General features: G+C 40.3%; 47 protein-coding genes, 4 tRNA genes and 3 pseudogenes (1 of these 54 running past the window's edge). 36 read left to right on the top strand and 18 right to left on the bottom strand.

The window, feature by feature from the left end; genetic code table 11:
- A protein-coding gene (locus C3007_RS01430; protein ID WP_103852738.1) for an FAD-dependent monooxygenase crosses the window boundary here: on the bottom strand, positions 1 to 290 show its 5' end (the start). Its footprint begins 883 nt before the window's first position; the window shows 290 of its 1,173 coding nt (coding positions 1-290); it begins with the start codon at positions 288 to 290; the stop codon falls past the left edge of the window.
- Between the two features lie 196 nt (positions 291 to 486).
- Between C3007_RS01430 and miaB the strand changes: the two genes are divergently transcribed.
- Positions 487 to 1,911, top strand: coding sequence for a tRNA (N6-isopentenyl adenosine(37)-C2)-methylthiotransferase MiaB (miaB, locus tag C3007_RS01425; protein WP_103852737.1), 1,425 nt, complete (start codon positions 487 to 489; stop codon positions 1,909 to 1,911).
- 106 nt (positions 1,912 to 2,017) lie between these two features.
- On the opposite strand, the gene C3007_RS01420 is transcribed toward miaB, so the two are convergent.
- The 4 genes and pseudogenes from C3007_RS01420 to C3007_RS11860 form a co-directional block, all read right to left on the bottom strand.
- Positions 2,018 to 2,965, bottom strand: coding sequence for a ribose-phosphate pyrophosphokinase (locus C3007_RS01420; RefSeq protein WP_103852736.1), 948 nt, complete (start codon positions 2,963 to 2,965; stop codon positions 2,018 to 2,020).
- Between the two features lie 51 nt (positions 2,966 to 3,016).
- The gene (ispE, locus tag C3007_RS01415; RefSeq protein ID WP_103852735.1) at positions 3,017 to 3,910 is read right to left on the bottom strand and encodes a 4-(cytidine 5'-diphospho)-2-C-methyl-D-erythritol kinase; all 894 of its coding nucleotides are present in this window, start codon (positions 3,908 to 3,910) and stop codon (positions 3,017 to 3,019) included.
- Positions 3,910 to 4,539, bottom strand: a complete 630-nt coding sequence (gene lolB / locus C3007_RS01410; protein ID WP_103852734.1) for a lipoprotein insertase outer membrane protein LolB — start codon at positions 4,537 to 4,539, stop codon at positions 3,910 to 3,912. The genes ispE and lolB overlap by 1 nt, the downstream gene beginning before the upstream one ends.
- A 763-nt stretch (positions 4,540 to 5,302) precedes the next feature.
- A pseudogene (locus C3007_RS11860) lies at positions 5,303 to 6,554 on the bottom strand (TraI domain-containing protein); the annotation flags it as partial.
- 161 nt (positions 6,555 to 6,715) lie between these two features.
- Between C3007_RS11860 and C3007_RS01395 the strand changes: the two are divergent.
- The 12 genes and pseudogenes from C3007_RS01395 (at position 6,716) to C3007_RS01340 (ending at position 23,915) form a co-directional block, all read left to right on the top strand.
- On the top strand, positions 6,716 to 8,443 hold the full coding sequence (locus tag C3007_RS01395; RefSeq protein WP_243397643.1) for a ShlB/FhaC/HecB family hemolysin secretion/activation protein: 1,728 nt from the start codon (positions 6,716 to 6,718) through the stop codon (positions 8,441 to 8,443).
- A 33-nt stretch (positions 8,444 to 8,476) separates the two neighbouring features.
- Positions 8,477 to 9,772: pseudogene (locus C3007_RS01390) on the top strand (two-partner secretion domain-containing protein); the annotation flags it as partial.
- Positions 9,773 to 10,206: 434 nt separating this feature from the next.
- The gene (locus C3007_RS01385; protein ID WP_115261345.1) at positions 10,207 to 16,932 is read left to right on the top strand and encodes a hemagglutinin repeat-containing protein; all 6,726 of its coding nucleotides are present in this window, start codon (positions 10,207 to 10,209) and stop codon (positions 16,930 to 16,932) included.
- A complete protein-coding gene (locus C3007_RS01380; protein ID WP_103852731.1) occupies positions 16,929 to 17,279 on the top strand; it encodes a hypothetical protein in 351 nt (116 codons plus the stop codon). Before C3007_RS01385 ends, C3007_RS01380 begins: the two co-directional genes overlap by 4 nt.
- Before the next feature lie 134 nt (positions 17,280 to 17,413).
- A complete protein-coding gene (locus C3007_RS01375) occupies positions 17,414 to 17,632 on the top strand; it encodes a heme transporter CcmA (protein WP_103852730.1) in 219 nt (72 codons plus the stop codon).
- Positions 17,610 to 17,996: a hypothetical protein gene (locus tag C3007_RS01370; RefSeq protein ID WP_103852729.1), complete on the top strand. Its 387-nt coding sequence runs from the start codon at positions 17,610 to 17,612 to the stop codon at positions 17,994 to 17,996. Before C3007_RS01375 ends, C3007_RS01370 begins: the two co-directional genes overlap by 23 nt.
- A gap of 273 nt (positions 17,997 to 18,269) precedes the next feature.
- Positions 18,270 to 18,770 carry a hypothetical protein gene (locus C3007_RS01365; protein WP_123772508.1) on the top strand — a complete coding sequence of 167 codons (501 nt, stop codon included), beginning with the start codon at positions 18,270 to 18,272 and terminating at the stop codon, positions 18,768 to 18,770.
- 377 nt (positions 18,771 to 19,147) lie between these two features.
- A complete protein-coding gene (locus tag C3007_RS01360) occupies positions 19,148 to 20,182 on the top strand; it encodes an immunity 49 family protein (RefSeq protein ID WP_103852727.1) in 1,035 nt (344 codons plus the stop codon).
- 27 nt (positions 20,183 to 20,209) lie between these two features.
- Entirely contained in the window at positions 20,210 to 21,925 is a 1,716-nt protein-coding gene (locus tag C3007_RS01355) for a hemagglutinin repeat-containing protein (RefSeq protein ID WP_103852726.1), read from the top strand.
- Between the two features lie 34 nt (positions 21,926 to 21,959).
- The gene (locus C3007_RS01350) at positions 21,960 to 22,229 is read left to right on the top strand and encodes a hypothetical protein (protein WP_165779937.1); all 270 of its coding nucleotides are present in this window, start codon (positions 21,960 to 21,962) and stop codon (positions 22,227 to 22,229) included.
- A 33-nt stretch (positions 22,230 to 22,262) separates the two neighbouring features.
- Positions 22,263 to 23,381 carry a GH-E family nuclease gene (locus tag C3007_RS01345; RefSeq protein WP_103852724.1) on the top strand — a complete coding sequence of 373 codons (1,119 nt, stop codon included), beginning with the start codon at positions 22,263 to 22,265 and terminating at the stop codon, positions 23,379 to 23,381.
- A 3-nt stretch (positions 23,382 to 23,384) separates the two neighbouring features.
- The gene (locus C3007_RS01340; RefSeq protein WP_103852723.1) at positions 23,385 to 23,915 is read left to right on the top strand and encodes an ankyrin repeat domain-containing protein; all 531 of its coding nucleotides are present in this window, start codon (positions 23,385 to 23,387) and stop codon (positions 23,913 to 23,915) included.
- A gap of 293 nt (positions 23,916 to 24,208) precedes the next feature.
- On the opposite strand, the gene C3007_RS01335 is transcribed toward C3007_RS01340, so the two are convergent.
- Both C3007_RS01335 and C3007_RS01330 read right to left on the bottom strand, forming a co-directional pair.
- Entirely contained in the window at positions 24,209 to 24,763 is a 555-nt protein-coding gene (locus C3007_RS01335; RefSeq protein WP_243397642.1) for an Abi family protein, read from the bottom strand.
- 153 nt (positions 24,764 to 24,916) lie between these two features.
- Positions 24,917 to 25,150 carry a hypothetical protein gene (locus tag C3007_RS01330; protein WP_103852722.1) on the bottom strand — a complete coding sequence of 78 codons (234 nt, stop codon included), beginning with the start codon at positions 25,148 to 25,150 and terminating at the stop codon, positions 24,917 to 24,919.
- 168 nt (positions 25,151 to 25,318) lie between these two features.
- Here C3007_RS01330 and C3007_RS01325 point away from each other — a divergent pair, with 168 nt between their 5' ends.
- Positions 25,319 to 25,921: a hypothetical protein gene (locus tag C3007_RS01325; protein ID WP_174896878.1), complete on the top strand. Its 603-nt coding sequence runs from the start codon at positions 25,319 to 25,321 to the stop codon at positions 25,919 to 25,921.
- Between the two features lie 490 nt (positions 25,922 to 26,411).
- On the opposite strand, the gene C3007_RS01320 is transcribed toward C3007_RS01325, so the two are convergent.
- From C3007_RS01320 to C3007_RS01310, 3 genes are all read right to left on the bottom strand, one after another.
- Positions 26,412 to 26,498, bottom strand: a tRNA-Leu gene (locus C3007_RS01320).
- 30 nt (positions 26,499 to 26,528) lie between these two features.
- Positions 26,529 to 26,602, bottom strand: a tRNA-Cys gene (locus tag C3007_RS01315).
- An 11-nt stretch (positions 26,603 to 26,613) separates the two neighbouring features.
- Positions 26,614 to 26,689: transfer RNA gene (locus C3007_RS01310), tRNA-Gly, on the bottom strand.
- 323 nt (positions 26,690 to 27,012) lie between these two features.
- Here C3007_RS01310 and C3007_RS01305 point away from each other — a divergent pair.
- The 3 genes from C3007_RS01305 to trxA all read left to right on the top strand — a co-directional run bounded on the left by C3007_RS01305 (position 27,013) and on the right by trxA (position 29,583).
- Positions 27,013 to 28,122, top strand: a complete 1,110-nt coding sequence (locus tag C3007_RS01305) for a methionine biosynthesis PLP-dependent protein (protein ID WP_103852721.1) — start codon at positions 27,013 to 27,015, stop codon at positions 28,120 to 28,122.
- An 18-nt stretch (positions 28,123 to 28,140) separates the two neighbouring features.
- On the top strand, positions 28,141 to 29,136 hold the full coding sequence (locus tag C3007_RS01300) for a 2-hydroxyacid dehydrogenase (protein ID WP_103852720.1): 996 nt from the start codon (positions 28,141 to 28,143) through the stop codon (positions 29,134 to 29,136).
- A 123-nt stretch (positions 29,137 to 29,259) separates the two neighbouring features.
- Positions 29,260 to 29,583 carry a thioredoxin gene (gene trxA, locus C3007_RS01295; protein ID WP_103852719.1) on the top strand — a complete coding sequence of 108 codons (324 nt, stop codon included), beginning with the start codon at positions 29,260 to 29,262 and terminating at the stop codon, positions 29,581 to 29,583.
- A gap of 113 nt (positions 29,584 to 29,696) precedes the next feature.
- On the opposite strand, the gene C3007_RS01290 is transcribed toward trxA, so the two are convergent.
- Positions 29,697 to 31,412 (bottom strand): protein-disulfide reductase DsbD, encoded by a 1,716-nt coding sequence (locus C3007_RS01290; protein WP_103852718.1) that lies wholly within the window; start codon positions 31,410 to 31,412, stop codon positions 29,697 to 29,699.
- Between the two features lie 250 nt (positions 31,413 to 31,662).
- On the opposite strand from C3007_RS01290, the gene C3007_RS01285 reads away from it, so the two are divergent.
- The 3 genes from C3007_RS01285 to arcA all read left to right on the top strand — a co-directional run bounded on the left by C3007_RS01285 (position 31,663) and on the right by arcA (position 33,021).
- Positions 31,663 to 31,929, top strand: coding sequence for a type B 50S ribosomal protein L31 (locus tag C3007_RS01285; protein WP_103852717.1), 267 nt, complete (start codon positions 31,663 to 31,665; stop codon positions 31,927 to 31,929).
- Positions 31,930 to 31,938: 9 nt separating this feature from the next.
- A complete protein-coding gene (gene ykgO, locus C3007_RS01280) occupies positions 31,939 to 32,082 on the top strand; it encodes a type B 50S ribosomal protein L36 (protein ID WP_103852716.1) in 144 nt (47 codons plus the stop codon).
- Between the two features lie 225 nt (positions 32,083 to 32,307).
- Entirely contained in the window at positions 32,308 to 33,021 is a 714-nt protein-coding gene (gene arcA, locus C3007_RS01275; protein ID WP_103852715.1) for a two-component system response regulator ArcA, read from the top strand.
- 640 nt (positions 33,022 to 33,661) lie between these two features.
- On the opposite strand, the gene C3007_RS01265 is transcribed toward arcA, so the two are convergent.
- The gene (locus tag C3007_RS01265; RefSeq protein WP_103852714.1) at positions 33,662 to 33,919 is read right to left on the bottom strand and encodes a DinI-like family protein; all 258 of its coding nucleotides are present in this window, start codon (positions 33,917 to 33,919) and stop codon (positions 33,662 to 33,664) included.
- Between the two features lie 82 nt (positions 33,920 to 34,001).
- A complete protein-coding gene (locus C3007_RS01260) occupies positions 34,002 to 34,436 on the bottom strand; it encodes a LexA family protein (RefSeq protein WP_370445386.1) in 435 nt (144 codons plus the stop codon).
- Positions 34,437 to 34,781: 345 nt separating this feature from the next.
- On the opposite strand from C3007_RS01260, the gene sstT reads away from it, so the two are divergent.
- The 6 genes from sstT (at position 34,782) to C3007_RS01230 (ending at position 40,220) form a co-directional block, all read left to right on the top strand.
- Positions 34,782 to 36,026, top strand: coding sequence for a serine/threonine transporter SstT (gene sstT / locus C3007_RS01255; protein WP_103852712.1), 1,245 nt, complete (start codon positions 34,782 to 34,784; stop codon positions 36,024 to 36,026).
- Between the two features lie 67 nt (positions 36,027 to 36,093).
- A complete protein-coding gene (modF, locus tag C3007_RS01250; RefSeq protein WP_103852711.1) occupies positions 36,094 to 37,539 on the top strand; it encodes a molybdate ABC transporter ATP-binding protein ModF in 1,446 nt (481 codons plus the stop codon).
- A gap of 45 nt (positions 37,540 to 37,584) precedes the next feature.
- Positions 37,585 to 38,505, top strand: coding sequence for an SPFH domain-containing protein (locus C3007_RS01245; protein ID WP_103852710.1), 921 nt, complete (start codon positions 37,585 to 37,587; stop codon positions 38,503 to 38,505).
- Between the two features lie 56 nt (positions 38,506 to 38,561).
- Positions 38,562 to 39,011, top strand: a complete 450-nt coding sequence (locus C3007_RS01240) for an NfeD family protein (protein WP_103852709.1) — start codon at positions 38,562 to 38,564, stop codon at positions 39,009 to 39,011.
- A gap of 4 nt (positions 39,012 to 39,015) precedes the next feature.
- Positions 39,016 to 39,654, top strand: a complete 639-nt coding sequence (locus tag C3007_RS01235) for an NAD(P)H-dependent oxidoreductase (RefSeq protein WP_103852708.1) — start codon at positions 39,016 to 39,018, stop codon at positions 39,652 to 39,654.
- Positions 39,654 to 40,220, top strand: coding sequence for a TorD/DmsD family molecular chaperone (locus C3007_RS01230; protein WP_103852707.1), 567 nt, complete (start codon positions 39,654 to 39,656; stop codon positions 40,218 to 40,220). Before C3007_RS01235 ends, C3007_RS01230 begins: the two co-directional genes overlap by 1 nt.
- An 85-nt stretch (positions 40,221 to 40,305) precedes the next feature.
- On the opposite strand, the gene C3007_RS01225 is transcribed toward C3007_RS01230, so the two are convergent.
- Positions 40,306 to 41,241 carry a Kdo(2)-lipid IV(A) acyltransferase gene (locus tag C3007_RS01225; RefSeq protein ID WP_103852706.1) on the bottom strand — a complete coding sequence of 312 codons (936 nt, stop codon included), beginning with the start codon at positions 41,239 to 41,241 and terminating at the stop codon, positions 40,306 to 40,308.
- Between the two features lie 132 nt (positions 41,242 to 41,373).
- On the opposite strand from C3007_RS01225, the gene hldE reads away from it, so the two are divergent.
- The 3 genes from hldE (at position 41,374) to C3007_RS01210 (ending at position 44,346) form a co-directional block, all read left to right on the top strand.
- On the top strand, positions 41,374 to 42,801 hold the full coding sequence (gene hldE / locus C3007_RS01220; RefSeq protein ID WP_103852705.1) for a bifunctional D-glycero-beta-D-manno-heptose-7-phosphate kinase/D-glycero-beta-D-manno-heptose 1-phosphate adenylyltransferase HldE: 1,428 nt from the start codon (positions 41,374 to 41,376) through the stop codon (positions 42,799 to 42,801).
- Between the two features lie 237 nt (positions 42,802 to 43,038).
- Positions 43,039 to 43,377: a YegP family protein gene (locus C3007_RS01215; RefSeq protein WP_103852704.1), complete on the top strand. Its 339-nt coding sequence runs from the start codon at positions 43,039 to 43,041 to the stop codon at positions 43,375 to 43,377.
- A gap of 138 nt (positions 43,378 to 43,515) precedes the next feature.
- The gene (locus C3007_RS01210) at positions 43,516 to 44,346 is read left to right on the top strand and encodes a DUF5718 family protein (protein WP_103852703.1); all 831 of its coding nucleotides are present in this window, start codon (positions 43,516 to 43,518) and stop codon (positions 44,344 to 44,346) included.
- 85 nt (positions 44,347 to 44,431) lie between these two features.
- Here C3007_RS01210 and birA read toward each other — a convergent pair whose 3' ends face one another.
- A complete protein-coding gene (gene birA / locus C3007_RS01205; protein ID WP_103852702.1) occupies positions 44,432 to 45,364 on the bottom strand; it encodes a bifunctional biotin--[acetyl-CoA-carboxylase] ligase/biotin operon repressor BirA in 933 nt (310 codons plus the stop codon).
- Between the two features lie 182 nt (positions 45,365 to 45,546).
- Here birA and guaB point away from each other — a divergent pair, with 182 nt between their 5' ends.
- From guaB to guaA, 3 genes are read left to right on the top strand one after another with little or no spacing between them, the layout of a single operon-like run.
- Positions 45,547 to 47,010 (top strand): IMP dehydrogenase, encoded by a 1,464-nt coding sequence (gene guaB / locus C3007_RS01200; protein WP_103852701.1) that lies wholly within the window; start codon positions 45,547 to 45,549, stop codon positions 47,008 to 47,010.
- Between the two features lie 31 nt (positions 47,011 to 47,041).
- Positions 47,042 to 47,386: a hypothetical protein gene (locus tag C3007_RS01195; protein WP_103852700.1), complete on the top strand. Its 345-nt coding sequence runs from the start codon at positions 47,042 to 47,044 to the stop codon at positions 47,384 to 47,386.
- A gap of 31 nt (positions 47,387 to 47,417) precedes the next feature.
- Entirely contained in the window at positions 47,418 to 48,977 is a 1,560-nt protein-coding gene (gene guaA, locus C3007_RS01190) for a glutamine-hydrolyzing GMP synthase (protein ID WP_103852699.1), read from the top strand.
- Positions 48,978 to 49,158: 181 nt separating this feature from the next.
- Here the strand turns inward: guaA and ettA are convergent, their stop codons facing one another.
- On the bottom strand, positions 49,159 to 50,829 hold the full coding sequence (ettA, locus tag C3007_RS01185; RefSeq protein ID WP_103852698.1) for an energy-dependent translational throttle protein EttA: 1,671 nt from the start codon (positions 50,827 to 50,829) through the stop codon (positions 49,159 to 49,161).
- A 349-nt stretch (positions 50,830 to 51,178) separates the two neighbouring features.
- Between ettA and C3007_RS01180 the strand changes: the two genes are divergently transcribed.
- Positions 51,179 to 51,823, top strand: a complete 645-nt coding sequence (locus tag C3007_RS01180; RefSeq protein ID WP_103852697.1) for a DUF1007 family protein — start codon at positions 51,179 to 51,181, stop codon at positions 51,821 to 51,823.
- Positions 51,814 to 52,851, top strand: a complete 1,038-nt coding sequence (gene zevB / locus C3007_RS01175; RefSeq protein ID WP_103852696.1) for a zinc transporter permease subunit ZevB — start codon at positions 51,814 to 51,816, stop codon at positions 52,849 to 52,851. The genes C3007_RS01180 and zevB overlap by 10 nt, the downstream gene beginning before the upstream one ends.
- 66 nt (positions 52,852 to 52,917) lie before the next feature.
- On the opposite strand, the gene C3007_RS01170 is transcribed toward zevB, so the two are convergent.
- Positions 52,918 to 53,889, bottom strand: coding sequence for a calcium/sodium antiporter (locus tag C3007_RS01170; protein ID WP_103852695.1), 972 nt, complete (start codon positions 53,887 to 53,889; stop codon positions 52,918 to 52,920).
- A gap of 163 nt (positions 53,890 to 54,052) precedes the next feature.
- Positions 54,053 to 54,128 (bottom strand) — tRNA-Asn (locus C3007_RS01165).
- Between the two features lie 390 nt (positions 54,129 to 54,518).
- Here C3007_RS01165 and uvrB point away from each other — a divergent pair.
- Complete coding sequence (uvrB, locus tag C3007_RS01160) at positions 54,519 to 56,555, top strand: excinuclease ABC subunit UvrB (RefSeq protein ID WP_103852694.1); 2,037 nt, start codon at positions 54,519 to 54,521, stop codon at positions 56,553 to 56,555.
- A 60-nt stretch (positions 56,556 to 56,615) separates the two neighbouring features.
- Positions 56,616 to 57,650, top strand: a pseudogene (locus C3007_RS01155) (glycosyltransferase family 9 protein).
- Positions 57,651 to 57,671 lie beyond the last annotated feature (21 nt).

Genomic DNA, 57,671 nt, shown 5'->3' with positions numbered 1-57,671 from the left:
TTGCAATGAAAATAAGTGGAAAAGCCGTCAATTTCCCAAGTTTCTAAGGCGCGATAGGGGCAAATACGCATTTGTTCAATATATTGCCAACTTTGTAATTGTTGCAGTAATTGCACGGAAGCAAGGCTAATGGCGGAAATGCGTAAATCATAAGGGGAATTTTCCTGAAAAGTGGGTAATGGCGCGCTTTCAATCACTTGCACGTTTAGCCCTAATTGCCCTAAGCCTACGGCACAAGCTGCGCCAACCATTCCGCCGCCAACAATAATTACATCGCGTTGCGTATTCATTTTTGCCTCTTTTTTATCCGAAAAGTGCGGTGATTTTTTTGCTAATTTTTATACCGCACTTGCATTTTTCACTGCCCGTTAGTTTACCTTTTATGAGTAAAATTCAAAAGAAAAGATTATTTTAACTAGCCACCACCAGCACAAGTCGGTAAAATAGCCAGTCGATTTTTACAGGTTAAACGATTTAAAGCAAATTATGACGCAAAAATTACATATTAAAACGTGGGGCTGCCAAATGAACGAGTATGACAGCTCAAAAATGGCAGATTTATTAAACAGCACGCACGGCTTGGAATTAACGGATATTCCAGAAGAAGCGGACGTGTTGTTGTTGAACACTTGCTCTATTCGTGAAAAAGCGCAGGAAAAAGTGTTCCATCAATTAGGACGTTGGAAAGAATTAAAGAAAACCAACCCCGGTTTAGTGATCGGCGTGGGCGGTTGTGTGGCATCACAAGAGGGTGAGCATATTCGTAGCCGTGCGCCTTATGTGGATATTGTTTTCGGGCCACAAACTTTACACCGCTTGCCTGAAATGATCAACCAGATCCGTGGCGGTAAAAGTTCCGTAGTGGACGTCAGTTTCCCTGAAATTGAGAAATTTGACCGCTTGCCAGAACCGCGCGCTGAAGGCCCAACAGCGTTCGTATCAATTATGGAAGGCTGTAATAAATATTGTACTTTCTGCGTAGTGCCTTACACTCGTGGCGAAGAAGTGAGCCGCCCGCTTGATGACGTGCTATTTGAAATCGCACAGCTGGCAGAACAAGGCGTGCGTGAAGTGAATTTATTAGGGCAAAACGTGAATGCTTATCGCGGCCCAACCCACGATGGTGGTATTTGTTCTTTCGCTGAATTATTGCGTTTAGTAGCCGCGATTGATGGCATTGATCGCGTGCGTTTCACCACGAGCCACCCAATTGAATTTACTGACGATATTATTGATGTGTATGCGGACACGCCAGAATTAGTGAGTTTCTTACACTTGCCAGTGCAAAGCGGTTCTGATCGTATTTTGAATTTAATGAAGCGTGGGCATACGGCGTTGGAATATAAATCCATTATTCGCAAATTACGCAAAGTGCGCCCTGATATTCAAATCAGCTCTGATTTTATCGTTGGCTTCCCAGGGGAAACGGAGCAAGATTTTGAAGATACGATGAACTTGATCGCACAAGTAAATTTCGATATGAGCTTTAGCTTCATCTATTCTGCTCGTCCGGGAACGCCTGCGGCAGATATTCCTGATGATGTGAGCGAAGACGAGAAAAAACAGCGTTTATATGTGCTACAACAACGCATTAACAACCAAGCGGCACAATTTAGCCGTGCAATGCTTGGCACAGAACAGCGCGTGTTAGTGGAAGGGCCATCGAAGAAAGATTTGATGGAACTCACCGGCCGCACGGAAACCAACCGTATCGTGAACTTTGTGGGAACACCAGATATGATCGGCAAATTTGTGGATATTAAAATCACCGATGTGTTCACCAATTCACTGCGCGGTGATGTGGTGCGTACTGAAGATCAAATGGGCTTACGCGTGGTGCAATCACCACAAGCAGTGATTAACCGCACGCGCAAAGAAGATGAACTCGGCGTGGGGCATTATCAAGGTTAGCTCAACCAAACAGTGATCATAATGTCAATTTTTGAGTGTTGAGATACTTATTGAAAAAAAGCTGATTACATTGTAATCAGCTTTTTGTTTTATCATTCTATAGCAATTAACTAAACATTGCAGAGATTGATTCTTCGTTACTGATACGACGAATCGCTTCGGCAAGCATACTTGAAAGTGTAAGCACACGCACTTTACCCAAGGCTTTGATTTCTGGGCTAAGTGGAATAGTGTCGGTTACCACGATTTCATCAAGGGCATCGCTGGCAAGATTTTTTGCCGCTGAGCCTGAGAATACGGCGTGAGTTGCATAAGCAAAAACGCGTCTTGCGCCACGTTCTTTTAACGCTTCTGCCGCTTTGCATAGCGTTCCACCCGTGTCGATCATATCATCAACGAGAATACAATCGCGTCCAGCTACATCACCAATAATGTGCATAACTTGCGATACATTGGCTTTTGGACGGCGTTTGTCAATGATTGCCATATCGGTATCGTTGAGTAATTTTGCCACTGCACGAGCGCGAACCACACCACCAATATCAGGTGAAACGACGATTGGATTTTCAAGATCAGTTTTCTTTAAAATATCGTGAATTAATACTGGCGAACCAAATACGTTATCCACAGGAACATCAAAGAATCCTTGAATTTGCTCAGCGTGAAGATCACAGGTTAAAACACGATCTACCCCTACGCTTGATAAGAAATCCGCCACCACTTTTGCAGTGATAGGGACACGTGCAGAGCGCACACGGCGATCTTGGCGAGCATAGCCGAAATAAGGGATTACCGCAGTGATACGACCTGCTGATGCACGGCGTAAAGCATCAACCATCACAAGTAATTCCATTAGGTTATCATTTGTTGGTGCACAAGTGGATTGAATAATGAAAACATCGCTACCACGCACATTTTCATTGATCTGCACTTGAATTTCCCCATCACTAAAACGTCCCACAGTGGCATCACCAAGCGAGAGGTATAAGCGTTCAGAAATTCGTTTTGCTAGTTCTGGCGTTGCATTACCAGCGAAAAGTTTTATGTCAGGCATTGTAAAATTAACCTCAGAATTTTAGATGGAAGAATGTGTAAAATATTGATCTCATTGAAATAAATGCTCCATCATTTGATGTAATGGCGAAACATTTAGCCCCTTTGCAACAAAACCAAAACAGTCTTTTGGCTTATTTAGAAATACCGCTTGAGCAGATTGAACATCGTCAAATTCTGCGAAAACACAAGCCCCTGTTCCCGTTAATCTTGCGGGTGCATATTGTAACAACCAGCCCAGCAGTTCTTCAACCTCTGGATAATGATCTCGCACAATTTTTTCGCAATCGTTTGTATAATTTTCAGCTAAAAGTTGTGAAAGAGGTTTTTTCGGGGTATTGCGCGGCAAATTGGGATCTTGAAAAATGACGCCTGTTGAAATGGAAACTTCAGGTTTTAGCACTACATACCATTTTTCAGTAGGATTACAATAGTGAATTTTTTCCCCCACACCTTCTGCAAAGGCCGCTTTGCCGTGAACGAAAATAGGCACATCAGCGCCCAGCTGTAACCCTAACTGAGCCAACTCTTCAAGGGAGCATTGCGTTTTCCACAAAGTATTAAGGGCAACAAGTGTGGTAGCCGCATTTGATGAGCCACCACCAACGCCTCCGCCCATAGGCAAGATTTTATCTAAATGAATATTCGCCCCAAGCTGGCAGCCCGTGTGCTGTTGGAGTAAACGCGCTGCGCGATAAATTAGATTATCTTCTTGTTTTAAATGGGGAATTTGTGGGGAAAGAATGATTTGTGAATCGCCCCGCACGTCAATTTCCAGCCAATCGCCAAAATCCAAAAATTGGAATAAGGTCTGCAATTCGTGGTAACCATTTTCCAAGCGTCCATTAATATAAAGAAACAAATTTAATTTTGCTGGGCTAGGAAAACGGTAGCGCCCATTTCTCGCTGGAATAAAAAGAGCGGTGGAAAAATGATAATTTTTCATTAGTATTTCCAATGATTAACACGAATTTTCAGGGTTTGCGCGTCATTTTTTAGCAAAATATCCCGTGGTAGCGCAGGCGAGCGGTCTTGATGATAATTCAAATAATCCACCGTCCATTGCTCATCATTGACGGTATAAGTAAAGTTGGCGAGCAAATGGTTCTCACCCACATTGTAATCCTGTTGATTGTTTGGTTCACCTTTCAACCAAGTGGCCAGCTGGGTGAGCGGAATATCCATTCCGATAATTTCGCGCAATAACGCTTGGGCATCTTTAGCGGAGCGCTGGCGTCCTTTTTCATCTGAAATGGTTAAACCTTGCGCGTGCATTTTAAAGGTGAGTTTGGAACTACTTAAGGCTGAAGAAAGCACCAGTGTATAGTCTTTCGGGTTTTGATATTGCCAATCAAAGGCGGTAGAAAAACGCTGTTTGGCGCTGATATAGCCAATTTGTCCTTCTGCGTGATAAGCGCTAATTTGTTGAATTTGTTGTAAATGTTGCTGCCAAGTGCGGTCGTTTTTTTCAATATATTGCACATTGGCAGGACGGTTATCATCAATATCAAGGGCACAGCCTGCTAATAACAAGCTGATAAATAAAGGAATAAAAAGGGTTTTTAAGAATTTCATTGCGTTATACCGAGAAAATTTTGAAGCATTGTAAGGGGTTAGGAGGGATTAGTAAAGGAAAGCAGTTTAAGGATAAAGCATAAAAATAAGTGCGGTGGAAAAATTTTGGGGATAGTATTAGCTTAGTCTTACATTTTACACTAAAGTTGCAGTGTTTTTAGCTGTTCTTTTGGCTCTCTAAAGTGAAATTCACATTCTTTTCATAATAAAGGACAAGGTTTCTTATCAATAAATGATGAGGGGAAAATTGAACTCCCAGTTTACTTGAAATCACTCGAAAGAGATGGCTAATTTGATACTCTGTTGTAACTTGTCCTTTATATCGAGTTTTACAAAATATATTAATATTAAATAACTGAGAATGAGAAGTCTGGCTATATTTCCTCAACTCAATAATTAATCTTTCAATATCGGGTAATAATCTTTCAGAAATAGGAATACAATAATATTCATGGTTTTTATTGATCTCTGGAGAAATATGAATAACTTTCTGATATAAATCAATACCTCTAGCAAACTTTCTTCACTACTAAGAAAAAAGTTCTAATTTTTGTAATTGGTAGTCCGTAAGCGTTTTTCTTTTTGCTTTACCTGCCCATAAAAATAATTTATTACATGGATTTTCTTTATAATCCAATAATTTTTGTTCAATCCCAAATTTATAAAGACATTTTAAATGCCGTAAATAACTATTCCAAGTGATTGGTTTAATCCCTTCCCCTACAAAGGCATTACGCCAATTAAGTAAATGAGTACGCGTGATTTCATTTGGGTAAATCACATCACAACGCCAAAAGTTTACGGTATCATCTTTGATGACTCGCTTTCTATGCAAGCCGAGCGCTTGAAATTCATATTTGTAAATTATTTATACTTTCTTCATAAAAATACTCCCCCTTTTCTTGTAAGTAGAGCTCAAAGGAACTTGGGCTAACAATAAATAAACAATCATTAACAATATGAACTTTTGCCGTGCGATCATTAAAGGTGAGTTTATTATTTAACAGTTTATTTTTTTATCCATCCCACAAATTTCTGCCCTTCGGATTTGAAATTCGAGTCGTTGTTTGTTGGAGATATTGGAGGCTCTGGAATAGAATTTGCTTCAATGTCGATGTGCGTATTCAGATTCTCTGGCTCAGATTTTTATATCGTTGTTGTTCCAGCTTCAGCAGAGGAGATATTCACCACTTGTTGTTCAGAACATATTTAGTAAAAATCAACACTGTTATTATCATGATTTTCTACAACTACCTCAGGATTTTGAGATGGATTCAGCGACTGAAGTGCGGTATTTTCCTCTTGTAAATTTGAAGTAAGTTCTCTGTTTTCTTTTTTATTTATTGGCGCAGTATCCTGTACTTCCTTTACTGTATTTGATATTTTTTCCTCTGACTCATTTTCTTTTTCTACAACAGAAATTGTCCCAGCAAATAATTCTGGGCGATCATTAATGTTATCCCAAATTACCTCAGGTTTAATACGTAACAAGCTAAACTTATCTTTTGGTTTCCAACCTGCATCTGCATTTAACTGACAATACCAAATCGCCGAACTCCTTGACGTACTTTCAATAACTTGATGAGCTTGCATTTCATCAAACAGTTTACGATTATCATTCGGCGCACTAATTCCTTGCTCTATCAAATAAGCTCGAATCTGATCTGCAGCAGTTTTACTCATTAGCCATAACCCTTCTTCAGTAAGCCAGCCATCTCCTGGACCTTTAGCGCTGATTTTAAATTTTTGTGAAACTAAATAACGTAAGGCTAAAACAAGTTGTTTTGCAAAAGAAATTACTGGTTTTGGACAAGTTTAGTAATATCATCGCCAAGAGCGAGAGCAACACTGTTTTGATCTGCTTTTTGCACAATTTCAGCTAATACACTCGCTTTATCATAATGTCCTGCCATAGCATACATTAATGCAGAAAATACGTCGGGATAGTTTGCTAGCCAATCAAAGGCTTCTTTGGAAATCAGTTGATTCGCGATAAATCCCCCTAATACCGGATTAGGCATTCTTGAATAAACTAACTATATAGTTTCTGATTTTATCAACTCACTTCACTTTTTATTCACTTTCGAATAAACTATTTAAAATTAAAATATAATTTATCCTTGACTTTTACGGTTTCTTCATTTTTTGTAGGGCTATATATGAAAAAATAGCGTTATTGATTTGGCTTTGCAGTTTTTCATCATTATTATCTGCGGTAGAGCAAGTTTCTCCGGAATTAAATCGTATTGATGCAATCCAACAACAACGCCAAGCGGAACAAATCCAACAGCAAAAGGAACAGCTTCGTTCTGATGCAGATGTGAGAATGGAGATTTCTTCTGAAAAAACCACTGCACTCCCTCTTAATGAATCCCCTTGTTATAACATTCATCATCTTTCTCTCCTTGATTACGCTGCTGATAACACAATTAAACCTAGCCAATTTCAATGGGCGCTGAATCAAGCAGTGAGCCAATTAAACCTCACATTACCACATTGTTTCGGAGCTCAAGGATTAGGCATTTTGATGAAACAGGTACAAAATAATATGATTGAGCGAGGCTATATTACAACAAGAGTCGTGGCGAGTGAGCAAGATTTAACGCAAGGTGTATTTTCTTTAACGGTTATCCCTGGGCAAATTCGTCATACCATCATTGCCGATGCAAGCCGTATCCCTTGGTTTAGTAAACTCACCGCGAAAACAGCAATGACTTTTAAACAAGGGGATTTACTCAATGTGCGAGATATTGAACAATCATTGGAAAATCTCAAACGTGTGCCAACGGCTGATGCCAACATTGAAATTCTCCCTGCCAATAACAGTGCAGAACTCGGTGAAAGTGACATTAAAATTACCTATCAACAGCGTTTCCCACTCCGATTGAGCCTCAATTTAGATGATTCTGGCTCAAAGTCCACGGGAAAATGGCAAGGCTCTACAACCCTTTCGTGGGATAATCTTTTTTCAGCTAATGATTTATTTTATACTACCTTTACACATAGCCTAAAACGTCACAGCGATGACCCTGGTCGTCGAGCAAGCCGTAACTATGGCTTTTATTACTCTCTTCCCTTTGGTTATTGGACGCTCTCTGCTTCACTGTATAAAACGACTTATCATCAAGAAGTTTTCGCTGCGTTCAATAATAACTATCTCTATTCAGGGCGAAGTGAAACAACCAATTTGACTCTCTCCTATTTGCTTTATCGAGATGCGGTACGTAAAACCACCCTCTCAGGGGGATTTTGGTCTCGCCATTCACAAAACTACATTGATGACGCTGAAATTGATGTGCAACGCCGACGAATGGCAGGTTGGCAAGTCAATCTTAGCCATATTGAATATATTAAGGCAGCAACGCTGAAGCTTTCTACAGGATTTAAATGGGGAACGGGCGTCCGTCGTTCAATGGTTGCGCCTGAGGAATATTGGGGAGAAGGCACATCTCGCCCTAAAGTTATCACTGCTTCCGTGGAACTCAATTATCCTTTTTACATAGGTAATCAGCCCCTTACATTTAATACAAATTGGTCTGCACAATGGAATAAAACACCACTCATTCAGCAAGATAGATTTAGTATTGGTGGTCGCTATACCGTACGCGGGTTTGATGGTGAGCTCACCTTATCAGGGGAACGCGGTTGGTTATGGCGTAATGAGCTCAGTTGGAATATTGCCAATAAAGGGCATTGGATTTATCTCGCACTTGATGGAGGCCGCGTGATGGGGCGTGATGAAGAAATGCGTCTTGGTCATCACTTGATGGGCGCGGCACTCGGCCTGCGCGGTGGTTGGACACATTTTTATTATGATGTCTTTATTGGCCGACCACTACATAAACCAACTGGTTTTAAAACCGCGAATACCATCACAGGCTTTAATCTTGGTTTCAATTTTTAACCCCTTGCACTAGGCTTAAATGAGGATTTTCTTATGAATAAACATTACTTTCGTGTTATTTTTAGCAAAACGCTACAACGCCTTATCGTGGTGTCTGAACTCGCAAAAACTGAAGGTAAAGCAAAATACGATATGCCTCAAAAACAAAGTGCGATCGGTTTTTTACCTATTTTTGCCACCTTAAAATCGCTCACCTTTCGTTTATTCTGTGCTTTGGGGTTTGTCTTTTCCCCTTCGGCGTTTGCAGAAACTTTAATTATCAAAGCCGATCCTAATGCGCCTAAAAATCAGCAACCCATTGTGTTGCAAACTGCTAATGGATTGCCACAAGTCAATATTCAAACCCCAAATAATAAAGGGCTTTCTCATAATAAATATCAAGATTTTAATGTCGATAGCAAAGGGGCGATTCTTAATAACAGCCATAAAGCCACACAAACACAACAAGCAGGTTGGGTACAAGGCAATCCTTATCTTGCACGTGGCGAAGCCAAAGTGATTCTCAACGAGGTAACTTCCTCTCGCTCAAGCCAACTTAAAGGCTATCTAGAAGTGGCAGGCAAAAAAGCCGAGGTCATCATCGCCAATCCAAATGGACTTCATTGTGATGGGTGTGGCACGATTAATGCAACCCGCTCCACAATGACTACGGGCAAACCGCTGATTGAAGACGGACGTGTAGCAGGCTTTCAGGTTGAAAAAGGCAAAATAACGGTGAGTGGCAAAGGGCTCGATAATAGTCGTGTCGATTATACCGATATTCTCGCGCGCGAAGCTGAAATCAATGCGGGCATTTGGGCAGGCAAAAAGCTCAACGTGGTAACAGGAAAAAACACCATCAAACAAGCGGAGCCTGTCCATGCGGATAGTGAATTACAGATTACCCGTATTGACAGCAAAAAACTCAATGAAAACACACCAGATTTTGCCTTAGATGTAAGTGAGCTTGGCGGTATGTATGCAGGGAAAATTCATCTTGTTGGCACTGAGCAAGGATTGGGCGTGCGTAATGCAGGGCATATTGGGGCAAGTGCGGATAATTTAGTGATTGATTCCCAAGGAAAAATCGTCAATCAGGGCATACTCAGTGCGACAGAGCAAGTCAAGGCGAAAAGTCAACTTGGCATTGAAAATACGGGGCGTATTGAAACAAGAAACAAAAATATTGAATTACGCTCAAATGCACATATCAAACAAGATGGGCAGCTTGTTGCTCGCCAAGGCAATATCAATGCCGAAGCAAAAAATGCCTTAAGTCAAACAGGTGTAACCTTAGCACGAGGAGATATTCATTACCAAGCCGCTAACATTAATGCAACGCCCGAGTCACTTATTGCTGCCGGCGTGATAACCATAAATGAAGAGAATAAGGAAACCCACCAATTAGCTCCAAAATCGGCACAAGGCGCAAGCATTGATATTCAATCGGAAAATATCGCTCAACTGGCAGGGCAACAGGTTGCCTCAGGTAAACTTAATGTATCGGCTCAAGCAATTAATTTAGATCACAGCAAAAATAATGCTTATGGAATTTCTCTCCACGCAAATAATGGCGATGTTACTGCAAACCATAGTCAGTTAAGTGCGGTGGAAAATTTAAAAATTTTTACCCCGAAAACCCTTTCCACTCTGCATAGTCAGCTGACCGCACAGCGTATTCAAACAACGCAAAAAGATTTAAATATGCACAATGGCAGCAGCTTGGCTCGGAAGATTTTCGCTTAAATGCTAATACTATTTCCCATCAAGGTGGCACCTTAAGTGTGGGAGGAAATTTAAACATTGATGCAAATAATGTGGATAATACGGCTGGACGTTTTATTTCGAGCAACCAATTTACACTTCGCGTTAAAAATCAATTTAATTCTACACAAGGCTTAGTTTTTTCTGGCGACAATTTGAGCATAGAAAGCGGAAACTTAATCAATGATAATGGCTTAATTCAAAGCATTGGTAATGCCGCTATCAATACAAAAAATGGCGAAATCTCCAATAAAAATACCCTTACCGATGATAATAGCAAAGGAATTATTGCGTTAGGTGAGTTATCCATTAATAGCGATCAAATTGATAATACTAATGGCTTTATTGGTACGAATAAAAGACTGAACGTAAACACAAATCCGCTAAATAATGCTAAAGGAACAATAATCGGGTCAGAAGCGAACTTCAATACGGGCAATCTTAATAATGAGAATGGCACAATTTTGGCGAATAAAACGCTAATGGTTGTTTCAAACACGGTCAACAATGTTTTGGGCGTATTAGGTAGCCAAGGTACATTATCGCTTGATACTCAGCAGGCTTCTCTCAACAACCAGCAAGGACAAATTTTTGCTAAGCGAGCGGTGTTAAAGACAGGTGAAATAAATAATCAACAAGGTTTATTACGCGGTGATGAAGCACTTACCTTGAATACCCATTCTTCACAATTAGATAACCGTTTTACTCAGCAAGCTAATCAAGGCATTATTGGATTAGGAGAAGTGTCACTAAATCAAGTCTCTCAATTAAATAATATTCAGGGGCGTATCGCAACAGGGCAAAATTTAACGGTCAATGCTCAATCACTTCTCAATACCAAAGGGAATATTAATGGGCAACAAAATACCGTTATCCAAGCAACACAAGTTGATAATAGAGAGGGGATAATCTGGGGGAATGATGTCAATGTCACAGCGACAGAAATAGATAATCAAACCTTATCTGCTCAAGGCTCCTTGATTGGTGCGGATAATCAATTAACAGTGAATGCTCAACAACTCCATAATCAACAAACAAAATCAACACAGACAACGCCGACACAAGGGTTGCAAGGAAAACAGCTTCAACTCAATATTTCCCAATTAAATAATCAGAATGGGGGGATTTATGCCACTGAAAATCTTTCTGCACAGGTTGAACAAATACTCAATAATCAACGCGGTGAGATTTTGGGTGGGAACACAGTTTCGATTTTATCCCCACAACATCAATTGGTGATTAATAATCAAAATGGATTAATTGAAGCAGGAACACAGCTTAATATCACGGCTAAAACGTTACTTGATGAAGGAGCATTAAAAACGCAAGGGAATGCAGTTATCCAATTAACAGATGATTTTACCTTAAATCACGCATTCCAAATTGGGAATAATCTCACCTTTAGCACCGAGGGTAATTTTGTCAATAATTCCCCTTTAGTTGTCGGCAATCAGGCAAGGTTTACAGCCAAAAATCTTCGGAACAACAAAGATGCTGAAATTTCATCAAAACGAACATTGATTAATAGCGAGACATTAACCAACTACGGACTCATTGACGGCACTGAAAATATTATCAAAACCGGGCTACTGAATAACCTTGGCACAGGTAAGATTTATGGCAATCACCTTGCTATTCAAGCTGAACAATTAAATAATTTAAATGAGGGGGAAAAATCAGCAACGATAGCCGCTCGAGAAATGCTCGATCTCGGTATCCATACTTTAGTCAATAAAGATCATAGTCTTATCTTAAGCCTTGGAAATTTATCTATTGGAGGAAAACTTGATGAAAACAATCAAGCAGTAGGCAATGCTGCCTTGATCGACAATGGCAGTGCAACCATTGAAGCATTGGGTGATGGGGATATTCGTACTGAAAGATTATTTAACCATGATTTACATTTAACATTAGGCGAAAATCACACGGATGAACGGCGAGTTGAATATGCACCGAAAAATGCGTCTAGACGCTATGTACTAATAGATAAAGATGGCAGCCATGGGCGATTCGATTTAAGAAATAATAGTCGGAGCGATAGAAATTCTTATTTAAGGCTGAATGATGGTACAACCATTGGAGCTAATGGATGGATGCATTGGAATTATAATCGGCACACCATTACGACAATTATAGAAGACCGAGATCCTGCTAAAATTTTGATTGGTGGTAAGCTTCATTTATCAGGTAATGATCTTGAAAATAATGCTTCAACCTTATCTGTCGGAAGCCGATTATTATTAGGTGATAGCATCTTTGCTCATAATCCTCAGAATAATGATTTACATTCAGATGATGGAATAGTACTTAAAAACATTGATATTAAAGGAACGATTAACGTTAATGATAAAGGGCGTTGGGATAGCTTTGCTAAACATCTACACAAATATGGCTGGAAAGGGAAAAAACGCTGGGCAGTTTATGGTGATGGTAAGGGTGATTTTAATGATAATCACCCAACGATCCATTTCTCTTTTAATAAAGTAACCAATAATATAGGTTTGCCTATTGATGGTACGAAAACGAACATTAGCCCACTATTAACAAATGCGGTTATCACATTAAAGAATGTCGCAACAACCGCACAAAATACCGTTATATCTGGGCAAGTACCAGCTAAATATCCTGAAAAATTCGGTGAAGCGGCAATACCTATTGTCAAAACACACCTTGCGGAAATAAAACTTCCACAAGCAAGCTTGTATCAAATTAATCCTGATGCACCAAATGGCTATTTAGTTGAAACGGATCCTCATTTTATAAATAAACAAAAATGGCTTAGTTCGGATTATATGTTTAATGCCTTACGTTCCGATCACAACTTCGCCCACAAACGCCTTGGTGATGGATTTTATGAGCAACGTTTGATCAACGAACAAATTAATCAGCTTACTGGTCGCCGTTTTGTAGATAATTACCAAACCGATTATGAGCAATATAAGGCCTTGATGGATTCTGGAATTCATTATGCGAAAAAATTTAATCTTATCCCTGGAGTGGGATTAACGGCAGAACAAATGTCAGAGTTGACTGCGGATATGGTATGGTTTGTTAATAAGGAAATCGCGCTACCAAGTGGCAAGAAACTGACTGTTCTCACCCCACAAGTTTACCTTGTGTCCCGTAACCTTGATGTGAGTTCACAAGGGGCTTTAATTTCGGCGAGAGAGATTGTGGGGAAAATTAATGGAAAACTCACCAACACGGGGACAATTGCTGGCAGAAATCTCACCGCACTTTCCTCTAATTATATGAATAATGAAGGACTAATTTTAGGCAGTTCCGTCAATTTATTTGCAAAACAAAAATTGGTCAATCTTGGTGGTAAAATTGAAGCGCTCAATTCCGCCACATTGGTCGGCAAAGAGGGGGTAGAAATTGCCAGCACAACGAGTCACAGTGCCAATATTGACTCGAATGGGAATGAATTTGCTCATACCAATATTGACCAAGTCGCTATAATTAATGTGAATGATGAAAAGGGTAAATTAACCATTTACAGTCCGCAAGATGTGGTGATTAAAGGAGCTCAACTCAATAGTACCGGTGACATGCTTGTTCAAGCCAAACAGATTGATGTTGGTACGGTCAATACCCATAACAAGACGTATTACAATGGTGATGCGGATAATTACTACCGTTTGCAACAACACCAAGAAGTTGGCTCCCAATTAAATGGAAAAGGCAATATCACTCTTGCGAGTGAACAAGGCACGGTGGTTCGTCAAGGTGAAATGCATAGCGAACAGGGCGATATTCGCTTACTTTCCCAAGGTGATATCCGTATTGAAGAAGGACGTAGCAAGGAACAGCTGTCTTCCGCTGCTAAAGTGAAACATAGTGGCTTCCTCCAATCCACGACTCATATCACCAAACACGAACACCGTTATGATTTAGCAGAAGGCTCAAGCATTGATGGCAAAAATGTTATCTTGCAAACTCAGCAAGGTAATCTCACCATTCAAGGTTCAGATGTGGTGGCAGAAAATCAACTCAATGCCAGTGCGAAAACAATAGCGATTCAAGAAGCGGAAAATCGTGTTTTCGAACAAGATTTTGAGAAAGCCACCAAATCAGGCTTAATGGGTTCAGGCGGATTTGGCTTTACCATCGGCAGCAAAAAAGACACTACCGAAAATGACCAAACGAAATATTATGCCACAGGCAGCCAAGTGGGCAGCCTAAAAGGAGATACTACTCTACTCGCCCAAGAGCATTATCAACAACGAGCAAGCACAGTTTCTTCTGTGGATGGCAATGTGAATATAGGGTCGAAAAAAGTCGATGTGCTTGCGGTAGACGATAAATATGAAACCCATTACAAACACACCATGGAACAAAAAGGTTTCACCATTGCGGTAAATATCCCTGTAGTTCAAGCGGTACAAAATGCTCTCGCTGTAGCGGAACAAGCTAAACAAATGGGCGAAAGCAAACATAGCCGTGTTAATGCAATGGCAGCAGCGAACACTGCGTGGGGTGCATATCGAGCAGGTGAGGGTTTAATGAAAGCCAGTGAAACCTTAAGCCAAATGGCGAATGGTAATCTAGCTCAAGGAGCGATGAATGCCAGTGTGTCTATTACTTATGGCGAACAAAAAAATGTGCAAACCACCGATACTCAAGGCAACACTGCCACAAACAGTGCAATTAACGCAGGAGGAAAAGTAATCATTACCGCTACAGGGGCAGGCAAGGCGTCAGATATTAACATTGTAGGCTCTGATGTCTCAGGCAAACAAGGCACAATCTTACAAGCGGATGATGAAATCAATTTACTGGCTGTCAAACAAACCCACCAAGAACGCAGCAAAAATAAATCTAGTGGGTTTAATGCGGGTGTGGCAGTGAGTTATGGCTCTGATGGTTTTGCTTTTGGGATTACCGCAGGCGGCAACTACGGCAAAGGCTATGGTAATGGGGATGAAACAACGTGGAGAACGAGCCATATTGGCGATAAAAATAGTCAAACGGTCATTCAAAGCGGTGGGAATACTACCCTTCGTGGCGCTCAAGTGCGAGGAAAAGGCATTACGGTTGATGCGGAAAACCTTAACATTGAAAGCCTGCAAGATACCATGACCTATAAAGGCAAACAAATGAATGTGAGCGGTCAAGTAACCGTTGGTTACGGCTTCTCAGGCTCAGCGAGTTTCAACCAATCAAAAATGAACGCCGATTATGCCAGCGTGCAAGAGCAATCAGGTTTATTTGCAGGCGATGAAGGCTATCAAGTCAATGTGCGGAAGCATACGGATTTAAAAGGTGGCTTAATTACCTCTACCGTACAAGCGGAAGAACTTGGCAAGAACCGTTTTGAAACTGGAACGCTAACCTATGCAGATATTCAAAACCATAGCAATTATTCAGCAAGTGGATTTGGCTTAAGTGGTGGTGTAACAGTGAGTGGAGGAGATGCTCCTAAAGAAGTAGGAGGAATGAAACTTCGACAAATTGGTCAAAACGCTCAAGATGGTTCTGCGAAAGTAGAATATGATGGTATTGCAGGTATTGGCAGTCAAGGGAACTGGGGAATAACAAAAGGCATTACAACCGCATTGTTAGGTCAAGTAAAAGATAAAGGCAGTGAAAGCGGTATAACCACCAGTTCAATCAACACCGCCAATATCACTATTCGTGATCACGAAGCTCAACAAAAGATAAGCAGAAAAACAGTTGAGGAAAGTTTACAAGGACTTTCTAAAATTAATCTTCATCAAGGTGTTGAAAAAGCCGATGTTGAAACTATCCGTTCAGATTTAGAGCGTGATTTAAATACTGCAACGGAATTTGTCAATAATGTTAATAATCAAGGTGATGAAATTCATTACAAAATGGAGAAAAATGAAGACTCTCTCTTTTCAATTCAACCTAACACACCTGAGTGTAATCATATTTCTTGTTTAGATTTCGATAAAGATAATTCCCAAGCACTTAAAAAACTTATTTATAGCGACGAATTATTGACAGAAGAACAAGCAAAATTATTAAGTAAAGTTGCAACAGCAGGTATGTTGAATTTGAGTAGAGAAGAAAAAGTTTCAAGTGCCATTTTGTATGACAAAGACTTACCTTCAATTAAGGATACCGCATTGATTCTGAATAGAGGAAGTGCGGGAGTTTTGAATGAAGTTTTATTTACTGGCTTTGAACGATTTAGAGCTTGGGCAAATATGCCTTCTCTCTTTGGTGCTTCGAATGCGACACGAGATCATGCTCAGATTGCGAAAAAATTAGATGAATATAATGCTTACGCAAAATCTCAAGGAGCAAAAACATATACATTTGAAAATGTAGCGCATAGTTTAGGTGTGTCTGGTAATAAAAATATGCTGAATTGGTCAGCGCATCTTGGTCAAAAATATGAGCATACTGATGTGGAATATTTACATTTAGGTGGTTCATATCCATCAAGTGAAGTAGATAAACAATCAAGAGAGTTATTTAAGGGTGTCAAAACACAATATCTTGGTGTTGAGAGAGACGTTGTATATGAGGGAATACCAATTTTAAGAAATTTAGGATTAGGAATGATTGGGAATAATCCTAATGCAACACCGAATAGAGCAAAGACATCCATTTTAGAAGCGCATTCTGAAGCTAATCAGAACATTAATAATTTAAAGTTTGTTTATGATAAAAATAATAAAGAATCTCTTAAGAAATGGCAAAATACTCTAGATATTTTGAATAAAACACATAAAGATGGAATAAGAGAGTTCAATGTTGTTGGAGAAAACAGATGATAAAAATTTTTTCCGTTTTATATTTAGCCTGCTGTGTAACTGGTTGCTTATGGATTTGGTATCCACCGTATTCTTCATTTTGGGATGAAGATATATGGGTCCATAAAGAGAACAATACGCCACCTACTAAAGATATAGTTAGAGAGTGTTATTCTCAATCATTATTACCATTTGAAACAAAAGTTGTAGGAGAGTTGGAGATACCAGTTAGTCCTGAAGATCAGGTTAAAGCTAATGATATTGATGGAGCTTGTTTGTATCAAAAAGGATTTCGGTTTAATGCTAGTTATAAATACTGTTATAGATTTGACAATACCTGCAAGCAATGGAATAAATATAGAAATTAATAAAAAATTATGAATTTTGATACGCCGTTGGGCAAATATGGACAAGCACAAAGCAATAAGTAAGCTGTCACCTTGGAGTTGAAGGTGACATCGTTTATGAGGGAATACCAATTTTAAGAACTTTAAGGTTGGGGATGATTGGGAATAATCCTAATGCAACACCGAATAGAGCAAAGGCATCCATTTTAGAAGCGCATTCTGAAGCTAATCAGAATATTAATAACTTAAAGTTTGTTTATAAAGTAAAAGATAATGGAGAGAAAAACGAAAAATGGTTAAATACAGAGGATATATTAAAAAACACATATCCAGAAGGAGTTAGAAAATTTAATGAAGTTAATAAGGATAAATAAAAATGAGAAAAGTATTTCTGCTAATGTTTTTTTATTGACAAGTTGTTCTTCTATTATCTCTTTATACCCCAGTTATAATGATGATGTTAGCCATAGTGAAAGATTCTGGGTAAAAAAAGGAACTAAAGAACAAGTAAGTGAAGATATATATACAAGCTGTTACAATAAAGCAGTAAAAGCTGATTTAAGACAGAAAAACCTTCCACCAGACGCATCTGGCTGGGATAGGTATAACGTTGCTTTATACAATGGCAAATGCTTACATGATCTAGGATATGTCTTTAAAGAGGATATATTTTCAAAATATTGTTATCATTATTCGAATGAAGTTAGTTGTAAAGCATATCGAAAATTTAAATATTAATTTTGATTTATTTGATATGATTTTAAGTTTTTCTCTTTTTTATTCAATATAAAAGGAAGTTAAATACTCAAATATAGCAGTGATATTGTCAATCGAGATCATTTTAATTATTTTACTTCGCCAAAAGGTATTGTTGAGCCTGTTATTTGGGAAGATTTATTAGTTGGCGGAGGGTTAAAACTCGGAGGAAAAGCTCTTTCAGCCACAAATAAAGCTTTAAGTGCCACAGGTGAGACTTTAGCGAAATCAATGGTGTCAAATGAGGCAATTGCATTGGGTGCATTTGCAGATACAGAACTCAAGCTGATGTTAGAAAGGCTCACGATGAGTAGTAAATCTTATCTTGATAAGTCGTTTAAAGCTGCGACAAATGCTCCAATGAAAACCACCTTAACAAAAGGAGCAGCGGCTGGGGTAGCTTCACTAGGTGGAGAAATTTATGATTACACTAAAGATAATAATCCGAAAGAACTCACAAAAGAGAATTTATATAAATCTGCTAATAGTGTTATAGGCGATACATCAAAAGGATTATTGTTTGGAAATACCAATATAGGAATGACTATTATAGGGAGTAGCCTTGTTGATAAAGCGGTAACTGGAGAAAGTAATTTAGGGAAAAATTTGATTTCAGGTATGGGCGGAAAAGCTCTTGATGAAACGATCCCATCAGTACTAGGTAAGCCATTTCTTGTTGAGGGACTTCAAAAAATCATTGATAAAGCTCTTGAAGAAAGTCAAAACAAGGAGAAAAATAATGAAAGAAATAATTAAAGATATTCTTAATATATTAAAAATATCCTTGTTTATGTTATTTTTTTAGTGGTTTATATGTTTGTTTTGAACTTGGAAGAATAGATGCCTCAATATTGAATTCAATATATAAGATAACTATATCCTATTTCATTCCATATTATATGCCAATTCTTATATATATATATTTGGGGGGGGGGTAAATATAACCTGAAAAAATAGTTTTAACAGAATGAAAAATTAAGAAGTTTAAATAAAACAAAACCAATGGCAATAAATATTTAGATGAGAATAAAATTAGAACGATTGTTGCTGGCGTTGATAAACGAGATGGCTCCATTAAGCTAATTCCCGTAAAAATACCCGATAAAATTAAATAACAGAAGGAAATAAATGCTATGTCAAAAAATTATACAGTGTATTTAGGTAGCTCGGCAGCGCGGAATTACGAAGAGTGTATTGAACACTGTCAATATTATGCTAATTATCTTTATAACAAAGGGAGTTTAGATTTTTATGATGTAGATTTATACAAAGGAACAAGAACTTTAAGAGATAAGCCAATCAGCACACTTGAAGAAGAGTTAAAATGTATTAATGAAAAAAAAGAAAATCCTTTGGGGTGTATGAGAAGTATTAGTGTCTATTATGCCGCCCAATCCTCTTTGGATTTATTACTTAATGCTGATGTGAAAGCATTTAGAAAGCACGCCGATATTGCAGGAAAACTGAAAATACTCTCTAAAAACGAAGATATTTGGGCATATACAGGGATCGATGTTAATCACTTTTTCCTCAGCATTATGTCAGATAGTCATGATTTAATTCGTTTTTTAATTCAGCATCGAGATGAGATAGTTTCTGTTAAAGCTCGCTATGCCAGTGATGATCCACGCCCTTATTTTAATGCCAATACCTTATTGGCATTGTCAGGGGAATGGGAACTGTTAAAAAGTAGAAGTCAAGTATACCTACAAGATGAATATAAATCGCGACATTACCGAATAAGAATTCCGGACCATGAATTTTATGTTGCTTTATGCGATAAAAATGTTGAGGGAATGAAAGTTGCATTAAATAAATTATTAGAACCTAAGCTCGCAAAACGTGCGATATATGATACCAATGTATGGTTTGATTTTTATTTACAGCTACAAGTGTTGTTATATGCAAAAATTGCTTCTATTCACGGATTTGATTTAGGTATTGATAGCCCTATTGCCCCTAAAGAATTAATTGAGTATAAGCCACTCGAACCACAGGAATATGCAGATCCTTACGACTTTATGAAAGAATTTGATTATGATCAGCCAATTATGAATTGGATCAATTATTGGAATGCCATTATTGAAGAAAATCGTAGTAAAGAAAAAAAGAAACGTAAAGGATTATCTTGGTTTGATCGTTTAGTATTAAAACTATTTGTTAAATAATGATAGGCAGGAAAAACCTTAAGCCAAATGGCGAATGGCAATATGGCTCAAGGGGCGATGAATGCCAGTGTGTCTATTACTTATGGCGAACAAAAAAATGTGCAAACCACCGATACTCAAGGCAACACCGCCACAAACAGTGCAATTAACGCCGGTGGGAAAGTAACCATTACTGCCACAGGTGCGGGCAAAGAATCAGACATTAACATTGTTGGGTCTGATGTCTCAGGCAAACAAGGCACAATCTTGCAAGCTGATGATGAAATTAATTTACTGGCTGCCAAACAAACCCACCAAGAACGCAGTAAAAATAAATCCACGGGCTTTAATGCCGGTGTGGCGGTGAGTTATGGCTCAGATGGCTTTGCCTTTGGGATTACCGCAGGGGGCAATTATGGCAAAGGCTACGGCAATGGCGATGAAACCACTTGGCGAGGTAGCCATATTGGCGATAAACATAGCCAAACGGTCATTCAAAGCGGTGGCGATACCACAATTAAAGGCACGCAAGTGCGAGGCAAAGGCATTACTGCAAGCGTTGAAAACCTTAACATTGAAAGCTTGCAAGATACGATGCGTTATGAGGGCAAACAGATGAATATGAGTGGTCAAGTGACTGCAGGTTATGGTTTCTCCGCCTCCGCCAGTTATAACCAATCGAAAATGAACGCCGATTATGCCAGCGTGCAAGAGCAATCAGGGTTATTTGCGGGTGATGAGGGTTATCAAGTTAATGTGCGGAAGCATACGGATTTAACAGGAGGCTTAATCACCTCCACTGCACGGGCGGAAACAGAGGGTAAAAACCGTTTTGAGACGGGAACACTTTCCTATTCAGATATTGAAAACCACGCCAATTACAGCGGGAGTGCTTTTGGTGCTGGTGTTCAAGCCGATATTAACGGTGGTTGGGACGGTCGTCAGGTAAGAGATGAAAACGACAACATTAAGCTAAATCCTGATGGGTCAAAAGCAAGTCGAGTCAATCAAGGTATCGGCTTTGGTTATGACAAAGAAAGCCAATCTAGCCTAACAAAAAGTGGCATTAACACCACAAATCTTCATATTCGAGATGAACAAGCCCAGCTTGCGAAAACAGGGAAAACTGTAGAAACAACGAGAGGAGAAATCAGCACAAGCATTACTACGGATTCTGCAGAGCAACATACGGGCAAACTGGCACAAAACTTTGATAAAGCGCGGTTGCAAAAAGAGTTGGATTTACAGCGAGAAGTGACCAAAAACTTTGCGCCAGTCGCCGCACAAGGTGTCGCTTGGGCTTCAGAACAATTAGGTGCGGTGCAAAATTATGAAGTTTTATCTTCCCGAAAATCACAGGTTGAAGCTGCGTTATCAAACACAACCAACCCAGAAGAACGTAGCCAATTGCAAAGTGAGCTAACAACATTAACCGATTATCTCAATGACAACCAAACCCGCTACGACCTCTGGAAAGAAGGTGGTATAGGCAGAGCCTTATTACACGCAGCGGCAGGTGGCGTATTAACGGGGAACGTTAGCGGTGCAGCTGCGGCAGGTACAACTTCCCTCTCTGCTCCATTAATTGAAAAGCTAAGTGAAAAAGCGGAAGAGAAATTTGGCAAAGCAGGCAAAATGGCAGTAAACGCCACTGCTGGCTTAGCCTTTGGTGCGGCTGTAGGTAATGGCAATGTGGGGGCTATCAGTGCAGCAGCAAACACGGATTGGAATAATCGCCAGTTGCACCCGAGTGAGATTAATTAAATCCAATGCAAAATTGTTTGCTATTCAGCAAGGCGTGACTGAACAAGAAGCTGAACGTATCTTAACTTCAGTAGCCCTCTCTCAAGTGGATAAAGCCTATAGTTATTTAAAAAATGACACGCTCCCTTACCGAAATGCTCAAGCGTTTCTTGTTAATATTGGAGCAGGAACGCGCTTTACTGATGAATATGGCAGAACACAAACATTATTCGATGAAAGAGGAAATGCTAATTTTGATAATTTTGCAACGAATATTGAATATGTTCGCCCTAATAGTGCGTTATACAATAATGTTTCTACATAATCCCCAATATATCGCAATAATTTAAGTAACGAGGTGCTTTGGAAAGCAGGAACTTCCAAATTAGGTGATACAGCAAGCCAACCAGGGAAAGTGCAAAAAACGCTATTAGACCACTTAATTGCGTCAAAGCAAGAAGCAATTCAAGCATTAGCAAATAATACAGAGAAAGCTCAACGCGAACACGGATGGGAGAAAAGTATCACCATTGCAGGTACTGGTATTAAATATACTTTAAAAGGCACAAAGCAAGGTGAAGTAGGTTCTGAGCATAATAAAGAACGGCTAAATTTACAAATGACGAATACCAATATTAACAATAGTATTAGTGGTATTTATTCCCTTGCTGAAACACAAGGTCACCTTAGCAAAGATGAACGCATCGTATACCAAAAAGCCAATTCAGCATTACTTAGTTTAGAAGGGCTTGCTGCTTATGGGGGCGTTGATACGGTGATGAACACCATAAGTAGAGGCGGACGAGGGCATCAGGCGATTCAAGCAGGTAGAAAAAAAGCTGTAACTGAAGTCAATGATAAATTAAAAGAGGCGATATCTCGTGGCTGGGATGGACGACTTTCTGAATACCAATTTAATCCTGCAGATGGTACGTTTACTGGTAAAGGTGGCGGAAAACTGATTAACACAGGACAGAAAGACCCAATAACAGGCGAATATATTTTCCAACGAATCAACAACAAAGGTGAATTTTATGATAGCTATGTGGTAGTAAATCTTGATGGTAGTCAGCGGAATAGTATTTCAAAGCCAGAGAGATTTAAGCAACCAATAGTTATAGCTGATGTAGAGAATGGTTACACACGCCCTTATCTACGCAAAGAGACTATTGACCATATTATGGAGGGATATACTAAATTAGAAAATGGTGACTATTATCATGCAGCTAGCGATACTACGATAAAAGGACCAATTGATATTGGTCATACTTATGGTTGGGAGCATAGAAGATTATCTTTGGCTGCAAAAGAAGTTGGGTTAACGCAATCTCAATTTAATGATTATGTGAATGCTTATCCAGAAAAATTCAGATTAGAAAATCGGTCAAAAAACCGTGGACATTATGATGAAATGCCTGGGAAAGGAGACATTGAAAGAATAAAAAAAGATATGCAAAACTTTTTAAATGGACGATAACTTATGAAAAAAAATGAAGAAATAGGAATTGAAATTTTAGAAGCTTTAGATGAGGGTAATACTCAAAATATTGATGGTATTTTATTGGGCAGTGGCCGTAATTTAAATGAAGTTACTCCTAAAGAAAAATGGAATTGGCTACATAAAGCCTTATTAGGTTTTAACCCTCATAAACCGCCTAAAGAGAGTATAAAATACCTAATAAAACAAGGTATTCCAGTAAATGCCCAAGATATCTATGGAATGACCCCATTGCATTATGCAATGAGAGCAAAAAATGCAGATGCAGCTATTGCTTTATTAGAAGCAGGGGCAGATCCAAATATACCTAATCGAGATAATGTGATTCCACTAGCAATGATGGGAGGGATCCCCGATAGATTAGACGTGCTAAAACTAATGCTAGATAAAGGTGGTAATGTACATTATAAGAACGGAAATAATGAATTGGGTATTGTATATAGCGTAAAAAAACACCTTGGGAAACAAGATAGATATAAACCAATGATAGAGCTAATGGAGAAATATGCTTAGAAAATGCATTTAGGCCATTTAGCCCTTTGGCCTTTTCGGGTAAGACCTTTCCCCTTGGAAAGGTTACCCTTAAATCCCTTAGGGGATTTCCCTTATGCCTTTTCCTTTTTGAGGTTTTCGTGCGATTGTTTGACTTATACGCTCAAGTTGCTCCAATATATCTGCCGTTTTAGGCGAAATGTACCATAACACCTGTTTTATATTATTAAATACGTTGATAAGATCGATTTTACTTTCATCGAAAATTGGCTCATGGTGACAAATTCTATTCCTTAGATAACGCACTCGGCTTGTTATGTTATGTTATGTATCTCATTCACTATTAAATCACGTTCATCAGGGGAGGAAATACAAACATTAGGGAATGCTTTATTAAAATGATTTATCCATCTCATTCGATGAGTTCGCGATAACATATTTTCCCAAAATATAAAGTTAAGCTCTGCCACAACTTTTCCAGGCGAAATCTCATTAGTATCTATTCTTAATGGCTGTAAACGTCCATTGATGAAATGGAATTCGTAGGTTTTGTGTGAAGACAACTTATTTACAATACGGAGCAATTCTTCTCTTGTTGCAGGTTTTAATGCTCGAATAAAGTTATCATTTAAAATACTATATGCCCTATAACTAGGTTCTAGCGCATTAATAATGGCATTTCGTAATGCTACTTCATATAGGCTAATCACTTCCAAAAGTGCGCCACTTATTTGTATGTTCCAAATATAGAGTTCATATGCCTGCATATCTTTTAATGAAAGGTCATCTTCATCTTTGAAGTAAGATAGATAGGTTTCTATTCTTGCTTGGGATAATAGAGTGTGAAGCTCACTAATTTTAAATGCCATAATTTTAAACCATATTAATTAACACATTGACAACGATGTCATTGAAGTATAGCATATAGGAAGACTTAGGGACTGTGAAGATAGCGATCATTGATTAGCTGGACCCCCCTTTGCAAAAGAGATAGCCCCAATTGATGAAATTGGGGTTTCTTTTTATTCATCAATATCTGCTTCCACTCCTTCTTCCTCTATAATCACTTCTTCCCATTCATCTTCTGATAAAAACTGCCAATAATTACAAATCCAACCATCTTCAAATTTTTCCCATACCCCCGCATAGTTATACTCTGTCACTTCGGGATCAGCGTGGCAAATTTGGCCCGCTTGAATTTGTGCGTTGGCCCAACTTGAAAAAAGAAGAGTTACAACGATAATCAAGATTTTCATTTTTAGGTCATCTTATTCCTCCTGTTCCAGTATATTTATCCTAAATGACTTTTCCTCTCCTAAATTCTCTGAAATTTCAAGACAATTAATTCTCCTAAAATCTCCTGATATGTTACAAAATAGCTACTGTCATTAGGGTATGCGTATGGGCGACCTGATAAGCCTTTTGTGCATACCTTATTGGCACAAGATAAAACTGTGCCATCTGTTGCCGTGGGTGAACAGCTTAAACAGCAACGGCCTGAAGTGTTTGAGCGTACTGATGCCACAGGCAATAAAACCCGCGAAACAGATCAAACCATTACCGATCGTTCATTTGTACGTGTCATTGAAACAGATACCGAAACGAAGAATATCGGTACATCGCAAAGCAATATTGACGCAGACAAACAAGTCAATATAGGCGGAAATTATAGCTTGAGTGTCGTTGGCAACATCATAACGGTAACAACAGGCAATGCGACTACTGCCATTGATGGCATATTAAAAGAGCAAATCAGCAGTATTGCAGAACGTTGTTTGGATGTTCTGCTTAAACTGAAAGCCCCTACAATTCAGTTATTAGCAAGCCAAATTCATATTGGTTCAGGAGAGCAAAACATCTTAAGCATTATGGAAGAAACAATTCAAATCGTTGCCGACCTTGCGAATACTGTTGCAAGTCATACCCATAATGGCGGCCCAGCACCAGATCAAAGCAGCACGTTCAGCGGCTATAACAGTAGGGCATTAAATGAGAAAGATAAATTCTCGCCTATTATTGAGCAGTAAACATATCACCAACATCTAGCCACTTATTTAGGTGGCTTTTTTATTACCTACCGCCTTTATTTAAAAGGCTTTAGCTACAGCTTTCCTTTTATAAAGTGAAGCCAAACTGATCCACGGAAAATTCTCACGCCACGTCAAACGTCACGAAAAATCCACTCTCCCACCCGCGTTTTTTATGCAAAAAATTGCCATTTTTTCAGTTAAAAAAGATCAGATTTTATCAAGGTGAAAAAACTATCATATTGAAATATAAAAAGAATTTCTATTTTACGTGGGGAGTTTGCATAAAATGATTTACAGCTAACCGCTCACACATCTGAAATTTGGTGACTATTGGACACCAAAAAGGGAAAAGATGGCTTACAAGAATTTTTAAGATAGGCTAAAAATAGTCACCAAATGGACACCAAAAGAAAAAGTGCGGTAAAAATGAGATATAAAAAAAGCCACTCTTGGCGACTATCTTGTTGATTTGTTTATATTTTTAATATGGTGCCCGAGGGCGGACTTGAACCGCCACGACTCGAAAGTCGAGGGATTTTAAATCCCTTGTGTCTACCGATTTCACCACTCGGGCTGAGTGATATTGCTGACTGCGGTTGCATTATGGAGGCGTGTCCCGGAGTCGAACCGAGCTACATGGATTTGCAATCCAGTGCATAACCGCTTTGCTAACACGCCGTAGCGTAAATTGGAGCGGGAAACGAGGCTCGAACTCGCGACCCCGACCTTGGCAAGGTCGTGCTCTACCAACTGAGCTATTCCCGCTTTCGCTGCAACACATTCGCTGTCAGTGGCGTGCATTTTACTGACTTCTTGAACGCTGTCAATTAAAAATATGAAAAAATATTATTGATTGATGAAAAAAAATGCAAGACGTGTAAATATACTTTAAAACAAAGCGATTTATGGATAATTTTAGATCGTTTTTAATCTTTCTATCTCATCGCAAAACTAAATTTAAAATCTACTTTAAACAGGCGATCCTTTGTGCCAAAATGTGGCAATGCTATTTATCCATACTGCACGGTATCATTCTCTTGCTGAATAAAAGTGCGGTGAAATTTTTTGCAATTTTTACGAGGAATAATATGACACAGCAATACAAAATCGAAACACTACTCGCGCAAGCAGGTAATCGCACAGATGAACGAACAGGCGCAGTTTCTACGCCTATTTTCCTTTCTACCGCCTATGGTCATCACGGTATTGGAGAAAGTACGGGCTTTGATTACACCCGCACGAAAAACCCAACACGCACTGTTTTAGAAGAAACCATTGCGAAATTAGAAGGCGGGGAACGCGGTTTTGCTTGCGCTTCTGGTATGGCGGCGATTCAGTTAATTATGCAATTATTCGCCGCGCCCGACGAATGGATTGTGTCTAGCGATGTGTATGGCGGCACTTATCGTTTATTGGATTTTGCCTATAAAAATACCCACGGAGTGAAACCAGTTTATGTGAATACCGCTTCTCTTGATGCCATTGAGCAGGCGATTACACCAAATACCAAAGCGATTTTTGTGGAAACGCCGTCAAACCCATTAATGGAAGAATGTGATGTGCCAGCCATTGCAAAATTGGCGAAAAAGCACAATTTATTACTTATCGTAGATAATACATTCTTAACACCGGTGCTATTCCGTCCTTTAGAATGTGGCGCGGATATTGTGATCCACAGCGGAACAAAATATATCGCAGGGCATAATGATGCCTTAGTGGGCTTGGTGGTAGCCAATGGGCAAGAGCTTTGTGATCGTCTGTTTTATATTCAAAATGGTGCGGGCGCAGTGCTTTCGCCATTTGATAGCTTTTTGACCATTCGTGGAATGAAAACCTTGGCATTGCGTATGGAACGTCATCAAAAAAATGCGCAAGAACTCGCGAAATTCCTTGCTGAGCAGCCACAAGTGAAAGATGTGCTTTATCCAAATAAAGGGGGAATGCTCTCTTTCCGTTTGCAAGATGAATCTTGGATTAATCCATTCTTAAAAGCGATTAAACTCATTACCTTTGCAGAAAGCCTTGGTGGCACAGAAAGTTTCATCACTTATCCAGCGACTCAAACCCATATGGATATTCCTGAGGCGGAACGTATTGCGCGTGGTGTGTGTAATTGTCTGCTACGTTTCTCGGTGGGATTGGAAGATGTGGAAGATCTCAAAGCGGATCTGTTACAAGCTTTCGCCCAATTAAAATAACAAAACAGGGAGAATAGAATGAGAGTCGCTGTTTATAGCACCAAAAGCTACGATCGCAAATATTTAGAATTAGTCAATGTGAAGTATGGATTTGAGCTGGAGTTCTTTGACTTTATGCTCACGGAATCTACCGCCAAAATGGCCGAACATTGCGATGTGGTGTGCATTTTTGTGAATGATGATGGCAGCCGAAAAGTCTTGGAAAAATTAGCCGCACTTGGAGTAAAAATGGTGGCCTTGCGCTGCGCTGGTTTTAATAATGTGGATCTCAAAGCCGCACAAGAATTAGGCATTCAAGTGGTTCGTGTACCAGCTTATTCGCCAGAAGCGGTGGCAGAACATACCGTAGGTTTAATGCTAACTCTAAACCGCCGTATTCACCGCGCTTATCAACGTACGCGTGAAGCGAATTTTTCCCTTGAAGGATTGGCCGGCTTCAATATGCACGGACGCACAGTTGGGGTGATTGGTACAGGGAAAATTGGCATTGCCGTAATGCGTATTTTAAAAGGGTTTGGTATGCACATTTTGGCTTACGATCCATTTAAAAATCCTGTTGCAGAAGAATTAGGGGCGGAATATGTTTCGCTTGATGAATTATATGCCAGATCGCAAATTATCACTCTGCACTGCCCTGCTACGCCAGAAAACTATCATCTGCTTAATCGCGATGCTTTTGCCAAAATGCGTGATGGCGTGATGATTATTAACACTAGCCGTGGCACGTTGATCGATACACAGGCAGCGATTGATGCCTTAAAACAACGCAAAATTGGCGCATTAGGAATGGACGTCTATGAAAATGAACGTGATCTGTTCTTTGAAGATAAATCCAACGAAGTGATTCAAGACGATGTCTTCCGCCGTTTATCTTCGTGTCATAATGTGTTGCTCACAGGGCATCAGGCATTCTTAACAGAAGAAGCGCTGACCAGTATTTCTAACGTAACGCTAGAAAATATTTATAGCCTAAAAACAGGCAAACCTTGCCCGAATTTAGTTCTACCATCTTAACTTTTAACAATTACATTGATTAGTGATGATAGCTTGAATTTGTGCTATCATCGCCTCATATTAAGAAAAACGCCATAATCTATGGCAAATGAGACAATAGACAAGACAAATAAGGAAAATAAAATGAGTGAAGTATTACATACAACTGATGCCACTTTCGAAGCCGATGTTTTAAGATCAGATGTGCCTGTATTATTAGATTTTTGGGCGCCTTGGTGTGGCCCTTGCCGTATGGTTGGCCCAATTCTTGATGAATTAGCAGCAGAATTAGGCGATCAAGTGAAAATCGTGAAAATCAACATTGACGAAAACCAAGCAACACCAGCCCAATTTGGCGTTCGTAGCATTCCAACTTTATTAATGTTTAAAGAAGGAAAAGCCGTTGCTTCGCAAGTAGGCGCATTGCCTAAAAATCAATTAGCGGCATTTATTGCACAAAATAGTTAATCCACCAAGAATAACCTCATCAGATGATGGGGTTTGTTTTGAGTTCAATTATGTAAATCTTGTACTATACCTCGCTTAACCTGGCGTTCTACAAAGTTACACCAGTGGATTGTCTAATTTAAACGCACTTCCAACCACCCCAAAAATTCATCAGCATTCATAAATCCCGTAATGCGGGCGGCTTGAATTTCGTTGCCTTGTTTATCAAAAAAGATGATGGTGGGTAGCCCTAGTACATTCAGTTTTTCCATTAACGCTTTGTTTTCTGGGCTATTTTTGGTCATATCTACTTGTAACAATAAAATATCGTCAAAGGCCTGCTGAACATTGGCATTGGAAAAGGTATATTTTTCAAACTCTTTACAAGCCACGCACCAATCGGCATAAAGATCAAGCATTGCAAAAGTGCGGTCGTTTTTTTGCAAGATTTTTTGTAGCTCGTCATAGCTGCTTACTTTTTGGAACGCGGTTTGATGTGCGCGCGTTGTTTGCGCTAAATCAGGTTCATTCCAGAGCCAAGTTTGCAAGGGTTTCACCAAGATCATCGCTAAGATAAAAAATCCAATACGCAACGCCCAGCCAATGCCCTGCCCTTTGATTTGCAAGCCTGCCCATAAACAGAAAGACACGCCAAGCAGCGCCCATAAACGATTTTCCCAGATTTCAGGCAGAATACGAGAAAGCAAGAAAACCGGCAAGGCAAGCATTACAAAGCCGAAAATCACTTTCACTTTTTCTAACCATTCGCCTGATTTTGGCAAAATACGGTTGCCGAAAACCGTGGCTAAAATTAGCGGCACGCCCATTCCCAACGCAAGTAAATAAAGGGTAATTGCGCCAGTAAATAGATCGCCGCTTTGCGCCACATAGAGCAATGCGCCCGATAGCGGTGCGGAAGTGCAAGGCGATGCCACAAGGCCGGCGATCATTCCCATCACAAAAACGCCACCAAATGCACCGCTCTTTTGTTTTTGGCTTAACAAGGTGAGTTTGGTTTGTAATGATGATGGCAGCTGTAAGGTGAACACACCGAACATTGATAAGGCGAGCAGAATGAAAATCACCGATAAGCCGATGAGTACATAAGGGCTTTGCAGCGCAATTTGGAAAGGCAAGCCGATGGCGGCTACGGCTAGGCCGAGTAAAGTATAAGTGAGCGCCATTCCTTGCACATAAGCAAGACTTAATCCCAACGCACGCACCGTACTTGGGCGTTGTCCGCTGCCAATCACCACGGCAGAAAGCAGCGGCAACATTGGCAATACACAAGGGGTAAACGCCAAGCCTAAGCCTAATAAGAAAAAGCCAAATACCGCATATTTGCTTTCAAACAGGCGTTGTGCCAAGGATTGTTGTTCATTTAATGCAGGTAAAAGTGCGGTATTTTTTTTCACCGTTTTTTCTACGGAGTGGGTTGCTAAAGGCTGCCATTGCACGGTTTTGGTTTCAGGCGGATAGCAAAATCCTTTCGTGCAACCTTGGTAGGTAACAGAAAAGGTTTGTGGCGTTACTGATGAAATCGGCACATTTAAGCTGAGATGATTTCGGTAAATTTCCGTTTCGCCAAAAAATTCATCTTGATATTTTTCTGCTGGCGGAAAAGGTAAATTTGCGATCTTTTGTTCCCCTTGTTCAAGCACAATTTCTTTTTTGTAGAGATAATAATCTGGCGCAATTTGCCACGCTAATTGCAAACTTTCCGCCTGAGATTGCGCTGAAAATTGAAAGGCTTCGTCCGCTTTTAAAAATTGCGGTTTGCTGTCAAAAAGCCCAGCTTGCGCCACAAGTGCGGTGCAAAAACAAAGCAAAAAGGTAAAAATCTTTTTCATTCTCGCTTGCTAACCTATTGAATGTTAAAACCTAAAGCTAATCTATGTGGCTTCATTCTAGCACAGTATCAACGCACGAGATGTATAAAAAGTCTTGAGTTCTTTCACTTTATCTTATTTTCTTCGCTTGTTTTAATATTCTTAGCAGCTAGACTTATTTCTCAAAGAAAAATAAGAGTTGATAATCGTTCCTATTTGATATAGTATGCCTAGCCTAGTTATTTCGCAGTGGAAAATAAGGAGTTATCAAATGAAAAAAGGGATTCACCCAGAAAATTACCGCACTGTACTTTTTTACGACAGCAATGCCAAACAAGGCTTTTTAATTCGTTCTTGCGCCAGAACCACTCAAACAATGAAGTGGGAAGATGGCAAAGAGTATCCTGTCTTTATGTGTGATACTTCATCTGCATCGCACCCATTTTATACAGGAAAAACCAGACAAATTAATAACGAGGGCAGAGCAAGCAGCTTCCTAAACAGATACAGTAAATTCGGCTCACTCAAATCAAAATAAGGAAAAATAATGCAAGTACTTTCTTCATTAAAAACCGCCAAAACGCGCCACCCAAAATGCAAAGTGGTGCGCCGCCAAGGTGTGGTGTATGTCATTTGTAAAGAAAATCCACGCTTTAAAGCGCGTCAAGGGGGCAAAAAGAAAAAACGCTAAGATGTTATAAGGCATATTTCCATATCGCTCTCTGAATTTTTCAGAGAGCGTTTCTTTTTTATATTATAAAGCAATAAAACCTATGATTTAGATCATAAAAGCACGCAGAATTCATTTATCCTACTTGTTACAATAATGTTGCAATTATACAATGGCAAACTTAGAATACCCTAGAATTGTTAGTTTTAACTCGCCAATCAATATTGGAAAGGAAGAGATGCGAATATGGTTACCGCAAAAATTTTAATCGTTGAAGATGAAACCATTACAAGAAACACGCTAAAAAGCATTTTTGAAGCAGAAGGATATGACGTATTTGAAGCCAATGATGGCGTACAGATGCACAAAATTCTTTCCAGCCAAGACATTAATCTTGTCATTATGGACATTAATTTACCTGGTAAAAATGGGCTAATGCTCGCGCGCGAATTGCGTGAAACTACCAACACGGCGTTAATGTTCTTAACTGGGCGTGATAATGAAGTAGATAAAATTTTAGGTTTAGAAATTGGTGCTGATGATTACATCACCAAGCCTTTTAATCCGAGAGAATTAACTATTCGTGCGAGAAATTTATTACAACGTACGATGGCTGAAAACACCAAGCAAAGTTCACAACCAGTGGAACAATATCGTTTCAACGGCTGGACGTTAGATCTCAACAGCCGCACCTTAATTAATCCAGAAGGTGAAGAATACAAACTCCCACGTAGCGAATTTCGTGCAATGTTACAATTCTGCGAAAACCCTGGAAAAATCCAATCTCGTGAAGAATTATTGAAAAAAATGACAGGGCGAGAACTAAAGCCACAAGATAGAACGGTGGACGTTACTATTCGTCGCATTCGTAAACATTTTGAAGATCACCCCGACACCCCAGAACTTATCTCAACTATCCACGGTGAAGGGTATCGGTTTTGTGGGGAAATAGAGGAGTAGGATTCCTCTATTTTTTAAGCGCGCCCCTAAAATTATAAGGCTATGATTTTATTATTTTAGATACGCGCGGCACACTAGATATTACCCTAGATATGTTGGTCTTTGCTACCGATTGTAATATGCCCAAATATCTTAAATCAGACGGATAAAGTACGGTAAGGTTATTGAATATTTTTTGTGAAATCATTTGACAAAATGAGGAAATTTATATTTAACGTCTATTGTGTGATGGCTAGGCCTTTGGAGATTGCATGAATAGATTAGCTGTAGGTGGTAGGCTCATCATTATTAAGGCATCCCCTTTAGAGGGAAAGCCTCTTATATTTACTGACTGTAGATATAAATACCCTAGATTAATTTGTTGAGCAACTTGCCTTTTAATTTCAGTCGAAAAATGATCACAGTGTAATTTTTGGCAAGGAAACTTGGGACTACAGAGAATTTGCTATGCAGTAGAGCTTAAAGAGGAAGATTAAGCTGAGTTTTTTGATGATGTAGCACGGATTCAGAACAATTGTCTAATTCCTTATTATTGATAAATGAAGATGTTTTGACTGCGCAACTATTATTGCAAGTGCGTCAATATCGTCGCTAATATGGGAAACTAGTGACAATTAATATTACTTTCTATTTTGTTTTATCAATCCAGTTCAACTAACGAGCTGTCGTTCCACAGTTCTTCTAAATATTCCATCAGGCGTTCTTTCTCGTCTTTGTTTTTAATCCCTGTTACATCTACGCCAGCTGCACTGGAAAAACGGATACGAATATGAATATCATCAAATTTTTCTGCGATCTTTCTAGGTAAAACCTCTTGGAGTTTGGCGATAATTTTTAATTGATATTCTTGGCGTTTTTTGTCGCTTTCTTTCATAAAACGGATGTCTAACTGTTTCATTATGTTCTCCTTATTTTCTTGATTATTTATTCTGTTCAGCAAAAATTAGAAAAATTTGCACCGCACTTTTATTTTTAGGGTGTTAAGCGGCAAATCGCATTTGCTTTTTAGGCTTCATTTGATGAATGGTATTGGTGATGACTCCAATAATTGGTAAAGCAGACCACTTTTCACATTTGATGCTTTGCATTTTGGCGTCTAGCGGCAGAAAGATAAACTCTTTACCGTCATAGGCAACAAACTCATATACGCAGAAGTGATGGTTTTGTTCCATTACGACTAAATCACCAATGCTAAGATGATCGCTTTGTTCCACCACGAGTATATCGCCCATTTCAATTCCCCACGCCAACATATTTGGATTGGTTACCTGAACAAAGCAGGTTTTTTGTGGGCGTTTAATGCAATATAGGTTTAAATCAAGTTTTCGATTAAAGGTTGAGTTGAAAGATTCACTATCCGTTAAAAATGGCATTGGTTGATAGGAAAATGGTGTTTGTTCGTTGAGGTAATTCATCATAATGCTCCGCTAATCATCAATTTACTGGTTGTTTATACAGTGAAAATGATACTGGTGTTTTATACAGTTCGTCAATACTGTATAAAAACTTTTTTTCACTTTTTTGTATGGCTAAGGCAAATCGAGGGAAGAAAGAAGAAAATAATGTGTTTTATCTAATTTAGAGGGAAATATTTCTATATTTATGCAAATAATATGCGTTAATTTACGATTTTATATTTTCTTTAGCACAAAATTAGGCTATCTTTACACTCGCTATGGGGGATCTAATTTTAGATCTGAATATCAACAATCTTCTGAAGTCATTGATCTTCAGTTTTAAACACAACATTGTAAATAATTATGAACACATCTCGTTTATATTCTCTGTTTTTTCACGGAAGTTTAGTGAAAAGAATTTCTATCGGTTTAGTGCTAGGTTTGCTACTTGCGATTATTGCGCCAAGCTTGCAATCTGTACTCGGTTTCAACCTTGCTGAAAAAGCAGGTTTTTTAGGTAAAGTGTTTGTGCGCTCATTGCGTGCCGTTGCGCCAATTTTAGTTTTCTTATTGGTAATTTCAGCCATTGCGAATAAAAAAATTGGTACGCAAAGCAATATGAAATCTGTGGTGATTTTATATTTATTAGGCACATTTCTTGCCGCATTAACTGCGGTGTTATTTAGCTTCGCTTTTCCAACCGAAATTGCTCTACAAACACAAGAAAATTCTTTATCGCCACCAAGCGAAGTTTCTCAAGTATTAGGAACATTGGTATTAAATGTAGTGGATAACCCAATCAACGCCTTATTTAATGCCAACTTTATCGGTATTCTTTCGTGGGCAATTGGCTTAGGACTTGTGCTACGCCACGCTTCAGATACCACTAAAAATGTGATGAATGATCTTTCTGAAGGGGTATCAAAAATCGTTCACTTTATCATTAGCTTTGCACCAATCGGGGTGTTTGGTTTAGTAGCTGAAACTCTTGCGGATAAAGGCTTGGGCGCGTTACTTGATTATGTGCGTTTATTATGTGTATTAATCGGTGCCATGCTATTTACTGCGTTCGTAGTAAACCCAATTTTAGTGTACTGGAAAACACGCCGTAACCCGTATCCATTAATTTGGACTTGTGTACGCGAAAGTGGTTTAACCGCCTTCTTCACGCGTAGTTCGGCAGCAAATATTCCTGTAAATATGGAATTAGCGAAACGCTTAAACTTAAATGAAGATACCTATTCTGTATCTATTCCGTTAGGTGCAAGTATTAATATGGCGGGTGCGGCAATTACCATCACCGTATTAACCTTAGCAGCAGTGCATACGTTAGGCGTGGAAGTTTCATTCCCAACAGCATTATTATTAAGTGTGGTAGCAAGCGTATGTGCTTGTGGTGCTTCTGGTGTGGCTGGTGGTTCATTATTATTAATTCCATTAGCTTGTAGCTTATTCGGTATCTCAAATGACATTGCTGCGCAAGTAATGGGCGTGGGCTTTATCATTGGGGTGTTACAAGATTCCGCAGAAACCGCGTTAAACTCATCAACTGACGTAGTGTTTACCGCAGCGGTATGTATCTCTGAAGAAGAAGCACAAAAAAGCTAAGCTTTACTCAAGATAAAAAAGAAAAAAGAGCGGATGAAAATTTCCGCTTTTTTTATAGGTGGCTAATATGATTAAGATCGAAAATGCAATATTCCAGCTTGCTCATCATCAACGCTTAAAAATTGATGAATTATCCATTCACCCCAATGATTATTGGGGTGTAGTGGGCAGCAATGGCAGTGGAAAAACCGCGCTCGCCTTGGCACTAGAAGGCAAATTGCCTTTACTGGAAGGCGCAATGGAAAATCATTTCCAAACTATTTGTTCCCTTTCTTTTGAAAAGCAACAGAAAATTGTTAGTGAAACCTTTAAAGATCGCAACAATGATGGCGTCAGCCCTGATGATTTCGGCAAAACGGCCAAGCAGACTATTTTGGCTGAACAGGGCAATCTAGCGTTATTTGAAGAATATATTTCGCTGTTAAAAATCACCGCACTTTTAGATCGCCCTTTTATCCAGCTATCCACAGGAGAAAGCCGTAAAGTATTACTGTGCCAAGCCTTAGTGCAACAGCCTGATTTGCTGATTTTAGATGAGCCTTTTGAAGGGTTGGATCAGCAATCTGTCAAAGAATGGAAAGCATTGCTCGCGCAGTTACAACAAAAAATGACGATTTTACTGATCTTAAATCGTTTTGAAGATATTCCAGAGCAAGCCAACCACATTGCCTTGTTAGAACATCAAGCGCTTATCTTGCAAGGAACTCGTGATGAAATTGAGCAACAAAGCCTTTATCAACAACTTCACTATGCAGAATCTGCCCAGCATATTCCTTTGCCTGAACGTGCCGTCCCTGAGATAAAACTCGATGAAAATCAACCGCTCTTTGAATTAGAACAGGTTACCATTCAATATGGTGAGAAAAAAATTCTTGATAAACTTGATTGGCAAGTTAAACGTGGAGAAAATTGGTGGATCAAAGGCCCTAATGGTGCAGGTAAATCTACCTTGCTTTCGGTGATTAGCGGTGATCACCCGCAATCTTACGCCAATAAAGTGCGTTTATTTGGCAATCAACGCGGTTCAGGCGAAACAATTTGGCAAATCAAACAAAAAATCGGTTATGTCAGCAGCCAACTGCATATGGATTATCGCGTGAATTGCTCCGCACGAGATGTGATCCTATCGGGCTTTTTTGACAGCATTGGCGTTTATCAAAAAGTGCCAGATGCCTTACATATTAAAGCGATGGAATGGCTTGCCCGCTTAAATTTAACCGCGCAAGCTAATCAGCCGTTTAAATCCTTGTCGTGGGGGCAACAGCGTTTACTGCTGATCACTCGCGCAATGGTAAAACATCCTCCCGTGTTGATCTTAGATGAACCTTTACAAGGGCTAGACGGCGTGAATCGTAAACTGGTTAAAGGCTTTATTGATCAACTGGTGATGAACAGTGAAACGCAATTACTTTTTGTTTCCCACCAAGATCAAGACGCGCCGAGTTGTATCACCCATTTATTTGAATTTGTCAATGAAAATGGGCATTATCGCTATGTACAAAAGCCTATTTAATTTGTTAGACTTCAATCAGTTACCCCCCATTTTAAGGAGAGAAAAATGGAATTGTTAGACGGTTTTCCTGTTGCTGTGGTCGTCTTTGTTATCTTTGTGATTGTTGTACTGTTTTCCACCTTGAAAACCGTACCGCAAGGCTATCATTGGACGATTGAACGCTTTGGGCGCTACACTCGCACCCTCACCCCAGGGCTAAATTTTGTCGTACCTTTTGTAGATCGCGTAGGGCGCAAAATTAATATGATGGAACAAGTATTAGATATTCCTTCGCAAGAAGTGATCTCAAAAGATAATGCCAATGTATCCATTGATGCCGTGTGTTTCGTACAAGTGATCGATGCGCGCCGTGCCGCTTATGAAGTAAACCATTTAGAGCAAGCGATCATCAATTTAACGATGACCAATATTCGTACTGTGCTAGGCTCAATGGAATTGGACGAAATGCTTTCACAGCGTGATAATATCAACGGACGTTTGTTATCCATTGTGGACGAAGCCACCAACCCTTGGGGCATTAAGGTAACGCGTATTGAGATCCGCGATGTGCGTCCACCGCACGAATTAATCGCCGCAATGAATGCACAAATGAAAGCAGAACGTAATAAACGGGCTGAAATTTTAGAAGCAGAAGGGATTCGTCAAGCGGAAATATTACGCGCAGAAGGGGAAAAACAATCCCGTATTCTCAAAGCGGAAGGGGAACGTGCGGAAGCCTTTTTACAAGCTGAAGCCCGTGAGCGTGCCGCCGAAGCAGAAGCCAAAGCCACCCAAATGGTGTCGGAAGCCATTGCAGGCGGGAACACCAAAGCCATTAATTACTTTATCGCACAAAAATATACTGAAGCGTTAAAAGAAATTGGCGGCGCAAATAATAGTAAAGTGGTGTTAATGCCACTTGAAGCGGGCAATTTAATTGGCTCAGTGGCAGGCATTGCCGAGCTATTAAAAGGTGAAAAGCAATAATTTGCCTATCAATATCAGGGGCATTGCCCCTTTAAATATAAACTAAGGGGATAAGTATGGAATGGCTCGCAACTTGGTCAGTGTGGCACTGGCTTATTTTAGGCTTTGGCTTATTAATTGCCGAAATTCTCATTCCGGGCGTATTTTTGCTCTGGTGGGGCTTGGCAGCAATTATTATCGCAGGCGTAATGGCATTATTTGTCACCTTATCCTTAACCTTTTTAGTGATTGGCTATGCCATTTTAGCCATTATTTTAAGTTTTTCTTGGTGGAAATACCAACACGGCAAAGATCTCCAAGATCAATCGCACACTTCATTAAACCAACGGGATCACGCAATGCTCGGCACAAAAGGTATCGTGCAAGAAATCAATGAAAACGGCATTGGGCGTGGTCATTTTGGCGACACCACTTGGCGAATTCAAGGCAAGCACCTGCATGTTGGCGATGCCATTGAAGTGTATAACGTGGAAGGGATCACCTTATTTGTTAAGAAAGTAGAATAGCACAATGAAACATTTAATTATTTTCGCCCACCCAAATGGGCAAGACAGCTTTAATCGCAGCATCTTAGACCGCACTTTGAACGCCAGCCGAGCGCTCAAAGTGGAAACCCAAGTGCGTGATTTGTATCAACTAAATTTTGATCCCGTCATTTCGTGGGCTGAATTACAAGGGGCAAATCAAGGCATTACTCCCGCAGAAATTCGCGAAGAACATCAGCTCATTCGTGAGGCAGATTTGATCACTCTCGTTTATCCCCTATGGTGGATGGGTTTTCCTGCAATTTTGAAAGGCTATTTAGATCGCGTGCTGAGCCACGGCTTTGCGTATAAAACAGAAGACGGACAATCTGTCGGCTTATTGCAAGGCAAAAAAATGCAACAGTTTATCACCATTGGCAGTAATGTTGAGAAATATCAACAGCTTGGCATTGATAAATCCTTGCGTGATTGCTTGGTGGACGGCTTATTTAATTTTTGTGGTATTACCGATATTCAGCATAAATTCTTTGGCGATATTCATATTATTGATGACAAGACGCGCCAGCAAATGCTTGATGACGCCGCGAAAATTACAACGCAAAATTTGACCGCACTTTGCAACGCTCATAACAATGCTCACAGCAACGATAAGGAAACCCCATAATGAGCCAACAAAGTTTAAATCATTTTTCGTTGATCAGCCGCTTATTCGGCAATCTGTTTTACCGTTCACCGCAAGATCACACCTTGCAGAATGTCTTTGCGTGGTTACACCAACAACCGCTCAATGCCCTTTGGGCGTTGGAAACTGATAAGCAAAGCGAACAAGCCCTTGAGGCTCTACAAATGAAAATTGATTTAGCCTTATTAGATCAAGAATATCAGCGTTTATTTGCTGGCGAAAAAGCGCTCGTGCCAATGAATATTGAAGCTTATGATCTTAAGTCCGAAGATTTCATCGCTTTCCGCCAAGAACGCGGAATGCCCGAGTTAGAACAAAGTGCGGTGAATTTTCCGCTTGTTTTTCTCACCGCGTCTTGGATTGAAGATAACCTTGATTCCGTTGAAGCGCAACAAACCTTATTTGCGGAATTTCTACTGCCTTGCGCCACAAAATTCTTAAACGCAGTAGAAACGCAAGCCAATCTCCCTTTCTACCGCTCACTCGCTATTCTCTCACGAGAAATCCTTTCCGCAATGGCTGATGAGTTGGAAGAAACCGTTCTTTAGGGATAAAAATTTCTGAAAAACCACCGCACTTTAATGGGTAATGTCTATGAAAAAGGGTGAAAACATTATTTCACCCTTTTATTTTCTAATCATACAAACTTGGATCACTTTCATTTGGACGGGTTTTGAAACGCCGATGCAGCCACATATATTGTTCCACGCCTTGCAAGATTTCTTGTTCAACCACTTGGTTCATTCGGGTGGCAATGTCAATTTCGGTATTGAGATCAGAAAAATCTACAGGGGCGGATACTTTCACGGTGTAGCCTGAGCCGTCTGCGTTGCGTAATGGCGCAAAAGGAATCACTTTGCTGTTTGGGGAAGATTTCAATAAATAATAACTTCCCGTTGTAGTGGCGGCATCTTTCACCGCAAAGAAAGGCACAAAAACGGCGTTTTTTCGCCCATAATCGTGATCGGGCGCATACCAAATAATTTCACCACGACGTAATGCTTTGATCATATTGCGTAAATCTTTGCGATCAAGCATATCTTTGTTAGAACGTAGTCTGCCCCAAGTTTGCAGCCAATCCATTAGCGGATTATCGTTCGGACGATAAACCCCAATGCCGGGGGTGTAAAGCCCTAAAATTCTTGCCCCTAGCTCAAGGGTAAGAAAATGCACGCCCGTTAGAATCACGCCGTCTTTTTGGTAGGTTTTTAGGTATTCAATGCCTTCCACCTTCGACCATTTTTTGATCCGTTTATCCGACCAAAACCACGCCATTCCTGTTTCAATAATCGCCATTCCCGTGGCTTTCACATTAGCCTGCGCAATGTCATCAATTTTCTGTTCGCTATAATCAGGGAAACAAAGAGTAAGATTTCGCTTAGCGATTTTCATTCGCCGCTTGCCAACGTTTAACTTAGAAAATAGCCAGCCTAATCCATTCCCTATCTTTAACAAAAGGGGATAAGGCAAGAAAAGAATGAGCCGCCAAATGGCTAAACCAATCCAAAATCCCCAATATTTTGGGGCGAGAAATGCACGTTGAAATCTTGGAAGTGATGAATTTGCCATAACTAAAAGAAAGCTGTTCGTTAAAATTGGTTTAATCAAAGCGGTAGTTTAGCGGAAATTTTAGTAAATAGCATTTATCCTATGGTAAAATCTGCAAAAATTTGTCATTTAATGGAAAAGAATGAGGTCAAAATGGCGCAATATTCTACTCAATTTCAACAAGCTAAAGTGCTTGTTCTTGGCGATGTGATGTTAGATCGCTACTGGTTTGGTGCAACTAATCGCATCTCCCCTGAAGCTCCTGTGCCAGTGGTGCGTGTGCAAGAAAATGAAGAGCGCGCAGGTGGTGCGGCAAACGTGGCAATGAATATTGCTTCGCTCAACGTGCCAGTGCAATTACTCGGTTTAACAGGGCAAGATGAGGCAGGTTCGGCGCTTTCAACAATGTTAGAAAAGCAAAACATTGATTGCAATTTCGTGCAATTAGCCAGCCACCCAACCATCACCAAATTACGCGTACTTTCTCGTCATCAGCAATTATTACGCCTTGATTTTGAAGAAGATTTTCATAACGTAGAAAGCGATTTATTATTGGCAAAATTACAAAGTGCGGTGCAAAATTTCGGCGCGTTGATCCTTTCTGATTATGGTAAAGGTACATTAAATCAAGTGCAAGCAATGATCCAAATTGCCCGCCAAGCCAAAATACCAGTACTAATTGATCCCAAAGGCACAGATTTTGAACGTTATCGCGGTGCAACTTTATTAACCCCAAATATGTCCGAATTTGAAGCGGTGGTGGGCAAATGCCATAGCGAAGAGGAAATCGTTGAAAAAGGGCTAAAATTAATTCGTGATATTGAGTTAAGTGCTTTATTGGTTACCCGTTCTGAAAAAGGAATGACCCTACTCCGCCCTGATCAACCACCATTCCACTTGCCTACAGAAGCGAAAGAAGTCTTTGATGTAACAGGCGCTGGCGATACCGTTATCAGTGTTTTGGCAACGGCATTGGCAGATGGCCGCAGCTTTGAAGAATCCTGCTATTTAGCCAATGTTGCCGCAGGCATTGTGGTGGGTAAATTAGGGACTTCTACGGTGTCGAACGTAGAATTAGAAAACGCCATTCACGGACGCACAACCACTGGCTTTGGCGTGATGAACGAACAACAACTTAAAGAAGCGGTGGCGCAAGCCAAGCAGCGCGGTGAGAAAATCGTAATGACCAACGGCGTGTTTGATATTATTCACCCCGGCCACGTTTCTTATTTAGATAACGCTCGCAAGCTCGGCGATCGCTTGATTGTTGCGGTAAACAGCGATGCTTCCGTGAAACGCTTAAAAGGCGAAAGCCGCCCAATCAACCCACTGGAAGCCAGAATGGCTGTACTTGCAGGGCTTGCCGCAGTAGATTGGGTAGTGGAATTTAGCGAAGATACTCCGCAACGTTTAATCAGCGAAGTGTTGCCTGATCTGTTAGTCAAAGGCGGTGATTACAAACCAGAAGAAATCGCAGGCGGAAAAGAGGTTATCGCCAACGGTGGTGAAGTCAAAGTGCTAAATTTCGAAAATGGCTTTTCGAGTAGTAATGTGATTAATAAAATCCGTAATTTGAAGTAATACAGCTAAATAGAATGAGAGATATAGGATAAAAGTTCTGCTTTTTAATTTTATATTCCTAGCGCTTTATAGGATATAAACTTGAATTTGTTTCTCTTTCTTTTAGTTTTAGTAATATGGTCTAGTTAATTGAATTAAGGTTATTAAGGCACTCTAATAAATCCCATTGAAAAAACAGAAAAAAAGCTTATGATGAACGGGTGGAATATCCCACGATTCATTAAGAAGGAAAATAGTATGGCTTTAGGCTGGTATGAATTGAAAAAAGCAAGTGATGGTCAATTTATGTTTAACCTTTATGCGGCGAACTCGCAAATTATCTTGACCAGTGAATTGTATAAAACCAAAGCGTCTGCGCTAAATGGCATTGAATCTGTGCAAAAAAATGGTAGCGATGAGGCGAATTTTGAGTTCCGCGTGGCGAAAAATGAGAAACCTTATTTCGTATTGAAAGCCAAAAATCATCAAGAAATCGGACGCAGCCAATATTATGCTTCTCAAGAAGGGGCAAAAAATGGGGTGAAATCAGTAATGAACAACGCGCCGACAACGCAAATTAAAGATTTAACTGCTTAATTTAAAAGATAAAAGCGAGAATTTCTCGCTTTTCTTTTATCAACATTATAGATTATTTAATCCTCGCAATTTCCCCTTGAAAATTCCTTATAACCTTGTAGGATTTGGATATGTCATCAAGATAAAAGGAGCAAGAAAATGACAAGAAACCTTATCGGCCTCGGCGTGGCAGGCAATTTTGCGGGGCATTTGGAACAAGCGGGTGAGGCAAAGGATTTTGCCCAAGTGAAAACGGCAGAAACCCATCAACCCAAAGCGATTTTTCCTTTTTATGTGCCTGCAGAAAACTTAGGCGAGTATGACTTTTTGGCGGTTAATCCGTTAAGTGCCGAATATATTCGTTTTCCGCAAGCGGGGGCAGATAATTTGCAAATTGAACCTGAAATTGCGCTGTTGTGTGAAGTGCAATATTCTGGCGAAAAAGTTACCGCACTTTTACCACAGGCTTTCGCCGCCTATAATGACTGCTCTATCCGCCGTCCGAATGCGAATAAAATTTGTGAGAAGAAAAATTGGGGGGCGGCAACCAAAGGGTTGGCAGCAAAAACCATTCCGCTCACGTCCTTTGACTTAGGTAGTGAAATTGATGATTATCGCATTGCTTGCTTTCATAAACGTAATGGAGAGATGAATGCTTATGGCGTGGATAGCCCTGCCTTGGGATACAGCTATTTCCATCAAAAATTGCTTGATTGGATTGTGGGGCAAATGAATAATCAACCTGATTTCGGCCCGATGAATCATATCGCTGATTTGCTGAAAAAAGCCAATTATCCAACCCAAGCGATCATTAGCATTGGTGCAACACGCTATACAGAATTCGGCACGAGCCATTTTCTGCAACCTGACGATGTGAGCATTGTGGTGGTGTATAACGGCAAGAAATATTCACCGCAACAAATTGAGCAAATGGCTGAACAAGAACATTTTGCAGAAGATATTTCAGCCCTTGTGCAAAAGGTAATTTAATGAAAGCGCAAAAAGTGATTTAACGATATTTGAAGAAGAAGGGGAAGGTTGTTCAGCCTTTCCCTTTTATTTTACCTTTCGGCTTTTACGCTTTTCTCCGTAGCGACACTTCGCCGCCATTAAATCGCACAAGGCCTTGTTCCGTTTCCAATAAAAGGTAGCCTTCGCTGTCTATGCCACGTTCAATGCCGTGCTGGCTCGCGTTTTCGCTGATCAAGCTCACGGGCTGATTAAGAAAAGCGTCCCATTCCGCCCAGCGTGAATGAAAAAATGCCATTCCTTTTTGTTCGAAGAGATCAAGATAATGATAAAGCCGCTGCACTAGCGCGATGATGATTTCATCGCGATCAAAGTGCGGTAGAATTTCTCGTAATTCTGCCCAAGGTTGATTAATATTAGTCTGTTTCGGCAAGGCAAGATTAATGCCAATGCCGATAATCAAATTCAGCAAACCATTCTTACGATTAGCAATTTCCACCAGCACACCTGCCAGCTTTCTCCCTTGCAATAACACATCATTCGGCCATTTTAACCCGATGCTTTGCGCGCCAAAGGCTTGTAAGGTTTCTGCAATGGCAATGCCGATAACTAAACTCAGCCCATTCAGCGAAATATGCGGTGGAAATGTCCAGTAGGCGCTGAGAATAATCTGCCCAGCAAAGGGCGAAAGCCAATCACGCCCTCGCCGCCCACGCCCTGCGTATTGATATTCTGCCAAGCACAGCTGCCCCTTTTTTAGCTGTTCAATCTGTTCTAATAAAAATTGATTTGTGGAATGAATCACAGGTTTGACCAGTACGTGGTAAGGCGCAAGGCGTTGCTTTATTTTCTCCGCCGAAAGCAAGGGCAATTCTGGCTTGAGCTGGATTTCATCACCGTTCCGTTCAAATTTAATACCCAGTTTACTTAGCGCCTGAATATGAGCATTGATTTGCGTTTCATCACAATGTAAAAGTGCGGTCAAATTTTGGCGAGAATTTTTCTTGCCGTCTGCCAACAAGGTTAAAAGCTCAAACATTTCTTTTCCTTTTATAACTTTCCTTTTTTGTAAATAGTTGCGAATTTTTTAAATGCAAAAAATATTTGCTGTTTGCCATTCCCAAATCAGCATAAACTCTGTATAATCTCGCCGCAATATTTTTTACCCTTTTTTCATATTAACCTTAGGGATTTTCCCTTTTACAGAGAGAGAATATTGCTATGCTACGCGTATTAAAAGAAGCCCTCACGTTTGATGATGTCCTTCTCGTTCCAGCCCATTCCACCGTGCTGCCAAACACAGCGGATTTATCCACCCAATTAACTAAAACCATTCGTTTAAATATCCCAATGCTTTCTGCTGCAATGGATACCGTTACCGAAGCGAAACTTGCCATCTCCCTTGCGCAAGAAGGCGGTATTGGTTTCATTCATAAAAATATGAGCATTGAACGCCAAGCGGATCGCGTGCGTAAAGTGAAAAAATTTGAAAGCGGCATTGTTTCCGATCCTATCACAGTTACCCCAGATTTAACCATTGGCGAATTAGCGGAAATCGTGAAGAAAAATGGTTTTGCAAGCTTCCCTGTGGTGAGCAGCCAAGGCGCATTAGAAGGTATTATCACAGGTCGTGATACGCGTTTTGTGAAAGATATGAATAAAACTGTTGCGGATCTGATGACGCCAAAAGATCGCTTAGTTACCGTAAAAGAAGGCGCATCTAGCCAAGAAATTTTCAGTTTAATGCACGCACACCGTGTAGAAAAAGTGCTCGTGGTGAATGATGATTTCAAATTAAAAGGAATGATCACCTTAAAAGACTTCCAAAAAACCGAACAAAAACCTAACGCTTGTAAAGATGAATTCGGGCGTTTACGCGTGGGTGCAGCAGTAGGCGCTGGCGCAGGTAATGAAGAGCGTATCGAAGCCCTTGTACAAGCTGGCGTGGACGTGTTGTTAATTGACTCTTCCCACGGACATTCCGAAGGCGTGTTGCAGCGTGTGCGTGAAACTCGCGCGAAATATCCTGATTTGCCAATTATTGCAGGTAATGTGGCGACAGCAGAAGGCGCAATTGCCCTCGCTGATGCTGGTGCAAGTGCGGTGAAAATTGGTATCGGCCCAGGTTCAATTTGTACCACACGTATTGTAACAGGCGTGGGTGTACCGCAAATCACCGCCATTGCCGATGCGGCCGAAGCGTTAAAAGATCGCAGCATTCCTGTTATTGCTGACGGCGGTATCCGTTATTCAGGCGATATTGCCAAAGCTATTGCCGCTGGGGCAAGTTGCGTCATGGTGGGGTCAATGTTCGCAGGGACAGAGGAAGCACCGGGTGAAATCGAATTATTCCAAGGACGTGCCTTTAAATCTTACCGCGGAATGGGATCCTTAGGTGCGATGAGCAAAGGCTCGTCCGATCGCTATTTCCAAAGCGACAACGCTGCTGATAAACTCGTGCCAGAAGGCATTGAAGGACGCATTCCATACAAAGGCTATTTAAAAGAAATTATCCACCAACAAATGGGCGGTTTACGTTCTTGTATGGGCTTGACAGGCTGTGCCACCATTGAAGATCTCCGCACTAAAGCACAATTCGTACGCATCAGCGGCGCCGGCATCAAAGAAAGCCACGTTCACGATGTCACCATTACTAAAGAAGCGCCGAATTATAGAATGGGCTAATTAAAAGTGCGGTCAATTTTTGGGAGATTTTATGATGAAATTTATTAAAACATTAAGTTTAAGCACTCTATTATTAACAGGATGTGCAATGTTTTATCCGCAATATAGTGGGGAAAGTACCGCAGATGCTCGATTAAAAGCTGATACTGAGCAAGCTGTAATTTTCCCATTTGTGTATTACTATAACTGTTCTATAGGAAAGATAAAAATTCATACACAAATATTAAATATTGAACAAGATCCTAATAGCAACACATTAAAATTAGCTCAAGAATTATGGAAAGTAAATGCTTGCGGAAATCTTAAAGATGTTTATATTGATTTTATCCCTGATGGGCAGGGTGGCACTTTTATAAAAAGCAGATTTACACCTTAAAAAATATTATTACCCCTGAGAAAAATAAAAAATGAACAACATCCACAATCACAAAATTTTAATCTTAGACTTTGGTTCGCAATATACCCAGCTTATCGCTCGCCGCGTGCGGGAAATTGGGGTGTATTGTGAGCTGTGGGCTTGGGACGTAACGGAAGAACAAATCCGTGAATTTAACCCAACAGGGATTATTCTTTCTGGTGGGCCGGAAAGCACCACGGAAGAAAATAGCCCACGCGCGCCCGAATATGTGTTTAATGCTGGCGTGCCAGTGCTAGGAATTTGTTACGGAATGCAGACAATGGCGATGCAGTTAGGCGGTTTAACGGAAACCTCTGACCATCGTGAATTTGGTTATGCTGCCGTTTCTTTACAAAATCCAACCGCACTTTTCGCTGGTTTAGATGATGGCGAACACAAACTCGATGTTTGGATGAGCCATGGCGATAAAGTAACCCAATTACCACCGCGCTTTCAAATCACGGGCGTGACGCCAACCTGCCCGATTGCGGCGATGTCTGATGAAAACCGCCACTTCTATGGCGTACAATTTCACCCTGAAGTGACTCACACCAAAAGCGGTTTAGCTCTTTTAACTAATTTTGTGGTAAACATTTGTGGCTGCGAGCGCAACTGGACACCAGAAAATATCATTGAAGATGCCGTGGCTCGCATTAAAGCGCAAGTGGGCGATGACGAAGTGATTTTAGGTTTATCAGGCGGCGTGGATTCTTCCGTTACTGCTTTATTATTACACCGAGCTATTGGCAAAAACCTACACTGTGTTTTTGTGGACAACGGCTTATTACGCTTAAACGAAGCCGATCAAGTGATGGAAATGTTCGGTGATAAATTTGGCTTAAACATTATTCGAGTGGACGCCGAAGATCGTTTCTTAAACGCATTAAAAGGCATTTCAGATCCAGAAGAGAAACGCAAAATGATCGGTAAAGTGTTCGTTAACGTGTTTGATGACGAATCGAAAAAACTCAGCAGCGTCAAATGGTTAGCACAAGGCACGATTTATCCTGATGTGATCGAATCTGCCGCGAGCAAAACGGGCAAAGCGCACGTGATCAAATCTCACCACAACGTGGGCGGATTACCAGATTATATGAAACTTGGCTTGGTAGAGCCATTACGCGAACTGTTCAAAGATGAAGTGCGTAAAATCGGCTTAGCCCTTGGGCTTCCAGCAGAAATGCTCAACCGCCACCCATTCCCCGGACCGGGCTTAGGCGTACGTGTGCTTGGCGAAGTGAAAAAAGAATACTGCGATTTACTCCGCCGTGCCGACGCTATCTTTATTGAAGAGCTTTACAATTCAGGCTGGTACTACAAAGTCAGCCAGGCCTTCACCGTATTTCTACCAGTAAAATCCGTCGGCGTAATGGGCGATGGACGTAAATACGACTGGGTTGTTTCCCTCCGAGCAGTAGAAACTATTGATTTTATGACCGCACATTGGGCACACCTGCCTTATGACTTACTCGGCAAAATCTCCAACCGCATCATCAACGAAGTGGACGGCATCTCCCGCGTAGTTTATGACGTCAGCGGAAAACCACCTGCGACGATTGAGTGGGAGTAGGGGAGACACTGCTCAAAAGTATGCAAGGAAGACGTATACATGAGGTGGCTTGCGATATATTTAAATTTGCAATTGACAGCTACCTACAATTTTATATTGTATATAACAAAGTTTTTCATTAATGAAGAATTTTGATTTCAAAGAAAAAGGCGAAATCCCCATTTCGCCTTTTTTAATGCAATTATTTCGCAATCCGTTTGTATTTAATACGATGGGGTTGCACAGCATCAGCGCCGAAGGTTTTCTTCTTCCATTCTTCATAGTCTGAGAAGTTACCTTCATAGAAGGTGACTTTGCCTTCATCGCCGTAATCCAAAATATGGGTCGCGATACGGTCTAAGAACCAGCGGTCGTGGGAAATTACCATCGCACAGCCAGGGAATTCTAAGATCGCATTTTCTAAGGCGCGCAAGGTTTCCACGTCAAGATCGTTGGTCGGTTCGTCTAATAACAGCACGTTACCGCCTGCTTGCAATAACTTGGCTAAATGCAAGCGTCCACGTTCCCCACCTGAAAGCTCACCCACGCGTTTTTGTTGATCTACACCTTTGAAGTTGAAGCGTCCGACATAAGCACGGCTTGGGATTTCAAAGTTGCCAATACGCAAAATATCTTGCCCGTGTGAAACTTCTTCCCATACGGTTTTGCTGTCGTCCATTTCATCACGGAACTGATCCACGGAAGAAAGCACCACAGTATCACCAAGGGTGATGCTACCGTTATCTGGCTGCTCTTGCCCTGAAAGCATACGGAAAAGGGTGGATTTCCCTGCGCCGTTCGCCCCGATAATGCCCACAATCGCGCCTTTTGGAATTCTGAAAGATAAGTCATCAATCAAAGTGCGATCACCATAGGATTTACTCAAATTGCTTACTTCGATTACTTTATCCCCTAAGCGTGGGCCAGGTGGAATAAATAACTCATTGGTTTCATTACGTTTTTGGTATTCACCGCTATTTAACTCTTCAAAGCGAGCCATACGCGCCTTGCTTTTTGCTTGGCGGCCTTTTGGATTTTGGCGAACCCATTCTAATTCTTTTTCAATGGATTTTTGGCGAGCAGATTCAGCCGCGGCTTCTTGGGCTAGGCGTTTTTCTTTTTGTTCTAACCAAGAAGAATAGTTGCCTTCCCAAGGAATGCCTTCACCACGGTCAAGCTCTAAGATCCAACCTGCCACATTATCTAGGAAGTAACGGTCGTGGGTAATAGCAACTACGGTGCCTTCATAATCGTGTAAGAAACGCTCTAACCAAGCCACGGATTCGGCATCTAAGTGGTTGGTTGGCTCATCTAATAAGAGCATATCTGGTTTTTCGAGCAATAAACGGCAAAGTGCCACACGGCGGCGTTCGCCCCCTGAAAGATGCTCGATTTTGGCATCCCAATCAGGCAGACGCAAGGCATCAGCAGCACGCTCAAGTTGGTTTTCAAGATTATGTCCATCGTGCGCTTGGATAATGGCTTCTAACTTGGCTTGCTCGGCGGCAAGTTTATCAAAATCCGCATCAGGATCGGCATAAAGCCCATAGACTTCATCTAAACGATTTAACGCGGTTTTCACTTCCGCCACGGCTTCTTCTACCGCTTCACGCACGGTTTGTTGTGGATCAAGTTTAGGTTCTTGTGGAAGATAACCGATTTTGATCCCTGGCTGTGGACGTGTTTCGCCCTCAAATTCTTTATCCACGCCTGCCATAATGCGCAGCAGGGTAGATTTCCCCGCGCCATTTAACCCCAGCACACCAATTTTTGCGCCCGGAAAAAAGCTCAAGGAAATATCTTTTAAAATATGACGTTTCGGCGGCACAACCTTACCGACACGGTGCATAGTATAAACAAATTGTGATGACATAAATTGTTCTCTTAGCTGTAAAAAGTGCGGGTTATTTTACTTGAGATTTTACCTTTTGGCGAATTGAAAGCGAAAAAAAACCTCCCGAAAGGGAGGTAGGAAAGTAGTTTAGCTATTTATTTTGATTATTTTATTTAGGAACTTTATGAATATCAAGCAATCACTCGACAGGGCATATACTACCTATAAGAGGTTGATAAATAAATGATGAATTTACATTTTTTTGATATAAATCACAGAAATAGAGTTTTTTTGTGAGATTTTGTTGTTTAAATCAGCAAATGGCATTTTGTCTGCCTTTGGATTTAGTGGTAGGATTTTGCTTTCTTTTGTTTTAGTAAGGAAGATTATGTTCAAAAAATGCTTGGGGCTATTGGCTTTAGTTCCGTTGCTCAGTGTTGCCCACCCGCACGCCTTTATTGATATGCAAAGTAAGGTGTTGGTGGAAAAAGGGGAGTTGGTTGGGTTTTCGATGCAGTGGGTGCTTGATGAGCCAAGTTCTGCCAGTATTATTTATGATTTAGCCCAGTCCACCCAGCCGAGCGATAAGCAAAGGTTGATTGATGAAGCAATGAAAAATATTGTCAATGAGCATTATTTTAGCTATCTCTTTGATAAAGATAAGAAAAAGATTAAGTACAAAGCGCAGCCGCAAAATTATGGAATGAAATCAAATGGTACACAAGTGATGTACTATTTTGATTTTTTGTTGTCTAAGCCCCAAGTGCTGAAGGAAAACCAGTTTGAATTAGCGACATACGATCCTACTTATTTTGTGGCAATGACTTATCCAACCGAAAATAAGCCTACAGAAAATAAACAAAGTGCGGTGGATTTTTCACAACTTCCTGCCCAATGTACGGGCAAAGTGATTGAACCAAATGTTGATGAAAAAGTGCGCGAATATGCCGCATCTTTAGATCGTAGTCAGCGTGATGAGGACCCTTCCCTTGGCGAAGTGTTTAGCCAAAAAGTGGAGATTGTATGCCATTAAACAACCGCACCCAAAAGGGCTTTAAGTATCTGGCAATATTGCTGTTGCTCGTAGGGCTAGGGTTTTATATCTTGCCTTATTTATTTGAGCAAACCATCAGTTGGCAAAAAGCCTTTAATCAAAGTATTTCTGGTTATTTACACCAAATTAAACAATATCCCGTACAAGCGGGATTAGGTTTAATCTTGATCAGTTTTCTCTACGGCGTGTTGCACGCACTTGGCCCAGGCCACGGTAAATTTGTCATTGCCAGTTATCTATCCACTCACCAAGCGAAGTTAAAAACCAGCGTTCAGCTCACGTTGTTGTCTTCTTTAATGCAAGGTGTGGTGGCAGTGGCGGCAACCTCCATTATTGTGGTGGGATTGCGTTTGTCTTCCCATTATTTCAAATTGAGCCAACTTTGGCTTGAGCGATCCGCTTTTATTTTAATGTTCTTGCTAGGCGCATATTGGATTTATCAAAGTGCGGTTAAATTTTTGCGAGAATTTCGTCACAAGAAACGCACCATTTCAGTGGGAAAAATTCACGCCATTAAACCCATTTCGGCAAAAGTGATTTCAGAAAAACCAGTTCAGCTTGTGCAATCCCATTGTGATCATAACGATCACGCAGAAGGTTGCAGTTGTGGGCATCAACACTTGCCGAGTTCGCAGCAATTAGACAAGGCGACTAATTTTAAATCTCGTTTACTTGTGATTTTAACCATTGGAATGCGACCTTGCTCTGGGGCGATTTTTATTCTTTTTCTGTCCTATATGCTGGATCTTTATCAATGGGGAATAGCTGCCGCAATGGCGATGGCAGTAGGAACAGGGATTACGCTTTCTTTATTTGCCTTGATTGTGCAATATGCAAGGCAGACCGCGGTGAAATTAGGGCGTTGGTATGTTCGCACAGAACATTCCCCTTATGCCGAAATTGCAGTGAAATTGATTGCAGGATTTGTGGTGATCTTCTTTGCGATAGCATTATTTTATGGCACAACCTTGCCTGTGCGTGGTGGCGCAGTGTTATTTGGCGGATAATCTTTCAGATGAAAAATAGGGGTGAAATTTCACCCCTTTTTCTTTTCATCGTATCAGGCTTTCAGCTTAAAGTGCGGTGTAAATTAACAAAGAATTATAAGCTACATAGCACAGAAATAGCGCTAACCCTTCAACTCGGTTAATTCGCCCATTTTTTCCTTTGAAACCGTAACCAAATAAAAACAGTAAGCCTGTTAATGCAATCATAACGAGCATATCTCGGCTAAACACTTCTGGCGTGGCTTGAATTGGGCTGATTGCGCCAGCAATGCCGACCACCGCAAGGGTGTTAAACAGGTTAGAGCCAATAATATTGCCCACCGCGAGATCTAATTCATTTTTTCTCGCTGCCATAATGGAAGCCGCCAATTCTGGCAATGATGTGCCAATGGCAACAATGGTTAAACCGATAATCAAATCGCTCACGCCTAAATAGGTGGCGATATTCACTGCACCCCACACTAATAATTGCGAGCTGGCCATTAATAATGCCAAGCCAATCACTAACCACAACACTGCAGTTTTCAACGGCATTTGTGATTTTTCTTTGAGTTCATCGTTAATATCTTGTTCAAGGCTATCACCTGAATGTCTTGTACCTTGCCAAATTGTCCAGCCCATATAGAGGGTGAATACCGCCAGTAAAATCACCGCATCAAGGCGAGAAATGGTGGCATCATAAATTAAAAAGGCAGAAAGTAGGGTAACTAGCATCAACACGGGCAATTCTTTTTTTAGCACCTGTGAATTAACCATAATCGGCTTAATCATTGCGGTTACCCCTAAAATCAAGGCAATATTGGTGATGTTTGAGCCATAAGCATTTCCCAGTGCAATCCCCGGGCTGTGATTTAATGCAGAAAGCGCTGAAACAATAATTTCAGGCGCTGAAGTACCAAAACCGATAATTACAATGCCGATCAACAAGGGCGACATACCTAAATAACTGGCGAGAGAAGCTGCACCGTCAATAAAACGATCTGCACTCCAGACTAAAATCGCCAATCCGACCAGTATAGCGAGAAAAGATAAAAACATTTGCGAGTCCTATAAATGATGAAAAGTAACGAATATTATCATTATTATGAAAGGCTGATGAGAAAAAAATAAAAGCCCATAAGGAGGATATGGGCTTTAAGCTCTTTTGGAACGAAATAGCTTTTATAAAAGGAGACAAATAAAAACTGCCAAAAGAGAAAATTGGCTCCTCCTGCTGGACTTGAACCAGCGACATACGGATTAACAGTCCGCCGTTCTACCGACTGAACTAAGGAGGAATAATTCTGTATCACAAGGAATTGGTCGCAGATGATAATGATCTGTCTTTCCTTTGTCAACAGTGAAATTAAAAAAATGTTGAAAAATTATGTTCTTTTTTTATATCCACAGCGCCTGTGGATAAGTCTGTGAGTTTTAATTTGAAAAAATCGCCGATCCCTTGAAAAAACTAGGGTTTTGCGAATTGGCAATAAAATTGATTGCAAAATAGCATTTCTTTATTTATCAATAAGTTAATAAAAATCTAGAAATTTTTTTAAAATTTTTTTGATTTTGTGAGATTTCAATCTTGACAAATATAAGTCTGTGTAAAACTTAAAATTTTGCTCAAGCCGAACGCAAAAAATTATGCTAAAATTGACCGCACTTTTCGGATAGGCAGTTTTTTTATGAGTAACAAAATTCACAGCAAACCTTTTATTCTTAATTCTGATTTTTCGCCGTCTGGCGACCAACCGCAGGCGATAGAAAAGCTGAGTGAAAATCTCAATGATGGTTTAGCGCACCAAACCCTGCTTGGGGTAACGGGATCGGGCAAAACTTTTACCATTGCCAATGTGATTGCCAAGCTCAATCGCCCTGCAATGTTGCTTGCGCCAAATAAAACCCTTGCCGCTCAGCTTTATGCGGAAATGAAAGCCTTTTTCCCTGAAAACGCGGTGGAATATTTTGTTTCTTACTATGACTATTATCAGCCAGAAGCCTATGTGCCGAGTAGCGACACCTTTATTGAAAAAGATGCGTCCATTAACGATCAAATCGAGCAAATGCGTCTGTCTGCCACTAAATCTTTTTTAGAGCGCCGTGATACAATCGTTGTGGCGTCCGTTTCTGCTATTTATGGTTTGGGTGATCCTGATAGCTATCTCAAAATGATGTTGCATTTGCAAACAGGAGCGATCATCAACCAGCGAGAAATTTTGACGAAATTGGCAGAGCTACAATACACACGAAACGATCAAGCGTTTCAGCGCGGCACATTCAGAGTGCGGGGCGAAATTATTGATATTTTTCCTGCAGAATCCGATGATCAAGCCATTCGCATTGAATTATTTGATGATGAAATTGAACGTTTGAGCCTTTTTGATCCACTGACAGGCACGAATTTTGGCGCGGTGCCGCGTTATACCATTTATCCGAAAACCCACTATGTTACGCCGCGCGAACGGATTTTAGAAGCCATCGATCAAATCAAAACAGAATTGGCACAACGGCGAGAGTACTTCATCAAAGAAAATAAATTGCTGGAAGAACAACGCATTACCCAACGCACACAGTTTGATATTGAAATGATGAATGAATTGGGCTATTGCTCAGGCATTGAAAATTATTCACGTTATTTATCTGGGCGTAAAGAAGGTGAGCCGCCACCGACATTGTTTGATTATATTCCTGCAGACGGTTTGCTGATTATTGATGAATCTCACGTTACTGTGCCACAAATTGGTGGAATGTATCGTGGCGACCGCTCACGTAAAGAAACCTTGGTGGAATATGGCTTCCGCCTGCCTTCAGCGCTAGATAACCGTCCATTAAAATTTGAAGAATTTGAACGCCTCGCACCGCAAACCATTTATGTTTCCGCCACGCCTGGCCCTTATGAATTAGAAAAATCAGGTAGTGAAATTATCGATCAAGTGGTGCGCCCAACAGGCTTGCTCGACCCAGAAATTGAAATTCGTCCTGTGGCAATTCAGGTGGACGACTTGCTTTCCGAAGCACGCCAAAGAGCGGATAAAAATGAGCGCGTTTTGGTAACCACATTAACCAAACGAATGGCGGAAGATCTGACCGATTATTTAGAAGAACACGGCGTGCGCGTGCGTTATCTGCACTCCGACATTGACACCGTAGAACGGGTGGAAATTATCCGCGATCTCCGTTTAGGTGAGTTTGATGTGTTGGTGGGAATCAACTTATTGCGCGAAGGCTTGGACATTCCCGAAGTGTCTTTGGTCGCGATTTTAGATGCGGATAAAGAAGGCTTTTTGCGTTCCGAACGCTCGTTGATTCAAACCATTGGACGAGCCGCGCGAAACTTAAATGGTAAAGCCATTTTATACGCGGACAGCATCACCAAATCAATGGAAAAAGCCATCAACGAAACCAACCGCCGCCGCGAAAAACAAATGAAATACAACGAAGAACACGGCATTGTACCGCAAGCGTTGAACAAAAAAGTGGGCGAATTGCTTGATATTGGCCAAGGCGCAACCAACAACAAAGCGAAAAGCAAGCAAAAACAAAAATCCGTGGCAGAACCCACCGCGCTTTATCAACCAACCAGCAGCAAAGAACTCCAGCAACAAATCAAAAAACTGGAACAGCAAATGTACAAACTCGCCCAAGACTTGGAATTTGAAAAAGCCGCCGCCGTGCGTGATCAGTTGCATCAGTTACGGGAAAGGTTTTTGGTGGAGGAGTAGAATTGATAAAAATGCTTTATTATTTACATAACAAAACTGATTAAGTAAAAAAGCTTTATGATTAAATTAAAAGATTTATTAAGACATAGCCGCCTTGTTCTCGGAAAATGGATTTTAGATAAGAAAGTAGCTGGTAACGAAAGCATATTTCCACCGAAGAGCATTTTATTCCTTCGGCAAGATGGAAAAATTGGCGATTATATTGTTAGTTCCTTTGTGTTTAGAGAAATCAAAAACCTTGATCCTTCAATAAAGGTTGGGGTAGTTTGTAATAAACAAAATGCCTACTTGTTTGAGCAAAATCCGTATATAGATCAATTATATTTTGTGAAAAAGAAAAATATTGTTGATTATATCAAAAATGGCTTGAAAATAAGTAAGCAACGTTATGATTTGGTTATCGATCCAACAATAATGCTCCGCAATCGTGATCTGCTTTTATTACGTTTGATAAATGCAAAAAATTATTTTGGCTATCATAAAGAGGATTACAAATTATTTAATCTTAATTTATCCCAAAGGGATATTCATTTTTCTGAAATATATCGAAAAGCATTAGAAAAAGTTGGCATCCCAGTTAAATCAATGCAGTATGATATTCCCTTTCGAGAAAAAGAACATAGTGAGATTACTCAATTCTTGCAAAAAAATCAGCTCCAAAATTATTTAGCAATTAATTTTTATGGTGCAGCAAGATCGAGAAAGTTTTCTGATGAAAATATAAAGTAAATCTTACGTTATTTGAAAACCCAAAAAACAGATAGAAAGATTATTATTTTAGGTTATCCAGATGTTAATGAAAAATTAAAGAATATTGCTTCAGATTTTTCTAATATATTTGTTTATGATATACAAAATATTTTCCATACGATTGAGCTAATTAGGCATTGTGAACAGCTAATTTCTCCAGATACTTCGACTATTCATATTGCATCTGGGTTTCACAAACCTATTATTGGCCTTTACAGTCAAGATGCAGAAAATTTTAACCATTGGAAACCACTATCAGGCATAGTTAATATTTTATTCTATGAAAAAGATATTAATGAGATCTCGCCAAATCAGTTTTCCGAAGAGTGGTTTAGGATCGGATAAGTTAGTATTAGAGCCTTATTC

Source organism: Avibacterium gallinarum (assembly GCF_002921135.1).
Lineage (GTDB): Bacteria > Pseudomonadota > Gammaproteobacteria > Enterobacterales > Pasteurellaceae > Avibacterium > Avibacterium gallinarum.
This window is presented reverse-complemented; position numbering and strand designations above follow the sequence as displayed.

Coding starts and splice junctions, on each gene's coding strand:
- miaB (WP_103852737.1), top strand. CDS start 487: ATGACGCAAAAATTACATATTAAAACGTGGGGCTGCCAAATGAACGAG.
- C3007_RS01420 (WP_103852736.1), bottom strand. CDS start 2,965: ATGCCTGACATAAAACTTTTCGCTGGTAATGCAACGCCAGAACTAGCA.
- ispE (WP_103852735.1), bottom strand. CDS start 3,910: ATGAAAAATTATCATTTTTCCACCGCTCTTTTTATTCCAGCGAGAAAT.
- lolB (WP_103852734.1), bottom strand. CDS start 4,539: ATGAAATTCTTAAAAACCCTTTTTATTCCTTTATTTATCAGCTTGTTA.
- C3007_RS01380 (WP_103852731.1), top strand. CDS start 16,929: ATGATAAAAATTTTTTCCGTTTTATATTTAGCCTGCTGTGTAACTGGT.
- C3007_RS01375 (WP_103852730.1), top strand. CDS start 17,414: ATGATTGGGAATAATCCTAATGCAACACCGAATAGAGCAAAGGCATCC.
- C3007_RS01370 (WP_103852729.1), top strand. CDS start 17,610: ATGAAGTTAATAAGGATAAATAAAAATGAGAAAAGTATTTCTGCTAAT.
- C3007_RS01360 (WP_103852727.1), top strand. CDS start 19,148: ATGTCAAAAAATTATACAGTGTATTTAGGTAGCTCGGCAGCGCGGAAT.
- C3007_RS01355 (WP_103852726.1), top strand. CDS start 20,210: ATGGCGAATGGCAATATGGCTCAAGGGGCGATGAATGCCAGTGTGTCT.
- C3007_RS01340 (WP_103852723.1), top strand. CDS start 23,385: ATGAAAAAAAATGAAGAAATAGGAATTGAAATTTTAGAAGCTTTAGAT.
- C3007_RS01335 (WP_243397642.1), bottom strand. CDS start 24,763: ATGGCATTTAAAATTAGTGAGCTTCACACTCTATTATCCCAAGCAAGA.
- C3007_RS01330 (WP_103852722.1), bottom strand. CDS start 25,150: ATGAAAATCTTGATTATCGTTGTAACTCTTCTTTTTTCAAGTTGGGCC.
- C3007_RS01305 (WP_103852721.1), top strand. CDS start 27,013: ATGACACAGCAATACAAAATCGAAACACTACTCGCGCAAGCAGGTAAT.
- C3007_RS01300 (WP_103852720.1), top strand. CDS start 28,141: ATGAGAGTCGCTGTTTATAGCACCAAAAGCTACGATCGCAAATATTTA.
- trxA (WP_103852719.1), top strand. CDS start 29,260: ATGAGTGAAGTATTACATACAACTGATGCCACTTTCGAAGCCGATGTT.
- C3007_RS01290 (WP_103852718.1), bottom strand. CDS start 31,412: ATGAAAAAGATTTTTACCTTTTTGCTTTGTTTTTGCACCGCACTTGTG.
- C3007_RS01285 (WP_103852717.1), top strand. CDS start 31,663: ATGAAAAAAGGGATTCACCCAGAAAATTACCGCACTGTACTTTTTTAC.
- ykgO (WP_103852716.1), top strand. CDS start 31,939: ATGCAAGTACTTTCTTCATTAAAAACCGCCAAAACGCGCCACCCAAAA.
- arcA (WP_103852715.1), top strand. CDS start 32,308: ATGGTTACCGCAAAAATTTTAATCGTTGAAGATGAAACCATTACAAGA.
- C3007_RS01265 (WP_103852714.1), bottom strand. CDS start 33,919: ATGAAACAGTTAGACATCCGTTTTATGAAAGAAAGCGACAAAAAACGC.
- C3007_RS01260 (WP_370445386.1), bottom strand. CDS start 34,436: ATGAATTACCTCAACGAACAAACACCATTTTCCTATCAACCAATGCCA.
- sstT (WP_103852712.1), top strand. CDS start 34,782: ATGAACACATCTCGTTTATATTCTCTGTTTTTTCACGGAAGTTTAGTG.
- modF (WP_103852711.1), top strand. CDS start 36,094: ATGATTAAGATCGAAAATGCAATATTCCAGCTTGCTCATCATCAACGC.
- C3007_RS01245 (WP_103852710.1), top strand. CDS start 37,585: ATGGAATTGTTAGACGGTTTTCCTGTTGCTGTGGTCGTCTTTGTTATC.
- C3007_RS01240 (WP_103852709.1), top strand. CDS start 38,562: ATGGAATGGCTCGCAACTTGGTCAGTGTGGCACTGGCTTATTTTAGGC.
- C3007_RS01235 (WP_103852708.1), top strand. CDS start 39,016: ATGAAACATTTAATTATTTTCGCCCACCCAAATGGGCAAGACAGCTTT.
- C3007_RS01230 (WP_103852707.1), top strand. CDS start 39,654: ATGAGCCAACAAAGTTTAAATCATTTTTCGTTGATCAGCCGCTTATTC.
- C3007_RS01225 (WP_103852706.1), bottom strand. CDS start 41,241: ATGGCAAATTCATCACTTCCAAGATTTCAACGTGCATTTCTCGCCCCA.
- hldE (WP_103852705.1), top strand. CDS start 41,374: ATGGCGCAATATTCTACTCAATTTCAACAAGCTAAAGTGCTTGTTCTT.
- C3007_RS01215 (WP_103852704.1), top strand. CDS start 43,039: ATGGCTTTAGGCTGGTATGAATTGAAAAAAGCAAGTGATGGTCAATTT.
- C3007_RS01210 (WP_103852703.1), top strand. CDS start 43,516: ATGACAAGAAACCTTATCGGCCTCGGCGTGGCAGGCAATTTTGCGGGG.
- birA (WP_103852702.1), bottom strand. CDS start 45,364: ATGTTTGAGCTTTTAACCTTGTTGGCAGACGGCAAGAAAAATTCTCGC.
- guaB (WP_103852701.1), top strand. CDS start 45,547: ATGCTACGCGTATTAAAAGAAGCCCTCACGTTTGATGATGTCCTTCTC.
- C3007_RS01195 (WP_103852700.1), top strand. CDS start 47,042: ATGATGAAATTTATTAAAACATTAAGTTTAAGCACTCTATTATTAACA.
- guaA (WP_103852699.1), top strand. CDS start 47,418: ATGAACAACATCCACAATCACAAAATTTTAATCTTAGACTTTGGTTCG.
- ettA (WP_103852698.1), bottom strand. CDS start 50,829: ATGTCATCACAATTTGTTTATACTATGCACCGTGTCGGTAAGGTTGTG.
- C3007_RS01180 (WP_103852697.1), top strand. CDS start 51,179: ATGTTCAAAAAATGCTTGGGGCTATTGGCTTTAGTTCCGTTGCTCAGT.
- zevB (WP_103852696.1), top strand. CDS start 51,814: ATGCCATTAAACAACCGCACCCAAAAGGGCTTTAAGTATCTGGCAATA.
- C3007_RS01170 (WP_103852695.1), bottom strand. CDS start 53,889: ATGTTTTTATCTTTTCTCGCTATACTGGTCGGATTGGCGATTTTAGTC.
- uvrB (WP_103852694.1), top strand. CDS start 54,519: ATGAGTAACAAAATTCACAGCAAACCTTTTATTCTTAATTCTGATTTT.